49 protein-coding genes (2 of these 49 running past the window's edge) are annotated in these 57,204 nt (G+C 63.3%); 24 read left to right on the forward strand and 25 right to left on the reverse strand.

The annotated features are described in order from the left end of the window. On the forward strand, positions 1-386 hold the 3' end of the coding sequence (gene zwf, locus ACOCG7_RS05005) for a glucose-6-phosphate dehydrogenase (protein ID WP_073430920.1). 1,096 nt of this gene lie to the left of the window's left edge; 386 of the gene's 1,482 nt are visible here — the last part of the coding sequence; its start codon lies off the left edge, out of view; it ends in the stop codon at positions 384-386. Positions 387-487: 101 nt separating this feature from the next. Here zwf and icmH read toward each other — a convergent pair whose 3' ends face one another. The 3 genes from icmH to tssJ all read right to left on the reverse strand — a co-directional run bounded on the left by icmH (position 488) and on the right by tssJ (position 3,346). Further along, positions 488-1,267 (reverse strand): type IVB secretion system protein IcmH/DotU, encoded by a 780-nt coding sequence (icmH, locus tag ACOCG7_RS05010; protein WP_073430921.1) that lies wholly within the window; start codon positions 1,265-1,267, stop codon positions 488-490. Then, entirely contained in the window at positions 1,264-2,610 is a 1,347-nt protein-coding gene (gene tssK / locus ACOCG7_RS05015; protein WP_073430922.1) for a type VI secretion system baseplate subunit TssK, read from the reverse strand. The genes icmH and tssK overlap by 4 nt, the downstream gene beginning before the upstream one ends. A gap of 109 nt (positions 2,611-2,719) precedes the next feature. Then, positions 2,720-3,346, reverse strand: a complete 627-nt coding sequence (gene tssJ, locus ACOCG7_RS05020) for a type VI secretion system lipoprotein TssJ (RefSeq protein ID WP_073430945.1) — start codon at positions 3,344-3,346, stop codon at positions 2,720-2,722. Positions 3,347-3,730: 384 nt separating this feature from the next. Here tssJ and ACOCG7_RS05025 point away from each other — a divergent pair, with 384 nt between their 5' ends. From ACOCG7_RS05025 to tssA, 9 genes are all read left to right on the forward strand, one after another. Then, positions 3,731-4,417, forward strand: a complete 687-nt coding sequence (locus ACOCG7_RS05025; RefSeq protein ID WP_073430923.1) for a tetratricopeptide repeat protein — start codon at positions 3,731-3,733, stop codon at positions 4,415-4,417. A 37-nt stretch (positions 4,418-4,454) separates the two neighbouring features. Then, entirely contained in the window at positions 4,455-5,003 is a 549-nt protein-coding gene (tssB, locus tag ACOCG7_RS05030; protein ID WP_073430924.1) for a type VI secretion system contractile sheath small subunit, read from the forward strand. Positions 5,004-5,017: 14 nt separating this feature from the next. Continuing rightward, a complete protein-coding gene (tssC, locus tag ACOCG7_RS05035; protein ID WP_073430925.1) occupies positions 5,018-6,508 on the forward strand; it encodes a type VI secretion system contractile sheath large subunit in 1,491 nt (496 codons plus the stop codon). 72 nt (positions 6,509-6,580) lie between these two features. Then, positions 6,581-7,084, forward strand: a complete 504-nt coding sequence (locus tag ACOCG7_RS05040; RefSeq protein ID WP_073430926.1) for an Hcp family type VI secretion system effector — start codon at positions 6,581-6,583, stop codon at positions 7,082-7,084. A gap of 88 nt (positions 7,085-7,172) precedes the next feature. Further along, positions 7,173-7,652 carry a type VI secretion system baseplate subunit TssE gene (gene tssE / locus ACOCG7_RS05045; RefSeq protein WP_073430927.1) on the forward strand — a complete coding sequence of 160 codons (480 nt, stop codon included), beginning with the start codon at positions 7,173-7,175 and terminating at the stop codon, positions 7,650-7,652. 155 nt (positions 7,653-7,807) lie between these two features. Beyond that, positions 7,808-9,646, forward strand: coding sequence for a type VI secretion system baseplate subunit TssF (tssF, locus tag ACOCG7_RS05050; protein ID WP_073430928.1), 1,839 nt, complete (start codon positions 7,808-7,810; stop codon positions 9,644-9,646). Next, positions 9,610-10,704: a type VI secretion system baseplate subunit TssG gene (gene tssG, locus ACOCG7_RS05055; protein ID WP_073430929.1), complete on the forward strand. Its 1,095-nt coding sequence runs from the start codon at positions 9,610-9,612 to the stop codon at positions 10,702-10,704. Before tssF ends, tssG begins: the two co-directional genes overlap by 37 nt. Before the next feature lie 34 nt (positions 10,705-10,738). Further along, the gene (tssH, locus tag ACOCG7_RS05060) at positions 10,739-13,414 is read left to right on the forward strand and encodes a type VI secretion system ATPase TssH (protein ID WP_073430930.1); all 2,676 of its coding nucleotides are present in this window, start codon (positions 10,739-10,741) and stop codon (positions 13,412-13,414) included. Between the two features lie 72 nt (positions 13,415-13,486). Beyond that, positions 13,487-14,593, forward strand: coding sequence for a type VI secretion system protein TssA (gene tssA, locus ACOCG7_RS05065; RefSeq protein ID WP_073430931.1), 1,107 nt, complete (start codon positions 13,487-13,489; stop codon positions 14,591-14,593). A gap of 95 nt (positions 14,594-14,688) precedes the next feature. On the opposite strand, the gene ACOCG7_RS05070 is transcribed toward tssA, so the two are convergent. From ACOCG7_RS05070 to ACOCG7_RS05085, 4 genes are all read right to left on the reverse strand, one after another. Then, positions 14,689-15,642 carry an OmpA family protein gene (locus ACOCG7_RS05070; protein WP_073430932.1) on the reverse strand — a complete coding sequence of 318 codons (954 nt, stop codon included), beginning with the start codon at positions 15,640-15,642 and terminating at the stop codon, positions 14,689-14,691. Between the two features lie 4 nt (positions 15,643-15,646). After that, entirely contained in the window at positions 15,647-16,639 is a 993-nt protein-coding gene (gene tagF, locus ACOCG7_RS05075) for a type VI secretion system-associated protein TagF (protein ID WP_073430933.1), read from the reverse strand. Continuing rightward, a complete protein-coding gene (tssM, locus tag ACOCG7_RS05080) occupies positions 16,636-20,502 on the reverse strand; it encodes a type VI secretion system membrane subunit TssM (protein WP_073430934.1) in 3,867 nt (1,288 codons plus the stop codon). The genes tagF and tssM overlap by 4 nt, the downstream gene beginning before the upstream one ends. A gap of 257 nt (positions 20,503-20,759) precedes the next feature. Continuing rightward, entirely contained in the window at positions 20,760-21,605 is an 846-nt protein-coding gene (locus ACOCG7_RS05085; protein ID WP_421377045.1) for a M15 family metallopeptidase, read from the reverse strand. 125 nt (positions 21,606-21,730) lie between these two features. Between ACOCG7_RS05085 and ACOCG7_RS05090 the strand changes: the two genes are divergently transcribed. Together ACOCG7_RS05090 and ACOCG7_RS05095 are read left to right on the forward strand one after the other, a co-directional pair. Beyond that, entirely contained in the window at positions 21,731-22,669 is a 939-nt protein-coding gene (locus ACOCG7_RS05090; protein ID WP_073430936.1) for a hypothetical protein, read from the forward strand. A gap of 181 nt (positions 22,670-22,850) precedes the next feature. Beyond that, positions 22,851-23,996 carry a nucleoside hydrolase gene (locus ACOCG7_RS05095; RefSeq protein ID WP_073430937.1) on the forward strand — a complete coding sequence of 382 codons (1,146 nt, stop codon included), beginning with the start codon at positions 22,851-22,853 and terminating at the stop codon, positions 23,994-23,996. Positions 23,997-24,039: 43 nt separating this feature from the next. Here the strand turns inward: ACOCG7_RS05095 and ACOCG7_RS05100 are convergent, their stop codons facing one another. The 5 genes from ACOCG7_RS05100 to ACOCG7_RS05120 all read right to left on the reverse strand — a co-directional run bounded on the left by ACOCG7_RS05100 (position 24,040) and on the right by ACOCG7_RS05120 (position 30,435). Next, complete coding sequence (locus tag ACOCG7_RS05100) at positions 24,040-24,996, reverse strand: LysR family transcriptional regulator (protein ID WP_073430938.1); 957 nt, start codon at positions 24,994-24,996, stop codon at positions 24,040-24,042. A gap of 625 nt (positions 24,997-25,621) precedes the next feature. Further along, complete coding sequence (locus ACOCG7_RS05105; RefSeq protein WP_342346033.1) at positions 25,622-26,860, reverse strand: IS4 family transposase; 1,239 nt, start codon at positions 26,858-26,860, stop codon at positions 25,622-25,624. A 138-nt stretch (positions 26,861-26,998) separates the two neighbouring features. Then, complete coding sequence (locus ACOCG7_RS05110) at positions 26,999-27,805, reverse strand: IS5 family transposase (RefSeq protein WP_083081298.1); 807 nt, start codon at positions 27,803-27,805, stop codon at positions 26,999-27,001. 369 nt (positions 27,806-28,174) lie between these two features. Continuing rightward, a complete protein-coding gene (locus ACOCG7_RS05115; protein ID WP_421375252.1) occupies positions 28,175-29,200 on the reverse strand; it encodes an IS110 family transposase in 1,026 nt (341 codons plus the stop codon). Positions 29,201-29,382: 182 nt separating this feature from the next. Next, a complete protein-coding gene (locus tag ACOCG7_RS05120; protein WP_073431650.1) occupies positions 29,383-30,435 on the reverse strand; it encodes an NAD(P)-dependent alcohol dehydrogenase in 1,053 nt (350 codons plus the stop codon). Between the two features lie 322 nt (positions 30,436-30,757). Here ACOCG7_RS05120 and ACOCG7_RS05125 point away from each other — a divergent pair, with 322 nt between their 5' ends. Then, on the forward strand, positions 30,758-31,726 hold the full coding sequence (locus ACOCG7_RS05125; protein WP_073431658.1) for an AraC family transcriptional regulator: 969 nt from the start codon (positions 30,758-30,760) through the stop codon (positions 31,724-31,726). Positions 31,727-31,748: 22 nt separating this feature from the next. Here the strand turns inward: ACOCG7_RS05125 and ACOCG7_RS05130 are convergent, their stop codons facing one another. From ACOCG7_RS05130 to ACOCG7_RS05140, 3 genes are all read right to left on the reverse strand, one after another. Beyond that, entirely contained in the window at positions 31,749-32,522 is a 774-nt protein-coding gene (locus tag ACOCG7_RS05130) for a molybdopterin-dependent oxidoreductase (RefSeq protein WP_154873536.1), read from the reverse strand. Next, positions 32,519-33,151, reverse strand: a complete 633-nt coding sequence (locus ACOCG7_RS05135) for a cytochrome b/b6 domain-containing protein (protein WP_421377049.1) — start codon at positions 33,149-33,151, stop codon at positions 32,519-32,521. The genes ACOCG7_RS05130 and ACOCG7_RS05135 overlap by 4 nt, the downstream gene beginning before the upstream one ends. Before the next feature lie 92 nt (positions 33,152-33,243). Further along, the gene (locus tag ACOCG7_RS05140; protein ID WP_083086205.1) at positions 33,244-33,873 is read right to left on the reverse strand and encodes a hypothetical protein; all 630 of its coding nucleotides are present in this window, start codon (positions 33,871-33,873) and stop codon (positions 33,244-33,246) included. A gap of 196 nt (positions 33,874-34,069) precedes the next feature. Between ACOCG7_RS05140 and ACOCG7_RS05145 the strand changes: the two genes are divergently transcribed. Further along, on the forward strand, positions 34,070-34,741 hold the full coding sequence (locus tag ACOCG7_RS05145) for a heavy metal response regulator transcription factor (RefSeq protein WP_421377052.1): 672 nt from the start codon (positions 34,070-34,072) through the stop codon (positions 34,739-34,741). Then, positions 34,738-36,138, forward strand: coding sequence for a heavy metal sensor histidine kinase (locus ACOCG7_RS05150; protein WP_083086203.1), 1,401 nt, complete (start codon positions 34,738-34,740; stop codon positions 36,136-36,138). Before ACOCG7_RS05145 ends, ACOCG7_RS05150 begins: the two co-directional genes overlap by 4 nt. 75 nt (positions 36,139-36,213) lie before the next feature. Here ACOCG7_RS05150 and ACOCG7_RS05155 read toward each other — a convergent pair whose 3' ends face one another. Next, positions 36,214-36,555 carry a zinc ribbon domain-containing protein YjdM gene (locus ACOCG7_RS05155; protein ID WP_073431645.1) on the reverse strand — a complete coding sequence of 114 codons (342 nt, stop codon included), beginning with the start codon at positions 36,553-36,555 and terminating at the stop codon, positions 36,214-36,216. On the opposite strand from ACOCG7_RS05155, the gene ACOCG7_RS05160 reads away from it, so the two are divergent. Both ACOCG7_RS05160 and ACOCG7_RS05165 read left to right on the forward strand, forming a co-directional pair. Next, positions 36,554-36,775 (forward strand): hypothetical protein, encoded by a 222-nt coding sequence (locus ACOCG7_RS05160; protein WP_421377055.1) that lies wholly within the window; start codon positions 36,554-36,556, stop codon positions 36,773-36,775. The genes ACOCG7_RS05155 and ACOCG7_RS05160 overlap by 2 nt on opposite strands. Continuing rightward, complete coding sequence (locus ACOCG7_RS05165; protein WP_073431643.1) at positions 36,772-37,095, forward strand: hypothetical protein; 324 nt, start codon at positions 36,772-36,774, stop codon at positions 37,093-37,095. Before ACOCG7_RS05160 ends, ACOCG7_RS05165 begins: the two co-directional genes overlap by 4 nt. A 24-nt stretch (positions 37,096-37,119) precedes the next feature. On the opposite strand, the gene ACOCG7_RS05170 is transcribed toward ACOCG7_RS05165, so the two are convergent. Beyond that, on the reverse strand, positions 37,120-38,598 hold the full coding sequence (locus tag ACOCG7_RS05170) for a diguanylate cyclase domain-containing protein (protein ID WP_421377057.1): 1,479 nt from the start codon (positions 38,596-38,598) through the stop codon (positions 37,120-37,122). 266 nt (positions 38,599-38,864) lie between these two features. Between ACOCG7_RS05170 and ACOCG7_RS05175 the strand changes: the two genes are divergently transcribed. After that, on the forward strand, positions 38,865-39,797 hold the full coding sequence (locus ACOCG7_RS05175; RefSeq protein WP_421377059.1) for a 2-hydroxyacid dehydrogenase: 933 nt from the start codon (positions 38,865-38,867) through the stop codon (positions 39,795-39,797). 15 nt (positions 39,798-39,812) lie between these two features. Here ACOCG7_RS05175 and ACOCG7_RS05180 read toward each other — a convergent pair whose 3' ends face one another. Together ACOCG7_RS05180 and ACOCG7_RS05185 are read right to left on the reverse strand one after the other, a co-directional pair. Beyond that, positions 39,813-42,383 carry an adenosylcobalamin-dependent ribonucleoside-diphosphate reductase gene (locus tag ACOCG7_RS05180; RefSeq protein ID WP_421377061.1) on the reverse strand — a complete coding sequence of 857 codons (2,571 nt, stop codon included), beginning with the start codon at positions 42,381-42,383 and terminating at the stop codon, positions 39,813-39,815. 256 nt (positions 42,384-42,639) lie between these two features. After that, complete coding sequence (locus ACOCG7_RS05185) at positions 42,640-42,924, reverse strand: DUF3331 domain-containing protein (RefSeq protein WP_073431656.1); 285 nt, start codon at positions 42,922-42,924, stop codon at positions 42,640-42,642. Positions 42,925-43,271: 347 nt separating this feature from the next. Here ACOCG7_RS05185 and ACOCG7_RS05190 point away from each other — a divergent pair, with 347 nt between their 5' ends. After that, complete coding sequence (locus ACOCG7_RS05190) at positions 43,272-44,399, forward strand: AI-2E family transporter (RefSeq protein ID WP_421377063.1); 1,128 nt, start codon at positions 43,272-43,274, stop codon at positions 44,397-44,399. Positions 44,400-44,477: 78 nt separating this feature from the next. Here the strand turns inward: ACOCG7_RS05190 and ACOCG7_RS05195 are convergent, their stop codons facing one another. Both ACOCG7_RS05195 and ACOCG7_RS05200 read right to left on the reverse strand, forming a co-directional pair. Further along, positions 44,478-45,353 carry an alpha/beta hydrolase gene (locus ACOCG7_RS05195; protein ID WP_114163602.1) on the reverse strand — a complete coding sequence of 292 codons (876 nt, stop codon included), beginning with the start codon at positions 45,351-45,353 and terminating at the stop codon, positions 44,478-44,480. 72 nt (positions 45,354-45,425) lie between these two features. After that, complete coding sequence (locus ACOCG7_RS05200; protein ID WP_114163601.1) at positions 45,426-46,535, reverse strand: OpgC domain-containing protein; 1,110 nt, start codon at positions 46,533-46,535, stop codon at positions 45,426-45,428. Positions 46,536-47,044: 509 nt separating this feature from the next. On the opposite strand from ACOCG7_RS05200, the gene ACOCG7_RS05205 reads away from it, so the two are divergent. Next, positions 47,045-48,205, forward strand: coding sequence for a porin (locus ACOCG7_RS05205; protein ID WP_310132771.1), 1,161 nt, complete (start codon positions 47,045-47,047; stop codon positions 48,203-48,205). Positions 48,206-48,330: 125 nt separating this feature from the next. Here the strand turns inward: ACOCG7_RS05205 and ACOCG7_RS05210 are convergent, their stop codons facing one another. Beyond that, positions 48,331-49,278 (reverse strand): LysR family transcriptional regulator, encoded by a 948-nt coding sequence (locus ACOCG7_RS05210; RefSeq protein WP_421377066.1) that lies wholly within the window; start codon positions 49,276-49,278, stop codon positions 48,331-48,333. Positions 49,279-49,513: 235 nt separating this feature from the next. Between ACOCG7_RS05210 and ACOCG7_RS05215 the strand changes: the two genes are divergently transcribed. Further along, entirely contained in the window at positions 49,514-50,515 is a 1,002-nt protein-coding gene (locus tag ACOCG7_RS05215; protein WP_310120228.1) for an aldo/keto reductase, read from the forward strand. Between the two features lie 114 nt (positions 50,516-50,629). On the opposite strand, the gene ACOCG7_RS05220 is transcribed toward ACOCG7_RS05215, so the two are convergent. Continuing rightward, complete coding sequence (locus tag ACOCG7_RS05220) at positions 50,630-50,968, reverse strand: hypothetical protein (protein ID WP_310132765.1); 339 nt, start codon at positions 50,966-50,968, stop codon at positions 50,630-50,632. A gap of 693 nt (positions 50,969-51,661) precedes the next feature. Here ACOCG7_RS05220 and ACOCG7_RS05225 point away from each other — a divergent pair. After that, positions 51,662-52,609 (forward strand): peptidoglycan DD-metalloendopeptidase family protein, encoded by a 948-nt coding sequence (locus tag ACOCG7_RS05225; RefSeq protein WP_073431632.1) that lies wholly within the window; start codon positions 51,662-51,664, stop codon positions 52,607-52,609. A gap of 64 nt (positions 52,610-52,673) precedes the next feature. Here the strand turns inward: ACOCG7_RS05225 and ACOCG7_RS05230 are convergent, their stop codons facing one another. Together ACOCG7_RS05230 and ACOCG7_RS05235 are read right to left on the reverse strand one after the other, a co-directional pair. Beyond that, on the reverse strand, positions 52,674-53,492 hold the full coding sequence (locus tag ACOCG7_RS05230) for an alpha/beta fold hydrolase (protein WP_421377561.1): 819 nt from the start codon (positions 53,490-53,492) through the stop codon (positions 52,674-52,676). Between the two features lie 358 nt (positions 53,493-53,850). Then, entirely contained in the window at positions 53,851-54,249 is a 399-nt protein-coding gene (locus ACOCG7_RS05235; RefSeq protein ID WP_073431631.1) for a hypothetical protein, read from the reverse strand. Between the two features lie 360 nt (positions 54,250-54,609). Here ACOCG7_RS05235 and ACOCG7_RS05240 point away from each other — a divergent pair, with 360 nt between their 5' ends. Both ACOCG7_RS05240 and ACOCG7_RS05245 read left to right on the forward strand, forming a co-directional pair. Next, positions 54,610-55,065 (forward strand): (2Fe-2S)-binding protein, encoded by a 456-nt coding sequence (locus tag ACOCG7_RS05240; protein ID WP_114164649.1) that lies wholly within the window; start codon positions 54,610-54,612, stop codon positions 55,063-55,065. Between the two features lies 1 nt (position 55,066). Beyond that, positions 55,067-57,204 carry the 5' portion of a molybdopterin cofactor-binding domain-containing protein gene (locus ACOCG7_RS05245; protein ID WP_421377070.1) on the forward strand. It continues 118 nt past the right edge of the window, so only the first 2,138 of its 2,256 coding nucleotides appear in the window; it begins with the start codon at positions 55,067-55,069; its stop codon lies beyond the right edge, outside the window.

Raw genomic sequence — 57,204 nt, forward strand, 5'->3', positions numbered from 1 at the left:
CGAGCGGCGGGCGCAACTACGGCAACCGTCTCGTGATCCAGTTGCAGCCGGAAGAGTCGATCCAGTTGCAGATGCTCGCGAAGGAGCCGGGCAGCGGCATGCACATGCTGCCGGTGAATCTGAACCTGGATTTGCAGCAGGCTTTCACCGAGCGCCGCGCCGAAGCGTACGAGCGTCTCCTGATCGACGTGATTCGCGGGCGCCTCACGCATTTCATGCGCCGCGACGAACTGGAAGCCGCCTGGGCGTGGGCCGAGCCGATCCTGGCAGGCTGGAGCAAGTCGGGCGAGCGGCCGCGCGGTTATACGGCGGGGACGTTCGGGCCGGCGGCATCCACTGCGCTGATGGCGCGGGAAAACGCGGTGTGGGCGGAAGAGTCGCAATAAGCGGTTCGCTGGCGCAATAAAAAAGGGCGGCCCGCATCGAGCGGGCCGCCCTTTTTGCTGTGACCGGCCAGCGTTATTTCGCCGGCGTCGTTCCAGCGTCGTTACGGCAACGAGATCGTCAAGGTAGCCGATTGCGGGCCGAGCTTGACGACCTGCGAATACGGCGCGAGCGTGCGCAACGTCTGATCGCGCAGATACGTATTCAGGCCGAGATAAGCCAGCAGTCCAACCAGCGCGAACACCGCGCCGATCGACCACAGCGGCACCTCGCGCTTCAGGCGGTGCGCGACCTGATCGGGCAGCGGCCAATGCGGCGCGAACGGCGCGCGCTTGCCTTTCAAATGCGCGATTTCGTCGCCGATGCGCGCGGTCAGATACGCGAGCTTCTCCGGCCCTTCCAGCAGATACTTGCCCTGAAAGCCGAGCAACAGGCACATGTGAAACACCTCGAGCGATTGCAGCCGCGCCGCGCCTTGCGCGCGGCATTCCTCGAGATACTGGAAGAACTTCTCGCCCGCCAGTTGCTCGCCGAACAGCACCAGTTGCAGCGGCCGGCGCTCCCACTCGGTACGAATCCTGAACGTGGACGACAGCACCGCTTCGTCGATGGCGGCGCAGAACGCAAACTTCGACGCGTAGACGTCTTCCGCCGATGCGTTGAGCTTCTTCGCGCCGCGTTCGAAGTCGCCGAGAAACTGCTGGATACGCTGGCTGAATTCATGCGCCTCGCCGGGCTCGCGGCCGTTCTTCAACAGGAATAGCATGAAGAAGCCGTCGTACAGCAGATCGAGCAGCGAGCGCACCTGATAGGTCGGCTCGGCGGCGGGGGCGGGCGTCGCGGCAGGCGTGCTGCCGCCAAACAGTGAGGGCGCGTAGCTCATGATGTGACGGCGATCAGTTCGAGTTGAAGATCGTTGATGCCCGACGGCGCATAGATCATTGCCGATTGAGCCTGCAACATGCGGTCATACAATGCGCCGCGCGATTCGAAGGAGAAGTAGCACGCGCCCGGCCGCACCGGAATCGCGGGCGGCACTTGCGGCGTGTAGACGAGCCGCACGCCCGGCATGGCCGAGAGCACCAGCTTGTCGACGTCGTCCGGCGCGCCGACCTTGAAGCGCGCGGGCACCGCCTCCACGAGTTCCGCGGTCGGCAGGTCCGCGGAGACGGCGATGTAGAACATGGTCTTGTCGTCGATCTTGCCGGAGTCGAGGCGACCGGAATGGAACGACGGGCGCACTTCCTCGAGCGCGATCGCGAAGTAGCGCGTGGAGATCACCGTTTCCAGCAGATCGCGCAGGATCGTATCGAGCCGCGCGAAGCCGGGACCCGGATCGTCATGCCGGTAAGCCGGCAAGTCGGACAGCGCATAACCTTTCGAAAACGTCATCAACTGGCCGGCCAGGCGCAGCAACTCCTGGAACAGACGCTCGGGATGCAGCGCCGAATGCTGATACAGATGCGCGAGCGACGCGAACGCCGCGCTCGCCGTGTGCAGCAGCCAGAACGAGGCGATGTCGCCGGAACGGAACTCGATGATGTTCTTGGTCGGCTCGCGATGAAAGCCGTACAACGCATTCACCTTGGCCTGCAACGCGTCGATCAGTTGACGCAGCCGCTGATGCAGGATGGGCGATGCGTCGATGGCGAGGCAGGGCGGCACGAAGGTGTCGTCGATCTCGAAGCCCGAGGTGGCGGTGCGGCGCACGCGCACGAGCGGCACGGAGAGCAGTTGATCGCGCGGCTCGCTATGCGCGATGAGTTTGACGCTGGTTTTCAGGAAGGTGATGTCGGCTTCGGCGGCGTCGGTGAAATGATCGGCCACCGGCGTTTGCTCGCTGACGTAACGCGACACGAAACCCGCGTTGCTGTCTTGCGAATAGTTCGCGCCGGTCTCGCGCAGCGGATGCAGCGCGAGATAAAAAATGAATTCGTTGATGCCGTCGGGCAATGTATCCAGCGCGATCGGCGGCGGCAGGTCGTCGGCTTGCGGTGCGGAGTAGAGCGCGCCGTCCGGAAAGACCAGCGACAGTTCGCTCACGCGCAACACGTTGCTGCCGAGCGCGTCGCGGTCGAAGCGCGCCGAGCGCACGCCCCAGTTGTATGGCTGGATCGCCTGGATCGATTCGAACAGGCGCGCCTCGTGATACGCGTCCTGACGCTGAAAATGCTGCGGCCTCAGAAACAGGCCTTCCCCCCAGAGCACTTTTGCGGAATAACTCATCTCAAACCTGTTATATGCGTTCAGCGTGTGGCGCGCCCGGAGATAACCGATTCGGGCGCCGCAGGGTTAATTCTCTAAGAACTGTTAAATGCCGTATTTCCGACATCTTTTATCCGCAACTCACCGAAGAAAGCATATTCAGCGGCTGCGCGGGCAATCCCTGTTCAGGTGGGATCACAGTGCCGTTGGTGACTGTCATTGCGCAGTTATGCAGGCCAATCATTATGCCGGATTTCTCCGACTTCGCCGGGTCGAAGGCGAATTTCCAACGCTGCAGCGCCGGATCGCGAAATAGGGCGACGATACCGAATGCCTGCGCTTCACGCGAGACTTTTTCGGTGACGACATAACGTTGGCCCGGGATCAGCGTCACTTCGCGCACGCCCAGCAAATCGCCGCCGAGCGCGGTCTTTTCTTTTGTTGGGTCGGTAAAGGCGTCGAATGGCGCCTGCTGGAATGAAGTGGGATCTTTCAATGTGTAAAGTCGAACCACCAGCGCGAATGGACGCCTGTCATTGGCGGCATTCAGATTGGGCGCGGCATATAACGTGAGGCCGACATTGCGCGGCGGTTTTTGCGCGTCCGGCAACTCCGGCTTGCCGAGCCCGCTTGCCTGCAAAGCCGCGTTGGCGGCGGCTCCGAGCACCGTCACGCCGGCCGCGCAGCCCCCCAGAAGCGCGCATGCGGCAACGTGTGTAATCAATAGCGATGCATGGCGAACAAAGCGCGAATTCATATACATCGACCGGCTCGACGCCGCCCCCGTCAAAACACAATAACGAAATCGATCCGGCAAATTTTCAGCACCGTAATGCCGCCTAATGCCGCTTTATGCGAGCCGCATGGAAGTTGCGACGCTTACCGCCGCTAACTCATTGCCGCACTTGCCTTTCTTTCCCATGACGGAAATTTTTTCCGCTCTTTGCATTGCCTCTATTGCACCAGGAAACAATTTCTGCCTGCATTGTTAAAAACATCCCGGTGCATTTTTTTTGTGCAATCCTTCTTCAAACGAAAGTTGAATTATCGAAAATTGGCCTGTACTATACCCGCGCACTTGAAGCAAAGCAAAACTCCGGTTTCTCCTTGAAATAAAAAATTCGCACGTCGGTGAAAAACGATGAATGAGCGTCTGTTAGTAAAACTATCTGGGGTTGTGTTGGCATGCGGCGTGATGGCCGGTTGCGCGACACAGGGCAACAACGTGGCGACCACACCGGAGGCTTTTAATAAGCAACTCGCGGATGCGGATACCGTTGCAAAGGGCGGTGATCAGGACCGCGCCATCGCGCTTTATCAGCAACTCGCCAAATCCGATCCAACGCGTGAAGAACCGTGGTCGCGCATTGCGCAGATCCAGTTCGCGCAGGCGCATTACGGTCAGGCTATCGTCGCCGCGCAAGAAGCCTTGCAACGCGACCAGACCGATCGTCAAGCGAAGAGCGTTCTGGCGGTAGCCGGTCTGCGCGTCGCCACGCAATCGCTCGGCGAGTTGCGTCAGGACGCGTCGCTCGCGGGCGACGCCAAGTCGGATGCGCAAGCGCTCGCCAGGCAGTTGCGCGACACGCTCGGCGAAGCCACGCTGTTCCCGCCCGACCCGAGCGACAAGCCGGCGAAGAAGCGCCGCGTGGTTCGTCATGTCGCGAAGGCCAAGTCCGGCGATACGCCGGATGTGACCACCAGCACGGCGGCTCCGGCCGCAACGCCCGCGGCGGCGCCCGCGCCTGTCGCGCCGGCCGCGCCCGCGGCCTCCGCCAAAGCCGCTCAAAGCGGCGGCGCGTCCGATCCGTTCAGCGCGCTGCGCTGATCCACACGCCTGATCCATCAGCATCCGGGAGCCGACGATGGCGAAGAAAGAAAGTATCCAGAAACGCTTGCAAAAAGTGCGGCCGCCCCGCGTTCAACTGACGTATGAGGTTGAACTCGGCGATGCGATCGAGGTGAAGGAACTGCCGTTCGTCGTCGGCGTGGTCGCCGATCTGGCGGGGCAGTCCGAAGTCGAGCAGCCGAAGCTGCGCGACCGCAAGTTCGTCAACATCGACCGCGATAATTTCGACGACGTGATGAAGGCGATCGAGCCGCGCGCCGCGTTCCAGGTGGAGAACCGCCTGAGCGAAGCGGGCGGGAAGTTCGCCGTCGACCTGCGTTTCAAGTCGATGGCCGATTTCAATCCCGACGAAGTGGTCGCGCAAATCGAACCGCTGCGGCAGTTGCTCGAAGCGCGCTCGAAGCTCGCCGACCTGCGCAACAAACTGGCCGGCAACGACAAACTCGAAGACCTGCTGAGCGAAGTGCTCAACAACACGCAGCAGTTGCAAACCCTGGCGAAAGACCAGGGCAACGCGGCGGATCAGCATGCCGGCGCGCCGGATCACGACAAGCAGGGCGAATAAGCACGGGGTGTGAGATGAACCAGCAAACGGCAGCAGCCCAACTCGCCACCGCGCAAGGCGGCACGGAATCCACGCTACTCGACGAAATCGTCGAGAAAAGCCGCGTGGCGAAGTCCGAGTCCGAGCATGCGCGCGCGAAAGACCTGATCGGCGAACTCGTGCATCAGGTGCTCGACGGCACGGTGGTCGTGTCCGACAACCTGTCGGCCACGATCGACGCGCGCGTCGCGGAACTCGACCGCCTGATCTCCGCGCAACTGAGCGCGGTGATGCACGCGCCGCAATTCCAGCGCATGGAAAGCACGTGGCGCGGTCTGGACTATCTGTGCAAGGAAAGCAATACCGGCGCAACGGTCAAGATCAAGGCGCTGCACGCGCCCAAGCGCGATCTGGTGCGCGACTTCAAGACCGCGATCGAATTCGACCAGAGCGCGCTCTTCAAGAAGATCTACGAAGAAGAATTCGGCACCTTCGGCGGCGCGCCGTTCGGCACGATCATCGGCGACTTCGAAGTGACGCGTCAGCCGGAAGACGTGTACTTCATCGAGCAGATGTCGCACGTCGCGGCGGCCGCGCATGCGCCGTTCATCGCGTCGGCGTCGCCCGAATTGCTGGGCCTCGAAAGCTTCGCCGATCTCGGCAAGCCGCGCGATCTCGGCAAGGTGTTCGACACGGTCGAATACGCCAAGTGGAAGTCGTTCCGCGACGCCGAAGATTCGCGCTACGTCGGCCTGACGTTGCCGCGCTTTCTCGGCCGCCTGCCGTTCAATCCGAAAGACGGCGCGACGGCGGAGGGCTTCAACTTCGTCGAAGACGTGGACGGCACCGATCACAGCAAATACCTGTGGTGTAACGCAGCGTGGGCGTTCGCCGCACGCCTGACGGCCGCGTTCGACGACTTCGGCTGGTGCGCGGCGATTCGCGGCGTGGAAGGCGGCGGGCTGGTGGAAGATCTGCCCACTCACACCTTCAAGACCGACGACGGCGAAGTCGCGCTGAAATGCCCGACCGAAATCGCGATTACCGATCGCCGCGAAAAGGAACTGAGCGACCTCGGTTTCATTCCGCTCGTGCATTGCAAGAACTCGGATTACGCCGCGTTCTTCGCCGCGCAATCGGTGCAGAAGCCCAAGAAATACAGCACCGATAGCGCGAATGCCAACGCCGTGCTGTCCGCGCAACTGCAATACATCTTCTCGGTATCGCGCGTCGCGCACTACCTGAAGGCGATGATGCGCGACAAGATCGGCAGTTTTGCGTCCGCGCAGAACGTCGAGGTATTCCTGAACCGTTGGATCTCGCAGTACGTGCTGCTCGACGACAACGCGACACAGGAGCAGAAGGCGCAGTTTCCGCTGCGCGAGGCGTCGATACAGGTCTCGGAGATTCCCGGCAAGCCTGGCGCGTATCGTTCGGTCGCGTTCCTGCGTCCGCACTTTCAACTGGACGAACTGTCGATTTCCTTGCGTCTTGTCGCTGACCTGCCGAAACCGGCAAATTCATAAACGAAGTCAAAAAACCCGTGCGGGCCGCACGGGTTGGCTGTTAAAACCACCTCTTTGGGGAGTCGATGAGTCATGAAGGATATTTATTTAAAATTCGGCAATCCGGCGATCAAAGGCGAGTCCGCCGATAAAGATCACGCTGGCTGGATCGAAATCGATTCATGGAGCCACGCGATCACGCAACCGCGTTCGGCAACGGCCTCGACGGCGGGCGGTCACACGTCCGAGCGGTGCGAGCACGCCGACATGCAGTTCACGAAAGACATCGACGTGGTCAGCCCGCTGATCTATCAACACGCATCGGGCGGCACGACGTTCGACGAAGTGACGATCGACTTCATGCGTTCGGACGGCGAAGGCAACCGCATCAAGTACCTGGAAGTGAAGCTGAAGTACGTGATCATCTCGAGCGTGACGCCGAGCGTGGTGGGCGAAGGTCTGCCGAGCGAGCAGTTCTCGCTGAAGTACGCCGCGGTGCAATGGAAGTACACGCAGCAGAAGATCGGCGGCAACCAGGGCGGCAATGCGCAAGGCGCGTGGAGCCTGACGAAGAACGACAAGACGTACGCGGTCTGATGCAGGGACGCACGCGGCGCGCGCAACGCCTTGCACGAGGTGACGTACGCCGCGCGCGTCAGGCAGCGCTCCGCTTCTTCGATCTCTGATGAAACGCTTCGAACCCAGCTTTCTCGACAAGCTGTTCGACGACGAACCGCATCTGCCGGCTTCCCCGGCGATGCGGCAATTGTCGTTGGAGGAATTGAAGAGTACGGTCGCGCGCGACGTCGAGGCGATCCTGAATACGCGGATCGCGCTAACCGAGCACGAACTCGCGGCGTTGCCGGAATGTCAGCGCTCGGTGCTCACGTATGGCTTGAACGATTTCGCGGGCTTGAGCCTCGCGAGCCATTACGACCGCACGTTCATCTGCAAATCGATTCAACAGGCGATCGCGCGGCATGAGCCGCGTCTACAGCAGGTCGCGGTCACGCTCGAACTGAACGAACAATCGACCAATGCGCTGAACTTCGCGATTCAGGCGCTGCTGGTCGTGCATCCGGCGGAAGAACCGGTGAGCTTTGACGCGCTGTTGCAGCCTTCCACGTTGCAATACTCGGTGACGCGCGCACGCGCGAAGCTGTAGCAGCGGTTTTTTTAATCGCTGCGTTGAAGTACTTTTAGCACCGCATTTTTAGCACCGCGCTTTTAGTACCGCGCTTTTATTACCGCTTTCACCGCCGTTACGCGCAACGGCGGCGCCAGATCAGGCGGAGAGGGTTCAGGTCCGGGGATAGATCGATGGAAGAATTGCTGCCGTATTACGAGCGCGAACTGTCATTTCTGCGGCGCTATTCGCGCGACTTCGCCGAGCGCTATCCGAAGATCGCCGCGCGTCTCGCGATGTCCGGCGAGCATTGCGAAGATCCGCACGTCGAGCGGATGATCGAATCGTTCGCGCTGCTGGGCGCGCGCATCAACAAGAAGCTCGACGACGACTACCCCGAATTCACCGAAGCGCTGCTGGAAGTGCTGTATCCGCACTATCTGCGGCCCTTTCCGTCGTGCTCGATCGCGCAGTTGGGCACGTCCGCGGCACTCAGCCACCTGACCGAACCGGTGCTCGTCGAGCGCGGCACGGAACTCAAGTCGCGGCCGATTCGCGGCGTGCAATGCCGTTTTCGGACCGCCTACGACGTGACGCTCGCGCCGGTCCGCATTTCGGAGGCGAAGTACACCTCGGTGGCGATGGCGCCGAGTGCCACCGTCTTGCCCGGCAACGCGACGGCCATCGTGTCGATCACGTTCGAGTCGACCGCCGCGCAACTCGATCTGTCCGCGCTGAAAGTCGGCACGCTGCGCGCGCACCTGCACGGCGAGCAATCCTTTATCGCCGCGCTGGCGGACTGCCTGTTCGTCAACGCGATGGCCACCTATGTCGAGCCCGACCGGCGTGGCGCGTGGACGCAATTGCGCACATCGCCAGTGGTGCAAGCGGGGTTCGACGAGGACGACTCGCTCATCGACTATCCGGCCAAATCGCATCCGGCCTACCGGCTGCTGACCGAGTACTTTGCGTTCCCCGAAAAATTCAACTTCGCCGACTTCGACCTCGCGGCAATGACGCGCGCGAGCGGCCGCTGCCAGCGCCTCACGCTGCATGTCGTGCTGAAGGAAGTGCGCAGCGATTCGCACATGGCGCGCCTGCTCGATTCGCTCTCGTCGCATCATTTCCGGCTGTTCTGCACGCCGGTGGTGAATCTGTTCGAGCAGCACGGCGAGCCGATCCGCGTCAGTCACCAGGCGATTTCATACCCGGTGATTGCCGAGGCGCGCCGCGCCTTTGCCTACGAGGTGTATTCGATCGACTCGGTGAAACTGGTCCGGCAGCAGGCGCATGAAGAATCGGTGATCGAATTCCGGCCGTTCTATTCGTTGCATCACGGCGAAGCGGCGCGCGCGGGGCACTACTGGTTCGCGCGGCGCAACGATTGGGTCGCGCAGAAAAGCCCAGGCTACGAGACCGAGATTTCGATCGTCGATATCGACTTCGAACCGGCCGCGCCGCAAACCGACACGCTCAGCATCGACCTGACCTGCACCAATCGCGACTTGCCCGCCGGGCTCGCCGTGGGTCTCGAAGGCGGCGATCTGTTTCTCGAAGGCGGTTCGTTGACCGGCAGCATCACGATGCTGCGCAGGCCCACGCCGAGCGTGCGTTTCGAACGCGGTCGCGCGGTGCATTGGCGGCTGATTTCGCATCTGGCGTTGAATCATGTGTCGCTCGCCAATAGCGGGCTGTCGGCGCTCAAGGAAATGCTGGTGCTCTACGATTTGCGGCGCACGGCGGTGTCGGCGCGGCATATCGACGGGCTCGTCGGCATCGAGCAGCGCGCGGCCGTGCAATGGCTGCCGGGCAAACCGTTCGCAACGTTCGTGCGCGGCATCGAGATTCGCCTGACGATCGACGAGGAGCATTTCGTCGGCACGAGTCTCGCGTCGTTCGTGCGAGTGATCGACACGTTTTTTGGGCTGTACGTGCATCTGAACAGCTTTGTGCAACTGGTCGTCGTGTCGAAGCGCACCGGCGAGGAGATTCTGCGATGCAAACCGCGCAGCGGCGAATCGATCCTGGCGTAGTCGAGCAACTTCTCGACGAACCGCATCGCTTCGAATTTTTTCAGGCGGTGCGGATTCTGGAGAAGTGGTTCGCGCAGCAAACGCCGTCACATCGCGGGCGTCCCGGCGAAGTCGTCGCGCGGCGAATCGCTTTTCGCAATTCGCTGTCGATGTCGTTTCCGCCCAGCGAGATCCACGGCGCGCAGTCTTACGACAATGAAGGCGCGGCGCTCAAAGAGAAGCCGCAACGCAGCGCGGCGCTCGAAGCCGGTTCGCTCGACAAGGTCGACATCACGCCGGCATTTTTCGGTTTGCTCGGCGGGCAGGGCGCATTGCCGCTGCATTACACCGAGCAGATCATCGCGCGCGAGCAGATCAAGCGCGACCGCGCCGCGCGCGAATTCTTCGACGTGTTTTCGAATCGCGCGACGGCGCTGTTCTACGCGGCGTGGAAGAAATACCGCCTGCCGTTTCACTACGAGCTCGATCGCGACGAGCGCTATCTGCCGCTATTGCTGGCGTTGGCCGGCGTCGCGGACGACGACACGCGCAACAGTCTGCAAGAAGGCGAAGGCGCGCTGTTCGACGAAGCGATCGCCGGTTATGCACTGGCCGCGCGGCATCGGCCGGTGTCGGCGGCCTACTTGCAACGCACGCTGTCGGAGTACTTCCAGGTGCCGGTGCGCGTCGAGCAGTTCGTCGGCAAATGGTACGACGTGCCGCGCGATCAATTGACCGTGCTCGGCAGCATCAATGCGACGCTCGGCGCCACGGCGCTGGCGGGCGAACGGGTCTGGCAGCGCGACATGCGCGCGCGGCTCGTGATAGGACCGCTCGGCAAGGCCGACTACGAAGCATTCTTGCCCGGCGCCGACCGCGCCGTGGCGCTGGAGCGCATGCTGACGCTGCTTGCCGGCGTCACGCTCGAATACGAAGTCTCGCTGGTGTTGCGCCGCGAGGAAGTGGGGCCGAGCATTCTGAGCAACGGCGCGCGCCTCGGCTGGGACGCGTTCCTGTGCACCCGGGAAGCCGACTGCGACCGCGCGGATGCACGCTACGAATTGCACGTGATTCACTGACCATAACGATAGAACCTGGACCGGATCGCACGACATGAGCACGTCCCTCAATACCCTGATCGCCAAACTGAATCCGACCTGCCGGCAGGCGGCATTGCTGGCGGCGAACAACTGTCTCGCGCGCGGTCATTACGAAGTGGACCTTGAGCATCTGTTGCTCGCGCTGCTGGATGAACCCGCGAGCGACGTCGCGCTCGTGCTGCGCGCGAGCCGGGTCGATGCTCATGCATTGCGTGCCGATCTGGAGCGCGAATTGCAGCGCCTGAAGACCGGCAATACGCGCACGCCGGTGTTTTCGAAGCATCTGATCGAATTGCTCGAACAGGCGTGGTTGATCGCGTCGCTCGATTCGCAGATAGGGCGGATCCGTTCCGGGCATTTACTGCTCGCGTTGCTGACGGCGCCGGATCTCGCGCAGTTCGCCGAGCGCATGTCGCCATTGCTGCGCGACGTGCGGGTGACCGATCTCAAGCACAAATTCGATGAATTGACCGCGGGCTCGCGCGAAGTCGAGCGCAGCAATGCGGCGCAAAACGAAGACGAAAGCACGAGCGATACGGCGGCGGCCGACAGCTTGCCCGGCGCGCCGTCCAAAACACCCGCGCTCGATACGTACACCAGCAACCTCACGCAGCGCGCGCGTGACGGCAAGATCGATCCGGTGATCGGCCGCGAAGGCGAGATTCGCCAGACCATCGACATTCTGATGCGCCGTCGGCAAAACAATCCGATCATGACGGGCGAGGCGGGCGTCGGCAAAACGGCGGTGGTCGAGGGTCTCGCGCTGCGCATCGCCGCGGACGACGTGCCGGCGCCGCTGAAAGGCGTGGCGCTGCACGTACTCGACATGGGGCTGCTGCAAGCGGGCGCGAGCGTGAAAGGCGAATTCGAAAACCGCCTGAAGAACGTGATCGACGAAGTGAAGAAGAGCCCACATCCGATCATTCTGTTCATCGACGAAGCGCACACGATCATCGGCGCCGGCGGCCAGGCCGGGCAGAACGATGCGGCGAACCTGCTGAAGCCCGCGTTGGCGCGCGGCGAATTGCGCACCATAGCGGCGACCACGTGGAGCGAGTACAAGAAGTACTTCGAGAAAGACGCGGCATTGGCGCGGCGTTTCCAGGTCGTGAAGATCGAGGAGCCGGGCGAAACGCTCGCCGCCTCGATGCTGCGCGGCATGGCGGCGTTGATGGAAAAACACTTCAACGTCCGCGTGCTCGACGACGCGATCACGGAAGCGGTGCGCCTGTCGCATCGCTACATCAGCGGCCGGCAACTGCCGGATAAGGCGATCAGCGTGCTCGACACCGCCTGCGCGAAAGTCGCGCTGGCGCATAGCTCGACACCGGCTGCGATCGACGACACGAAAAAGCGCCTCGAACGTATCGACGCTGAAATCGCCGCGCTGGAGCGCGAAGTGGCGAGCGGCGCGCTGCACGACGAGCGGCTCGCGGAACTGCGCAGCGAACGGGAACAAGACCTCAAGGATCTCGCCGAAGACGAAGCGCGCTACGACAAGGAGCGCGCGCTCGTCACGGAGATCGTCGGCCTGCGCGCGGAAATCGACGCGGCGCGTGTGAGCAGCGCCGCTGCCGCGCAAGCCGAAAAAGCGCAGCAGGCGCGCGAAACGCTCGCCACGCGCGTGGCCGAATTGCACGCGTTGCAAGGCGGTCAGCCGATGGTGCCGTTGCAGGTCGACGGCCACGTGGTCGCTGAAATCGTCGCGTCGTGGACCGGCATCCCGCTCGGCCGCATGGTCAAGGACGAAATCCAGACCGTGCTGAACCTGCAACCGCTATTGAGCGCGCGCGTGATCGGCCAGGACCATGCGCTCGATGCGATCGCGCAACGCGTGCGCACCGCGAGCGCGAATCTCGAAGATCCGAACAAGCCGCGCGGCGTGTTCATGTTCGTCGGGCCGTCGGGGGTCGGCAAGACCGAAACTGCGCTCGCGCTTGCCGATGTGCTGTACGGCGGTGAACGCAAGATGGTCACGATCAACATGAGCGAGTATCAGGAAGCGCACAGCGTATCAGGCCTGAAAGGCTCGCCGCCGGGCTACGTCGGCTACGGCGAGGGCGGCGTGCTGACCGAAGCGGTGCGGCGCAATCCGTACTCGGTCGTGTTGCTCGACGAAGTCGAAAAGGCGCATCCCGACGTGCTCGAAATGTTCTTCCAGGTGTTCGACAAGGGCACGATGGACGACGCCGAGGGCCGCGAGATCGACTTCCGCAATACGTTGATCATCCTGACTTCGAATGTCGGCTCGCAAGCGGTGATGCAGGCGTGCCTGAACAGGAGCGCCGAAGAATTGCCGAGCGCCGACGAACTCGCGCAAGCGTTGCGCCCGCAACTCTACAAGGCATTCAAGCCGGCGTTTCTCGGCCGCTTGAAAGTGGTGCCGTACTATCCGATTTCCGATGACGTGCTCGCGGAAATCATCGAGTTGAAGCTGGAGCGGATTCGCCGCCGCATCGAGTCGAACCATAAGGCGGTGTTCGAGTGGGACGAGTCGCTGGTCGACGCGGTGCTCGCGCGTTGCACCGAGGTGGATTCCGGCGCGCGCAACGTCGATCACATTCTGAACGGCACGCTGTTGCCCGAAGTCGCGCAGCAGGTGCTGGAGCGCATCGCGAACGGCGCCGCGCTCGAACGTATTTCGGTGCGCGCGAGCGAAGCGGGCGAATTCGAATACGTGGTTGTGTGAAGCGGCGCGTCGACGCGTCGTTCGCCAGTCGATCTGTTTTAACGCCGTACCGGATACTTATCGCTTTCTGCCATGCCGACTAATCTGACTACGCTGCTGGCTCCGATCAGCGAAACCTCGCCCTGCGGCGACGATCTGCTTTTCTCCGCCGACTTCGACGCGATCCAGCACGCGCGCCGTTTCGAGGACCCGTCGCTGGATCAGGGCGAATGGGTCACGGACATCAAGGAGGCGGACTGGCCGTTCGTGGTCGAACGATCGAGCAGTCTGCTGCAAACGCAGACCAAGGATTTGCGGCTCGCCGTATGGCTCACCGAAGCGCTTGCCATCGAGGAAGGCGTCACCGGTCTCACGCAAGGCTATGCGTTGCTGACGGGGCTGTGCGAAAAGTACTGGGACCACGTGCATCCGCTGCCGGAAGGCGACGACACCGAGTACCGTCTCGGCAACGTCGCGTGGCTGGTGGGCCGCACCGGCGATCTGCTGCGCGCGATGCCGCTCACGTCGTCGCAAGGCAACTCGTATAGCACGATCGACTGGGACGTGGCCACGCATGTCGCGCAAGCCGTCAAGCGCGATCCGGATCACGCCGACGACATCGCGCGCGGCAAGCCTTCGATCGAGCAGATCGAGGCATCGAAGCGCAGCACGCCGCCGGCGTTTTATTCGACGCTGCTGGTCGACCTCAAAGCGTTCGAAGCGGCGATGCTCGCGCTCGAACAGGAACTCGATCGCCGTGCCGCCGATTCCGCGCCGAGCTTTCGCCAGGTAAAGGACGCGTATGAAAGCGTCTACCGTCTGGCCGAACGCTTCGCCCGCGACCTGGGCGTGGGCGTGGAAGCGGCGCCCACGCCGAAAGCCTCCACGCCCAACGAACCCGAACGCGCCGAGCCCACCTTCAAGACCGCCGCGCAACGCGAGGAACCCGTGTTGACGACCATGCCGACCACGTCGATTGCAGGAATACAGAGCCGTGCGCAAGCGGTTGCGCAATTGCGCGCGGTGGCGAAATTCTTTCGCGGCACCGAGCCGCATAATCCGGCCGCCTATTTCGCCGAGAAGGCCGCCGAGTGCGCGGACATGCCCTTGCATCAATGGCTCTCGACGGTGGTGAAAGACGACGGATCGCTCGCCCATATTCGCGAGCTGCTGGGCGTGAAGCCCGACGAGAAAAGCTAACGCATCCGCAAGGGAAACAAAAAAGCCTGGCTTCGATTTTCAAGGAAGCCAAGCTTTTTTCATGCGCGGCGGCGCGGAGGCGCGCAAGCAACGACTCACGACCCCGCGCGAAACTCGATGCGCCGGTTGCGTGCCCGCCCATCGCTCGTATCGTTCGATGCAATCGGTTGGTCCGGGCCTACGCCGGTTGTGGTCATTTGCTGCGGCGGCAGGCCCTTGGCGACCAGATAACCCTTCACCGCATCCGCGCGCGCCTGGCTCAGCGCGATGTTCGACGTGCGGTTGCCCGAGTTGTCGGTGTGGCCGATGATCGCCACCATCTTCGTGGTCATTTTCAACAGCACCGCGGCCATCTGATCGAGAATGGCGCGGCCTTGCGGCGTGAGCGTCGCGCTGCCGGTTTCGAATTCGATCGTGCGGTTCGCGAGCGTCTGATCGAGCAGACCTTGTTCGGACGCGCTCACGCGCAAGCCGTTCTTGATCGTGTAGGTTGGATTCAGCGCATTCGCCATGTCGCTCGCGAGCTGCTGCCGCTGCGATTCGTTGTGCACTTCGCCCTTCACGTCGATCTGCGTGCCGTCGATCTTCAATTGACCCTTGCTGATCTGCTTCAACTGCGGGCCAATCAGTTTTTGCACGTTGGCGGACCAGTTCGGCGGCGTCGCCACGTCCGCCACCTCGATCTGATCGACCACGTTCGCCGCGCCATACGTGTCGCGCAGCTTGGTCAGCACGGCGGATTTGGTCGCTTCATCCGGCACCTTGCCGCCCACCACGACCTGGCCCGGCGCTGCATTGGCGGGCGGCGGGGCGACGGTGACCGCGCCGGTGCCCGCACCCGTCGTGCCGCTGGCGAGCCCGGCTGTGTTCACGGCGGGTCCGGCAGTTCCGGCAGCGGCCGCCGACGCCGGCAGGACCGTGGTGCGAATCGACACGCCGCTGTTGTCGACCGGCGTGACGCGCGCCGGGCCGTCATTGTCGGCATGGGCGAGACCGCCGATCATGAGACCCGTGAGCAGCGCGGCCATGCGAGTGTGTTTAATCAGCATCGTGTCACGCTCCCGTGAATGCTTCGCGGAACGTGTCGATGCTGACGCGCAGCGACAGTTGCGGTTGGTCGAGGTAACTGACGAGCTTGCTGATGCCATGATCGTTCTGTGCGTGTTCGTCGATCCACTCGGGATCGTCGATATCGATGTTGTGTGCCGCATACGCCTGCGGATCGACCACGCTGTGCAGCGTTTTGGCCGAGGCGCCGTTAAAGCCGATGATGAGCCGCTCGCGCTCGGCGATCGTGCCGATGAAAATCGCCAGTTCGAAATCCGCCTGCGCGACGAACGGCGCGATCAGTTCGAGCCAGAATGCGGCGACGAGACTGCGATAAAACGGATCGTTCGGCAACGGCAACGTGAGCCCGCGTTCGAGATGCGACGAGCCGCTTTGCATGACCGGACGCAGCAGCGAGCCGAGCGCCAGCATCGCGCCGCGCAAGCGCACCGGATGACCGCTGGCGAGCAGCATCTGTTCGAGGCCGGCGAGCGTCTGGTGCTCGACGAAATCGTTGAAGGTGCCGTCGTGCGGATTGTCGGGACCGCCGCCGATTTCGATCGCCACCTGCGTTTCCCCGAGCGCCTGCAACGCGCCGGGCGGCTCGCTCGCGCCGAGCAGCGGCTTCATCTGCGAGGCGACCCGCGACCACAGCCGCGCGAACGCGAGCGGACTGTGCGCGAGGAAGGTCAGCGGCTTTTCGACTTCCAGCGCGGTCGCGGCCAGAAACGGAAAGCGCCGCGACGACTGATCGTGACTCGCCACCATGTGCCCGGCAATCGCCAGCTTGCTGCGCGAACCGAGGAACGCGAAGTGCATGGGCTTGGCGTTTTCGTAGACGATCTTCCAGCGCGGATCGTCGCTCAGCAATTCCATGGCCTCGGCGATCCAGCGATCGAGCGTGGCCAGCAATTGCGGGTTATGCGCGCTTTTGACAAAGTCGCCGCGCGACGGAATCTTGCCGAAGTAGGCGATCTGCGCCTGCACGGTTTGCGTCATTGCGCACCCCCTGTGTTCGAAACCGCGGCGGCGGCCGTGGCCGGCCGAGCCGCCGGCGAAGCCGGCGCGGTTGCGGGCGCGCCGCCCGCTGCCGTTGCATTGACCGGGTTGGCTGCGGAGCCCACGTCCGCCACCGAGGACGGCAGCCGCAAGCCGCGCAGGCTCTGTTGCTGCGGCGCGTCGCCGCCGCTCGATGCCTGCGACGTGCTGATGATGCGCATGCTGACCGCCACCGTCACGTTGCCTTGCGTCCACGACAGATCGAAGGTGCCGTCCGGACGACGCTTGCGCTGCGCCGAGTTGATCAGCTTCTCCAGACCGTAGCGGCCCGGCTCGTTGACGAGTTGCAGCGTGCGGCCGTCGAACGTGGTGGCGCTAAGCGTCGCGCCTGGCGAACCCGACGGATTCGGCCACACGAAGTTGGTCCACTGCGGCGGCGTGTTGCGATAGCGCATCTGCTGACCGTCGATCGCGAGCGTGTATTCCGTGGTGCCGCTGCTCGGCTGCGGCAGGATCTGGAACACGGTCTGCGGTTCGGACGAGCTTTGGCCGGTCGAGGCCGCGCCGCCGGCGAGCGGCGCCACCCAGCGCGCGAAGCCGTTGGTGAAGTCGGGCGTGAGCGCGAGACCCATGTCGCCCCACGTGCGAGCGGTGAGGGTATCGCCGCGGCGCACCGCGAGCGGTCCGAGCGTGGTGCCGACGAATTTGGCGATCGCGCCGTCCGGTCCGAACACCTGGGCGATCTCGCCGGCGCCGGCCTCGACCTTCGCATCGCCCGCGAACGGGTACTTGTTCGCGAGCGATCCCTGGAAGGTCTGATAGACCTGCGCATTCCACACCTTGTTGACTTCGACGCTGGCCGGCTGGATCACCACCGAATACGCGGCCATCAGCGGACGCACCAGCAGCGGGCGCAGCGCCTTGCGTTGCGAATCGGTGAGGCCCGTGAGCATCTGCTCGTCGACGTACTTCAGCGAATCGGCCAGCTCGGAGCCGTTGCCGTCGAGCGTCTGCTGCATCAACTGACGCGCGCCCGGTCCCGGATCGCCCTGATTCTTGATGACGTTAAAGCGCGTGCGGACCTTCGAGAGCGTATCCATGTAGCCCTTGAGCATCGAGCCGTTGTCGCCGCTCACCACGATACGGCCGAGTGCCGAGAACTCCTGGCCGATCGGACCCATCGGCATTTCGACCGGATTGCCGTTGATGTCGATGTTCGCGTTCAACTGGCCGGTCGGCGCGCGCGAGAACCATTGCTTGACCCAACTCGTGACGCCGCTTTGCGCGCGCTTCAGATTCGCATTGAAGAGCGACGGGTTGTCCCACGAGGTTTGGTCGTAGGCGGTTTGCAGCACCTTGCGGATCGGCGAGTCCTGCGGATCGCCCAGGCGGTTCATCGCATCCACGGCCTGGCCGAAGCTGCCGAAGCTCTGCACGGCAATGCCCTGCATGAACTTCTGCCAGTGCATCGCGTACTCGGTCTTGTACATCGTGACCAGCGCTTTCTGGATCTGCTCGGGGCTGCCTTCCAACGTCAGATCGTCGTGCGCGGAAGTGTTGAGCACCCAGTCCTTCGCCTGCAATTCCTTGGTGGCGGCGTCGCGGATCGCGGGCTGCACGTACTGGAACCACGCCTCACGCGTGAAGGTGCCGGGGATCGCATAGCTGCCCGCCACCAGCCCCGTATTGTTCTCGCCGACGATGCGCGCGATCGTCATCGGCGCGAAACGGGTCGACGCGCGCGCCTTGATTTCCTCGTAGACGCGCTGACGGGCCGGCATGCCGCGCACCACGCGGCGCAGGTTCTCGCGCGTTTGATCGACGAGGCCGAGGTTCTGGTCGATCATCGGCCAGTCGTTGTCCGACACGCGCGACAGGTAGAACGTGATCATGCGCTCGGCGCTGCGGATCATCTCGTCGCGAGGCATGTTGCCGCGATTCGTTTCGAGCCAGCCGCGCCAGAAGCGCGCCACCTGGTCGGTCAGGTGAGCCGTTTCCGCGTGACGCTTGTCGCTCAGCATCAGGTAGGTCTTGAGCGCGTTGTAGGCGTCCTCGACGTTGGTCGGCGACGCATCGCTATAGAGTCCGCCCTGGCTGTTGGTCGCCATCGCCGTGTGCGCGGACACCGGAATCGCGGCGGCATCGGGCGTGCGGTTCAGCGGCGCGAGCTGATCGGGATGCGCGTTGACGTCCTTCAGGAACGACGCGAGATTCTGTGAGACCGGCGCGAGCAGGATCTGGCGCACGCCGTTGTAATACTCGGTGAGCAGATGCTGTTCGAGCCGATCGCCCTGATACAGCCCGAGCGAAACGGCCAGCGGCTTGTCGCGGCGGAACTGTTCGAGCTGGTCGATGCGGTCTTCCAGAATGTCCATGGCCTGCAGGCGCGATTGCAGGTCGTTGCGGTTCTGCTGCAAACGCACGACGTTGTCGAGGTCGGCCTTGACGTTGTCGGCGAGTTGCTGATTGCCGATCGTCGACCACGTCCAGCCGCCGAGCGCCAACGCGAGCACCGCGACGAAGCCGAAGAACGTCGCATAGCGCATGCGCGTTTTCGCGGGGCTGGCGAATTGCCTGACCGTCTGCCGGTCGGCGAAGATCACTTTGGAGAACAGGTCGCGCAGGAAGAAGCCGTTCTTCGAGAACGCGCTGTGCGGCTTGGGCAGGCTCTCGGCGGAGAGGCCGAAGCGGTTGGCGATGCGCGTGGCGGCGGCGCTATTGGTTTCGCCTTCCTGCAACGCGCTGGTGAAATAGAAGCCGCGGAAAATCGGCTTGTACTGGAACGGGTTCGTTTCGAACAGCGTGGCGAGAAACGCGCGCAACGCCGGTTTGATAGTCGAGAATTCGAGCGGGAAACTCAACTGTCCCGGCGAGAGCTTGTTGCCGCGATTGATCGACATCTGCGCGACGCTGATCTCTTTCAGGCCGTCGTACAGTTCTTCGAAGTGGTCGTCGAACAGGCCGACCACGTCGCGCTTCTCATCCGGCTCGTAGGGGAGGGTGGCGCCCCACACGCGGTCGTATTCATGGCGGTCGCTGCCGCTGAAAAACTCGGTGAAGCCGGTGATCAGATCGGCCTTGGTGAACATCACGTACACCGGCGCGAACACTTCGAGCTTCTCGGTCAACTCCTGCACGCGTTGGCGCAGGTTCTTCGCGAGGTTGATCGCGAACTCGGGCTTGCTGCTGGTCAGTTCGGCAATGCTGGCCGTGACGATGATGCCGTTGATCGGCGCCTTCGGCCGGAAGCGCTTGAGCAGGCCGAGAAAGCCGAGCCATTCCGTGCGGTCTTCCTCGTGCACCGAATAGCGGCCGGCCGTGTCGAGCAGAATGCCTTCGGTCGTGAAGAACCAGTCGCAATTGCGCGTGCCGCCAATGCCGTGGATGACCGCGTTGTTCTTGTCCGCGAACGGGAACTGCAAGCCGGAGTTCAGCACCGCGCTGCTCTTGCCCGCGGCGGGGTTGCCGATCACGATGTACCACGGCAACTCGTACAGCGCCGAGCCGCCCGAGACCTGACCGATCTTCGAGGTCTTGATGGTCTTGACCGCGTCGACGAGGCGCGTGCGCAGCACGTCGAGTTCGGCCTGGCGCGCCGGCGTGGGCGCGGGGCCGCTTTCCGCCTGCTTCTCGGCCTGCTGTTCGAGCATTTCGCCGAGCTTGTTGTTCGCGCGGCGCGCGCGCAGGCGGCGCACCGCCCACACCAGCAGCCACAGCGCGACGATCGCGCCGAGTGCGATCGCAGGCCACAGCGGGTCGATCTGCAAGGTATCCGCGCCGATGAATAAAACAGCAGCGAGCGCGAGCAAGCCGATGATCGAGAGCGTGCGTGTGTGGGTCAACACGTTGAGAATGCGTCGCATAGGCCGTTCAGGTCTTGATGAGATGTGTTGTGGCGCGTGGTGTGGCAGGCAGCGCGGCGCGCGTATGGCATTTGAAATAAAGCGAAAGCATTTTCAGGTGACAGCGAAAAAGGCTGAATTGTTAAATCGACACCGACCGCTGCCGATCACGGATGGCCCAATGCGGATATGCTCGCGGGATTGCCGCTCTTCGCCAGAGAAATTGATTGAACGCCCCATTGTCAACCCTTTTAACCTTCTTTATTACCTGCTTCGCCTTAATGACCGCGCCCGAGGACGAAGCCCGGTTTGTGATATTCGACGTGCCCGAGATCCATCAATTTCCAACGGCCGCCCCATGTCAGACCGACCTGTTCGGCCGTCTGTCCGTATAACTGATAGCCGCGCATGGCCCAGGGATCTTTTTCTGAAATGACGAGCTTGCCTTCGCGCAAAAACGCGTTGTCCGCGGCAAGGCCGTATTGGTGATAGCTCTGGAATGCTGCGGCATTGGTGACGTTGCCCCCCATTTGCGCGAGCCGGTTTTGCCGCTCCGGACTGCGATAACCTTCCAGCAAAGCCATTTCGTACCCGTACTGCTCGTGCATGATTTTGTAAACGAGCAATAAACGCGTTCTGAAATCGGCATCGAGCAAATTCCAGTCGCGGCTCGCGTCTTTTAGCGCGGGCCGAATCTGCTCGACTTCCCGCGTTGCGAATACCTCGGGAGGCAGCGGCGGCGGGGGCACGAGCTGTTCGCCGTTCAATAACGCAGCAATTTTCTCGTCCGGAGCCCGTGCGGTGTCATCGAATTGGAATAATTGCCGGCCGCGTAATGCCAATGCCACCAATGGCGGCGTCGCAAGAATACCCGCGGTGGTAAAAATCAGCAAGCGCCGCTTTGCCAGTAAGTTTTGCATATCGACTACGGTCGATTGCGAAATTTTTGCCGAGCGTACTAATTGACCACGAGCGCGCGATGCGCGACGCGATGCCCCGCGCATAACGCGGGCATGAATAGCGAGTGCCGCGCCTAATAAATAGGCACGCACCGGCGGCAATAGCAGCATTGCGGCGATTACGACGGCAACGGCGAAATAGGCGAGAAGTACTACGGCAATCAAAGGCGACCCCGGAAATTGGAAACAATTGTATTTTGTAATGCTTGCTCTTAGAATCAGGCCTGCTCGAAGACGAGTCGGAACGGTATTATCACGGCGAAATAATCCAGGATTCAATGAGACAGTGAATGAGTGCGCCGGAAAGTTCGAATTCCAAAGCCCCGCCCAGCCTGTTATCCGATAAGGCTAAAGGCGCCGATGGCAATGGTTCGCGAATTCTCGCGAACCTCGAAGGCCGCGTCGCGCCGCCTACGGATAATCCACGCCGGTCGAAAACGCCGCTCGTGCTGGTTGCCTTGCTGGTGATCGCGGCCGGCGGCTGGGCCGCGTGGCATCTGCAGCAGCGCACGCAAAGCGCGTCGTTGGCTTCGGCCACGCCGGCCAACGTCGAGAAAGCGGCCGCCGCCGCGAGCGGTGCGCCGCCAGCCGTCGCGAAGGTCGAGGCGCCGGCTGCGGCGTCGTCGCAAGCGGCGACGATCGTGGCCGACGATAGCGACAGCAAAGCCGCGGCGGCGTCCGCCGCAACGCCCGCTAGCAGCGACGAAAACCGCTTGTCCCGCGCGCTCGCCGAGGGTGCGGAACCGAGCAGCGCGTCGGCATTGGTTGCATCGGCATCGGCGGCCCCCGCCGCCAGCGTGCCGGCGGCGAAGCACGGCAAGAACGCCACGGCTGTCGCCGGCAACGCGAAGCACGAGACGGCGGCCCACGGCAAGAAGGAAAGTGCGGCGGCGAGTGCGGGCAATCATCGCGAGAGCACATCGGGCACGGTCGCGCAGTCGAAGAAATCACGCAGCGGTAGCGCTTCGAAAGACGATTCGGATGCGGATCTGTTGGCGGCGCTCGTTGCGCGGACCAAACCGGCGGACGCGAAGGCGGCCGGCGGCAACACGGCCACCAAGGTCAGCGCATCGGCTGCGCCCGGCAACGCGAAGCTCGCCGAGCGCGTGAAAGAGTGCGGGCAGCGTGGCTTTTTCGAAGACCAGTTGTGCCGCTGGCGCGTCTGCGATGGTCATTGGGGTAAAGACCCCGCGTGCCCCGGCTCGTCGGCACAGGCTCGTCAGCCTTGATTTCAGATCGCCTTCACGGCGAGGCAGCGCGTCGAGCAAAACGATGACGCCTGCCGTCTTATCGCCACGCTGATTCCACGAATCACGCCGCGAACATGATGATTCTGCTTCGCTAGTTTTGCGCCTATGATGGCCTCCTCATTCCGGCAGCGCAGCACAGCGCTAAAACAAGGAGGCATCAGTGAAGCGACTTCTCCTGGCATCGACGTGGCTGGCAACCGTGGCGACCGTCTTGTCCATCTCGGCATGTGGCGGCGGTCATCTCAACCTGCCCGCCGACCCTCCCAAGGTCATTATCGACAGCGACTACAACACACTGAGCGACGACGGTCAGCTCGGCGTGATGGCTGCGCAATTGCAGGCGCAAGGTTCGCTGAAAGTACTCGGCATTACGGTCGTCTCCGGTAATCAATGGTTGAAGCAAGGTGTGGCGGATGCGTTGAAATCCGTCGAGCGCCTCGGCGTTGAAAATCAGATCGGCGTGTACGCCGGCGCCAACCGCGCTTTGTCGCATGACTTCACGACCATTCAGGCTGAACTGGCGCAATTCCCCGGCGGCGACGGTTATCTCGGCGCATGGGGCACACCCGAGCCGCAATCGGATAGCGACCTCGTCGCGCCGCCGGACGGCTTCGCCACGCATACGAAAGTGCAGGGCAAAAGCGCGGTGGATTTTATCGTCGATTCGGTCAAGCAGTATCCCGGTCAGGTGACGATCCTGGCGATCGGGCCGCTGACCAATATCGCGCTCGCCACGCGCCAGCATCCGGAGATCGTTCCGCTGATCAAGCAGATCGTCTACATGGGCGGGGCGATCGACGTGCCGGGCAACACCACGCCGACAGCGGAATTCAACTGGTGGTTCGATCCCGAAGCGGCGAAAACCGTGTTGCGTTTGCCGATCAAACAGGTGGTGATTCCGCTCGACGTGACGGATACCGTCAAGATGGACAAGGCGCTTTACGATCGTGTCGCGCACGATCCCATGAAGCAGACCATCATCACGCAGCTGTTCAAAACGTTGAACGGTTACGGCTTCGACGGCAAGAACGGTTTCGAGACCAACCCGAATTACACGACGAACATCTGGGACACGCTGACGCTCGCGTATCTGATGCGCCCGTCGTTCGCGACGCAGACAGTGGAGGAGTGGGTGGACGTGGACACGAGTTTCGGCGCCAATGACGGCAAGTCCACGGGTTATACGAGTTCGCCGCCGGCGGGTTTGCAAAAGATGACGATCGTCAAACGCTTCGACAATCCGGACTTTTTCAACTTCTACGTCGATCTGCTAACGCGGCCGGTGCCGGTCACACTACGGAACTGACGCACCTGTCGCGGCGTTGCGAGCGGTCTGCATCGAAACCGCCTCAGGCGGGATGCAGGCCGCGCAACAACTGACGCACGCGCGAGAGATCCTGATCGACGTGCTCCGTTTTCTCGAACAACTCCGCGAGCCAGTCGACGAACGCGCGCACGCGCGGCGACACGCGGCGGTTCTTCACGAACGCGACCGAGACCGGCATCGGCACGGGTTTCCATTGCGGCAGTACTTCGCGCAGCAGTCCCGAATCGAGGTACGGTTGCGCGGCGATCCGCGCCGGCTGAATCAGACCGAGACCTTGCAGTCCGCAGGTGAGATAGGCCTGTTCGTCGCTGACCTTGACGAAGCCGCTCACCTTGACCGTTTGCGCCTCGCCGTTCACCTCGAAGTCGAAGTCCACTTCGCGACCGTTATGCGGCGACATGCAATTGACCGCGAGATGTCCGCGCAGATCGTCCAGATCGGTGGGCGTGCCATGGCGCTCCAGATAGGCCGGGCTCGCGCAGGTCACGTGTTCGAGCGTCCCCAACTGCCGCGCGACCAGATTCGAATCGGGCAATTCGCCTAGCTGGATGCTGCAGTCGATTGCGTCCGAGATCAGGTCGACTGTGCGGGGGCTGATGCCGATGGCGAGATCGAGATTCGGGTAACGCGTGTGGAAGTCGTCGAGTGCCGGCAGCACGATGGCGTTCGCGACCGCGTTGGGCATTTCGATGCGCAGACGGCCTGTGAGGTTGTCGGTTGCGTGGCGGATGCTCGCTTCCATGTCGTCGATGTCGGCGAGGATTTGCGCGCAGCGCTCGTAGTAGGCCGCGCCTTCTGGGGTGACGCTCAGACGCCGCGTCGTGCGGGCGAGGAGCGCCGTGCCGAGCAGGGCTTCAAGATTCTGGACGATCGTGGTCGCCGTCGCGCGCGGGATGTTTAATGACTCCGCTGCGCGGGTGAAGCTGTTGGTGTCCACGATTCGGATGAATGTGCGCATGGCGGTTATTCTGTCGATCATGGTGGGCTCCTGGGGTTAGGTGTTCGGTTTTTTTTTGCCTGTGCGGCGCTATTCGTTGGTTGCCTTGGGTTTTGGCCTTTCCTTGTGGTCTTAGTGGTCTATTGGCGTTGCCCCTGTGCGGGGCGGCACCTACTTTTCTTTGCCGGCCGCAAAGAAAAGTAGGCAAAAGAAAGCGGCTCACACCGCTAACTTTGAAGCGGGTCTCCTGGCTTGGAGGAGGTAGTGGTGCATCTGGAATCGGTGCTCTCGCGCATTCCGCGCGAGTGACAAGGCAGTCATACTTCCGGCGGCGCTGCGCGCGCCGAAGCGGTACTTCTCCCTTCGTTTACGGCGTGTCGCCGAGGCGAAGCCGACGGCCCCCACGGCGCGAGAATGACCGCTGTTTTCCCCGGCAGACCCATCCGCGACGCACGCAATGCGGAGTGGGAACTGATGATGGCTTTGTCACTGATGCGGAGTGTGCGAGAGCACGGATTCCAGATGTGCCACTGCCCGCTCCGAGCGAGGGACCCGCTTCAGAATTAGCGGTGTGAGCCGCTTTCTTTTGCCTACTTTTCTTTGCGGCCGGCAAAGAAAAGTAGGTGCCGCCCCGCACAGCAATGCTCTCAACTTAAGCCCCGCTGCATCAAGCGAGTTTGTACGCGAGATGGAAGTGGGGCTTGGCTTTTCTGGGTGGTCTTGGATAGGAGCGTGAGGGCTGTATCCGGCATCGGGTCTGGTGGATCATTTCCAGCACACCGGCGAGGCCGTCCAGACAGCGCTGGATGCGCAGAAGACACGCGCCGAGGATGGGCTTGAGTGCGCCCAGTGCATACACCCGGTTAGGACGGCTGGCATGTCTGTCGTCGTGCGGCGCATCGAGATCGCTGAGCAGTGTGCACAGGTTGTCGGCGAGGATTTTTGCGCCGAAGTCCTGCTGTAACGCCAGGTAATCGAGGCCTGTGACGGCTTCCAGCCGCAGCCGGTGCTTGAGTCGTTTGAATGCTTCCTCGACCCGCCAGCGCTGGTGATAGAGCGCGCCGAACGATGCCGCCGGATAACGCCCGCCATCGAGCAGCGAGGTCATCAGCACACGCACGCGACCGCCCGGCGTGACGTCGCGGATCAGGCGCACAGTCGTGGGCGTACGCGCCAGTTCATAGGCGCGGGCATCCGGTTCGCTGGGCGCTTCCAGTGTCACCACATGCTCGGCTTTACCGCTGCGGGTAAAGGCGCTGACGCATTTCCAGTTACGCGCATCGACGCGCATGCAGAACGGGATTTCGCGCTGTGCGAGCGCCGCCACCATCGCGTTGCCGATATAGCCGCGATCGAGCAGCAGCAGGTCGGTATGCGGTTGCAGTACATCGAGGGCTTCGAACAGCATCTGCCGCTCGCCGCCGTCGGCGGGATGAAGTGCAGCGTGCAGGGTCAGTTCGGAACCCGGCAGGAACAGCGCAAACGCGTAGTGATCGGCGCGCAGTTCATGGCCGCGACGCGTGCCCACACGCAGGCGGCTACCGTCAGCGGCGACCAGCCTCAGGCCGTGCCAGCGCATCGAATCGATATGGGGTTGGGCCAGCGAGATCAGGCGGGCGCGGGCCAGCTCGAACAGTTCGGCAGACACTCCCCGTCGCGCCTTGCTGAAGGCCTGTGCGCTGACAGCGCGGGTGCGCCCGCCGCTGCTTCCCAGTGCGCCGAATAGCGCGTCAAGTTCGGCCTGCACACTGGCGCACATGCCGGACATCATCAGCGCGGCCATGCGCGGCAAGGTCAGTGTGCGATTGCGGGTAAAGGCAGTGGGAGAACGACGCACGCGATCGGCGAGCGCCGGATCGAGCAGGAAATCGGAGAACTCAGCCAGAAGCCGCGAGGACGCTGGTATTTGAGTTCATATCGTTGATTTATCAGTGAGTTATGCGATGAAGTTTACAGGGGCAATGCCTCGTTTACAAGCTCTTTGAGGCTTAAGTTGAGAGCATTGCCCCGCACAGGGGCAACGCTAATAGACCACTAGAGGGTGTTAGGCACTTTTGTTAAGGGCTGCAAAGTGGATAAGCATAAGCACGGAGAAGACGACGAAGTGCAAACCAGCCAGGGTTTCGGGCAATCGCTCGTAGTCTCTGGCCAGTCGACGGAAGCGGTTGAGCCAGCCGAAGCTGCGCTCGACCACCCAGCGACGCGGCAACAGCACGAAGCCCTTTTTCGCCTCCGACAGCTTGATTACCTGAAGCTCGATTCCTTCATCGAGTGCCGCCTGCGCAGGCTCTTCGCCGGTATATCCCTGATCGGCGAACGCCACCTTGACCGTCTGGCCCGTGGCCTGCTGAACCTGACGCGCCAGTTCACCGACCTGCGCGCGTTCCTGTTCGTTGGCCGGCGTAACATGCACAGCAAGCAATTGCCCCAAAGTATCAACCGCCATGTGGACCTTGCTGCCGCGTTTGCGTTTGTAGCCGTCGTAACCGGCGCGAGGTCCACTCTCGCAGGTCGACTGCAGGGTCCGCCCGTCGAGAATGACCGCGCTGGGTTGACCACGACGCTCCTGCGCGATCCGGATGATCGAACGCAGGTCATTCACCATGGCCTCGAAACAGCCGGCCTGAATCCAGCGCTGCGTCTGCTGGTAGACCAGTTCCCAAGGTGGAAAGTCATTGGGCAACAAACGCCACGGTGCACCCGCGCGTACGATCCAGCGCAGCGCGTTGAACATCTCGCGCAGTTCGTAGCGGCGCTGCGGTGCGTCCTTGTTCATCAAGGTCAGGTACGGAGCGGCGAAGTACCACTCTTCATCCGATACATCCGTTGGGTATGGCCTGCGTTTTTTCATTCTGCCAGGATACCAGGTCTGACAAAAAGTGCCTAACACCCTACAAGGGCTCCCCGTTGAGCACAAGCTCAATCGAAGTTCGCTGTGATACATGCTGCAATGCCGTGCGGGTGCATGTGGGAAGGTGAAGGACTGCGGTTCTACAACCGGTCATGTTGGGCCAATGGCCCGGACCCTGATGAAAGACGCGCGCAGAGGCCTCATTCTCTAGCCGGGAATGGATATCCCCGCCGTGTTATCCAGGTACGCTCCGCGCGGGTCCAACCCGCTTCACATCACCGCTGGCAGTGCAAAGTGATCGTTTCTACTTGCTCATGGCGTCTGCGCTCCCGTCGCGTTGCCGGTTGATCGGCAGGCCCAGATCGAAAGTTAGTCCGCCACGGGCTGGAGCTTGAAGTCATCGCCATACTTCAGCGAGGCCCACGCCAATCTCGCGTTCTTTGCTGCTATCGCGATGGCGGCCCGCCAGTAGCCCCGGCGCTCGACCAGGGCTCGGACCCACCGGCTGAAGCGATCCTGTTTCTCGCCGAGACTGGCAATAACGGCGCGGGCGCCGTTGACCAGCAGCCCGCGCAGATAGGCGTCGCCTGCCTTCGTAATGCTGCCCAGCCGCGCCTTGCCGCCACTGCTGTACTGACCGGGCGTCAGTCCGATCCATGCTGCCACCTGCCGGCCGTTTCTGAAGTCGTGCCCGGCGCCGATACTGGCGAGCAACGCACTGGCCGTGGTTGGGCCGATGCCGCGCAACTGCATCAGCCGCTTGCTACGCGCATCATCACGCGCGATCCCGGCGATCGCGCGATCGTATTCAATCAGGCGATCCTCAATGTTGCCAGCATGATCGAGCAGATCGCTGATACTGTGCTTCGCCCAGCCAGGCAATGTGTCCAGATGTTCTGTGATGTGCCTGCGCAACTTCTCCGGGCTCTGTGGCAGCACCACGCCGAATTCCGAGAGCAGGCCTCGCAACCGGTTGTAGGTCGCGGTCCGCTCTTCCACGAAACCTTGTCGTGTCCGATGCAGGCAAAGCGTTGCCTGCTGATGTTCGTCCTTCAGCGGCACGAAACGCATGCTCGGACGCGTCACCGCTTCGCAGATCGCAGCAGCATCCGCCGCGTCGTTCTTACCGCGCTTGCCGGACATGCGATAAGGCGCAACAAGGTTGGGCGCCATGAGCTTGACTGTGTGGCCGTGTTGCTGGAACACGCGTGCCCAGTGATGTGCGCCGGAGCACGCTTCCATGCCGATGAGGCACGCCGGCAACTGCGCGATCAATGTCACCAGCTGATCGCGCGGCACTCGCGGCTTGATCAGCATCGCTTTACCTGCTTCATCTACACCATGAATGGCGAATACATTCTTGGCAAGATCGATTCCGATAGTGACAATAGGCATGGACTTCCCCTCTCGCTGGTGTTGATGAACGTTCGAAACTTCATCATGGCACGTCGATGCCGACTCGCGGCTTCCGCCGCAGCCTCGGGACGGGGAAGTCCCTTTCATTCTCTAAGACCACAAGGAAAGGCCAACGGCACCAAGAAGCACAACCCAAAGCGCCGCGCAGGCCAAAAAAACACTCACTTCCGCAAGGAATCCAGATCGACAACAAACCGATACTTAACATCGCTCTTAAGCATCCGTTCATAAGCCTCATTAATCCCCTGCATGGGAATCACCTCGATATCCGAAGTGATCCCGTGCTCGCCGCAGAAATCCAGCATCTCCTGCGTCTCGGCAATACCGCCGATCAGCGACCCGGCCAAACGCCGACGCTTGAAAATCAGATTGAACACCTGCGGCGACGGATGATCGTGCTCGGGCGCACCGACCAACGTCATGGTCCCATCCCGCTTCAGCAGATTCAAAAACGGATTCAGATCGTGCTGCGCGGCAACGGTATTCAGAATCAAATCGAAGCTGTTCAAATGCGCTTCCATCTCTTCCTGATTCTTCGAGATCACCACTTCATGCGCGCCGAGCCGCTTCGCATCCTCGATCTTCGACGGCGAGGTCGTGAACAACACCACATGCGCGCCCATCGCGCGTGCGAGCTTCACGCCCATGTGGCCCAGACCGCCGAGGCCCACAATGCCGACCTTCTTGCCAGGACCGGCGCCCCACGTGCGCAGCGGCGAGTACGTCGTGATGCCCGCGCACAGCAACGGCGCGACACCCGCCGGGTCGAGATTGTCCGGCACGCGCAGCGTGAATTCCTCGTCGACGACGAGTTGCGTCGAATAACCGCCGTAAGTGATCTGGCCGTCCACACGGTCTACACCATTGTAGGTGCCGACAAAACCGTTCTCGCAGTACTGCTCGAGTCCTTCCTCGCAACTCGCGCACGTGCGGCACGAATCGACAAGGCAGCCCACGCCGACCAGATCGCCTACCTTGTACTTCGTCACGTCCGGGCCAACGGCAGTCACGCGGCCGACGATCTCATGGCCCGGCACGACCGGGAACACAGTGTTCTTCCATTCATTGCGCGCCTGGTGCAAATCGGAATGGCACACGCCGCAAAACAGTACTTCCATCTGCACGTCGTGGGCGCGCAGTGCGCGGCGCTGGAATTCGAATGGGGCGAGCGGCGCGGTGGCGTCGGTCGCTGCATAGGCATACGTCGTGCTCATGAGTAGCTCCAGCAAAGGGGTGGTGATGTCGCAAGGCCGCCGGCGATGGGCGACGCGCGTCGCCGATGCGGCCGAACCTTGTGATGAACCGGGATCACGGCGCCGGCAGGGCTGCCGAATTCGCCGAAGCAGTGAATCGACAACCGGGCCCGGCGCAGCGCGGAGAAAAGTGATCCGGCAGGGTTCCCATGATAGAAGCCGGGCACGAGGCGGGGAATACCTGAATGTCTTGAAGATTTGCCTAAAACTCCTGACAAGGAGCGCGATAGTCCGTTTGATGCTAGATTTCAAGCATTATTCTCTTGCGCGTCACTATACCGTCATGCCAGCTCCCTCAGTAGAACCCTTGTCGGCCGATGCCGCCCAGCAGCGTCTGATCGAATTGTTCGACGTGCTCGCGCCCAATCCGGGCTTCACCCGCACGAGTCTCGAAGGCGTCAACCTGATGCGCGCGAATCATCCGCTGCCGCGCATGCCGGTGATGTACGAGCCGAGCATCGTGATCGTCTGTCAGGGCCGCAAGCGCGGTTATCTCGGCGACCAGGTGTTTCAGTACGACGCGCAACAGTACCTCGTGCTTTCGGTGCCGCTGCCGTTCGAATGCGAGACCGAGGCCAGTCCGGAAGCGCCGTTTCTCGCGATCTCGGTGCGCGTCGATCTGACCATGGTGGCCGAGTTGCTGATGGCGCTGAACGAAACCCAGGGCGCCACGCGAAACGAACCGGCCGGCATCTATTCGACGCCGCTCGACCCGGCGCTGTGCAATGCGGTGCAGCGTCTGATGGATGCGTTGGCTTCGCCGCTCGACGCGCGCATACTCGCGCCCGGCGTGGTCCGCGAAATCTGTTATCGCGTGCTGACCGGCGAACAGGGCGATGCGATTCGCGCGGCGCTCACGCATCAGAATCACTTCGGCCGTATCGCGAAGGCACTGCGGCGCATTCATGCCGACTACCACGGGCAACTCGACGTCGATACGCTCGCCTCCGAGGCAGGCATGAGCCTCGCGGTGTTTCACGCGCAGTTCAAGGCGGTGACGTCCACCTCGCCGATGCAATACGTGAAGACCACGCGTTTGCATCACGCGCGTTTGCTGATGGTGCAGGACGGTTTGAATGCGGGCGCGGCCGCGGCGCGCGTCGGTTATGAAAGCGCGTCGCAATTCAGCCGCGAGTTCAAGCGGCTGTTCGGCCTGAGCCCGGTCGATGAGGTCAAGCGCATGCGCACCATCTACGATGCCCCGACGCCGCGCGTGGTGAAGCCGGTCGCGCGTTACGTGACGGCCGTATAAGCGTTCATTCCCGCGGCGAACGCTATAAACCGCTGAACCAGTTGTAGCCCTGGTCTTCCCAATAGCCGCCGGGGTTCGTGTTGGTGACGAAGATCGCGGCGATATGCTTCGGATTCTTGAAGCCGAGTTTGGTCGGCACGCGCAGCTTGAGCGGATAGCCGTATTTCGCGGGCAGCGGCGCGTCGCGGAAATCGAGCGTGAGCTGTGTTTGCGGATGCAGCGCGGTCGCCATGTCGAGGCTCGAGTAATACCGATCCGCGCATTTGAAGCCGACATAGCGGGCGCTCAGATCGGCGCCGACGCGTTCCAGAAACGTGCGAAACGGCACGCCGCGCCATTGGCCTATCGCGCTCCATCCTTCTATGCAGATATGGCGCGTGATCTGCGAAGTTTGCGGCAATGCGCGCAGTTGATCGAGATTCCACGTGCGCTTGTCGGACACGAGCCCCGACACTTCCAGCCGATACGTCGAGCCGTCGATGTCCGGCGCGTCGAACTCGGGATAGAACGCGTTGAACGGGAACGGGTCGGTGATCTCGCTCGCCGCGTAGGTCGGCGCGAGCTTGTTGCGGTCGAATAGCCAGCCCTGCACGCGATCGTTCCAGCGCGACATCGCCCACAGCACCTTGTCGACCGAATCGCCGTCCTGCATGTTGCAGCCCGAGAGCATCGCGAGCGCGCCGATCGACAGCGACGAACGCAAGAACAGACGCCGCTGCAGGCGCTCGATTTGCGGCTGGTGATCCGCGAGCACGACGCGGGGTTTGTCCGCGTCGGTGGGTTTGGATGCGCTCATGCGCGATCTCCTTCTTGTGCGCAATGTATCGCGCGACCGGTCAACATCGGCGGCAAGGTGCGCGGCACCAGCAGCACCAGCGCCAGATGCACGACGACGAAACCGACCACGCCCGCCATCGCGACGAAATGCACCCGCCGCGCGAAATCGAAGCCGCCGAACACCGCGGTGAGCCACGAGAACTGCACCGGTTTCCAGATCGACAGTCCCGACGCGACCAGCACCACGCCGAGGAACAACACGAGCAGATAGAGCGCGCGCTGCACCGCGTTGTATTGGCCGGTATCGTGCGGCAGCTTGAATCGCAGCGCTAATGCCGCATCGTGCACGACATCGCGCGGACGAACCGGCAACAGCTTGCGGCGAAAATGCCCGCGTCCGATGCCGTACGCGAGATACAGCAAGCCGTTCGCGCACAGCAGCCACATGGCCGCGAAATGCCATGCAATCGACCCGCCGAGCCAGCCGCCCACCGTCGCCCAGACGGGAAACCTGAACGGAAAAATGGGCGACGCGTTATAGATCGCCCAGCCGCTCATCACCATGCAGACCATCGCAAACGCATTGATCCAGTGCGTGACGCGGACGACGAGCGGGTGAACGACCAGGCGCGCTTTGGCTTCAGTCATGGCGGGCATCATGAGACGAATAGGGAGCGGGAAAGCCGCGTTGCCGAACAACGCGGCCGGCGTAACCGAGGCAAGGCTGAACAGGCGCCGTATTACATCGGCGGCGTCACGCCATGCACGCCCGCCGAGATGAAGTTCGCCGCCAGCGTGCCGTCGGCTTCCTTGTGTGCGAACAGCACGACCTTCGCGCCCGGCACCAGCAAGGAGCGGTCGCCCGGTTGCAGGCTGACGATGGGCACATCCTGCGGAATCACGATCTTCTTCTCGCCGTCCTTGTACTTGACGGTGATCGTGCGGCCGTTGCTGACCACGAGCGAGCCGACCGTGCCGTTCGTCATCGTGCTGTTCGAGCCGAGATCCCAGGGGCGAAAGCCTTCGCCGGCGCCGCGCATGCTCGGCGGAAACACGTGCACTTCGAGCGCTTTCAGCGTGCCGTCGGGCTGCGGGATCGCGGCGGTGCCGACATAGCTGTCCGCTTTGATGTCGTTCACGTCCGCGATCGTGACGCCGCGAATCGGCGTGTCCTTGGGCAACTTCACGTCGACGTCCTTGCCGTCGCGCGTATGCACTTTCAGCAGATCGCCCGTGAGCGAGGTCACCGTGCCGCGCACGCCGGTGGGCATGGCGTTCTGTGCGTGAGCGGCGGTTCCCGTGGCGAGCAGGGCGGCGGCGAGTGCGGGGGCGATGAAGGCGCGCAGCATGCGCGCTGAAACGATGTTCATGGATCGGCTCCAGGTGGTGAACGACAACGCCCAGATTAAGCGCGCGATCGGCTCCGCGGAATGACATATGAATGACAAAAACGTAATGAACGGCGCGCCGCGGCCACGTAGAATGGCCGGCATATCCACGTCCTGGGCTTCAGCGAAAACGCACATTGAAGCCCGAACGCAAGTCCGAGTTGGAGCGCCAAGCGTCATGAGCATTCTCGTCATCGAAGACGACCCGAAAACCGGCGACTACCTGAAAAAAGGTCTGCGTGAAAGCGGCTACGTGGTCGATCTCGCGCGCACCGGCACGGATGGTTTGCACATGGCGCTGGAGCACGCTTACGATCTGGTGGTGCTCGACGTGATGCTGCCGGGCATCGACGGATGGGAAATCATGCGCACACTGCGCGCGCGGCGCGATCTGCCGGTCATTTTCCTGACCGCGCGCGATCACGTGAGCGATCGCATTCGCGGCCTCGAACTCGGCGCGGACGATTATCTCGTCAAGCCCTTTTCGTTTACCGAACTCGTGTTGCGCATCCGCACGTTGCTGCGCCGCGGCGTGATCCGCGAGCGCGATGTGTTCGAGATCGCCGACCTGAAGCTCGACGTTCTGCGCCGCAAGGTGACGCGCGAGGGCATCGAGATTCCCCTGACCAACAAGGAATTCATGCTGCTGCATCTGCTGGTGCGGCGCCAGGGCGAGGCGCTGTCGCGCACGCAGATCGCCTCGGAAGTGTGGGACATGAATTTCGACAGCGACACCAATGTGGTCGACGTGGCGATCAAACGGCTGCGCGCGAAAGTGGACCATCCGTTCGAAAAGAAGCTGATTCATACCGTGCGCAGTATTGGCTACACGTTTGGCGACGGCTCATGAAACTCTGGACCGAGCGTTCGTTGACGGTTCGCACCACGCTGCTGTTCGCGTTGATCGCGTGCGTGGTGATCGGCGCGCTCGGCGCGTATTTCTATCGCTCGGCCGAACTGTCGCTGCAGCGTCGCGCCGACGTGGTGCTCAGCGGGCGCGTCGAGCATTTCAGCCGCATCGTGCACGATCTGTATTCGGTTAGCGATCTGAAGAGCCGGCCTTTATTGTTCGAGACCATGCTCGGCGCGGAGCAGGACGTGCTGCTGTTTCGCCGCCCAGGCGAGCCGCCGTTTATCGACGTGAATCCGGCGAACGTGGCGGTGCCCGCGTTGCAAGCCGCAAAAGGCGGCCGCTTGCCGACCTTAGCGGACATCCGGCAGACCCGTTTGCCGGACGGCGTGCCCGTGCATTGGGCGATCGCTAGCGCGAGAGCGCGCGAGGACGGCACCGAAGTCGAGGTGATCGCCGCGCACCCGATGACTCAGGAAGTGCGCATGCTGGCCGCGTATCGCGATCGCATCCTGCTGGCCACGCTGATCGGCATGCTGGCCGCGACGCTGCTCGCCTACTACGTGCTGCGCCGCGCGTTGCGGCCGGTGCGCGAGATCGCCACGCGGGCGGCGCAGATCAGTCCGGCGAGTCTGTCCGTGCGGCTCGACAGCGAGGCGGCGCCGGTCGAATTGCGCCAGCTCACGCACGCGTTCAACGCGATGCTCGACCGTCTTGCCGACGGCTATCAGCGCCTGTCGCAGTTCTCCGCCGACCTGGCGCATGAGATTCGCACGCCCGTTGGCGCATTGATCGGGCAGAGCCAGGTGACGCTCGCCAAGCCGCGCGAGCCGGAGGAATATCAGCAGGTACTCGAATCGAATCTGGAGGAACTGAACCGCTTGAGCCACATCGCGGAGAACATTCTGTTTCTTGCGCATGCGGATCATGCGGCGCTGTGCATCGAACGCGAGCCGGTCGATTTGCGCGGCGAACTCACCCGAATCGCGGACTACTTCGAAGGACTCGCCGACGAGCGCGGCATGCGCTTCGAAGTGGTTGCTGAAGGCGCGGCAGCGGTCGACCCGATGCTATGCCGCCGCGCGATCAACAATCTGGTCGTCAACGCGGTGCGTTATGGCGCATGCGATACGGTCATACGCTTGCGCGGCATGGAGGACGAAAAGGGCGCAACCGTGGTGGTCGAAAACGACGGCGAGCCGATTCCGCAATCGCAGCTAAACCGTCTGTTCGATCGCTTCTATCGCGCGGATGCGGCGCGCAGCGAGTTCACCGAATCGAGCGGACTGGGGCTCGCGATCGTCAGGGCGATCATGCATCTGCATGGCGGCACGGCGCGCGTGGTGTGTCCGGTGCCCGGTGTAGTGCGCTTCGAATTGCATTTTCCGCGCGCGTGATGCGGGGCTGCGCCAGCGCGCGCGACGGCGGTTCGAATTTCAGAGCCGCCGCTTCAGACCTTCTTCAAACCTTCTTCAAACCTTCTTCAGATACGCGGCTTTCAGCATGAAGCTGCCCGCGTCCATCTTGCAGTCCACTTCGTGATCGCCGCCGACGAGGCGAATGCTCTTCACCTTGGTGCCCATTTTCAGCGTGATCGACGAGCCTTTCACTTTCAGGTCCTTGATCAGCACCACGGCGTCGCCGTCGGCGAGCGGGTTGCCGTTGGCGTCCTTCACGACGCGTTCGTCGCTGTCGTCAGCGGACGCGGCGGCGTTCATCGGCCACTCGTGCGCGCAATCCGGGCAGACGTAGTTCTCGCCGTCCGGGTAAGTGTTTTCCATCGCGCATTGCGGGCAGGCGGGAATTGTCGACATGATGTTGTTTCCGGATCGCGGATCGCCGCGGGTGATGTCCAAGGCCGCGAGTATAGCCGACGCGCGCCGGGCGGCCCGCGGTCACCAGGCCTGCGGGCAGGGCGCCGCCGTTGCGCAAACAGGTAATGCGGATACCGGAATGATCGCGCAACTGGTTGCCGCGGCGGGCGGCGGATACGATGCAGGGCACTTCATCGCACACTTGGGAGAACCGCTGTGAAACGTTTCCATATCGCCCTCGCCGTGGCCGATCTCGACGCTTCGATCGACGATTACAGCCGCCGCCTCGCGCAGCCGCCCACGGCCGTCGTGCCCGGCCGTTACGCGATGTGGCGCACCGATCTGCTGAATTTTTCGATCAACCCAATGCCGGACAAAGCAGGAACACTGCGGCACATCGGTTTCGAGGACGACGCGGTAGAGGGCTATTCGAGCAGCAAGGACGTCAACGGGCTCGAATGGGAGTGGTTTTCGGCCGACGAACAGGACCGGCGGATCGTCAGCACTTATGGCGAGGCGGTACGCACCGACAAGGGCTGAGCCGAGCTTCGACGCGCCAGGAGATCAAACGCCGCGCGCGTCGGCTCCCGGCTGATTCGCGTAGTGCAGGCGCTTCTCCTCGTACATCAACAGGTCGGCACGCTGCACGCCAGCTTCGAGCCGGTCGCCGCGCTGGCACGTCGCCGCGCCCATCGAAAAGCTCAATAGCGAGCCCGGATAAAACTGGTTGTTCATCTCGACCAACTGGCGGATCGCGTCGATCATCGCGGCGGCGCCGCGCTCGTCGGTGTCGGGCATCAGGATCGCGAACTCGTCTCCGCCGATGCGTGCGGCGTGAAAGGGCGGCTCCATGGCTTTCGCGAGCACTTCGCCCGCGCGCCGCAGCAGTGCATCGCCCGCCGCGTGGCCGAGCTGATCGTTCACGCGTTTCAGGCCGTTCAGATCGGCCATGATGATCGTCACCGGCCACGGACCCTTGCGTTCGAGCCGGTTCAGCTCGTCCACGTAGAACGAGCGGTTGCTGAGCTTGGTCAGCACGTCGTGCTTGCCGAGGAATTCCAGGTAGGCCTCGGCTTTCTTGCGCGCCGTGATGTCGGTGAGCGCCACCAGCACCAGGTCCCAGTTCTTTTCGTGCCCCGGCAGCACCGAGAACTGCAAATGCACGTGCACCTCGCTGCCGTCGAGCGAATAGTTGAGCACTTCGCGATGCTGGAACAGATTGCCGTCCCACAGGTCGAGCAACTGCTCGCGAAAGTGTGGGCGCATGTCGTCGCGAAAGACGTCGGCCAGCCGCGACAGCAGCGTCTTTTTGTCTGGCGCCGCGAACATGTCGAGCGTGTGCTGATTCACGTCGAGCACGTGGATTTCCTGCATGCAGCGTTCGACAAACTCGGGATGCACGTCGGTGAACACGCGAAAATCGGAAATGCCGGCTGCGCGGGCATCGTCGAGCAGACGCTTGACCGCGCTGAAATCTTCCACCCACAGCGACACCGGCGAATGTTCGAACAGCCCGCGCACGTACTGTTCGGCAACCGTCACGCGATGCCGCGCGCCTTCCAGCTCCGTGATGTCCTCGACCGAGACCAGCACGCGGTCCCAGCGCGCTTCGTGGCCGGGCAGCACGGCGCCCTTGAGCAACACGTCGAGCCGCCGGCCGCCGAGCGTGTAGTTGACCGTCTGGCTCGTGAATTGCGATTGACCCGCCCATAACTGGCACAGCTCTTCGAGATGGGTCTTGAGCATGTCGTCGCGGAACACCGAGGCGAGATTGGTGTTGAGCGCGTCGAAATCGGCGGCCTCGAATTGCGTCAGCGTTTTCTGATTGACCTTGACGATGCGAATGCTGTGCGCGCAGTCCGCGACGCGGCTCGGATCGGCGGCGAAGTGCGCGCGCAGATCGGTCACGCCCTCGGCTCGCCATGCGTCGAACAACGCGCGCACGCCGCTGAAGTCTTCGAGCCAGAGCGAAACGGGCGCGAGTTCGAACATCTCGGAGTCGTCGTTGGCGGACGCGGGGTCGCGCGGGAATGTATCCAGCATGAGAGCCTCGGGATCGGAATTGCCGCTATTTTAAGGCGGGTTCGGCGTCGGCTGAAAACAAAGCGGGAGCGTGAATCCTTTTTTTGCGCTGTTGGAGCGGGCAATACGACGGTTGCGCCACAGTGGACTTTAAACATGCCTTCAAACATGTCTCGCGCCGCGGTAGCGCGTTGGGCTCAACGCGCTTTTTAGCGCCTTGCTACACTCGCTGGTCGCATGCTTGTTCCACATGCCCTTCGCCCATGCCGTTAAGAAAAAGCGCCGCCATGAAGCCATCCCTGTTGATTCTGATTCATCTGAACGACGCGAGCCGCGCGAGTATCGAGGCCGCTTTCGACGTCGTCTACGCGCCCGATTCCACCCGGCGCTCCGCCGCGATCGCCGCGCGCGGCGATACGATCCGCGCCGTGCTGACCAATGGCACGACCGGGCTGACGGCCGCCGAAATCGACCGGATGCCGCAACTGGAATTGATCAGCGCGCTTGGCGCCGGCTACGAAAACCTTGCCGTCGACCATGCCCGCTCGCGCGGCATCGTGCTCGTCAACGGCGCGGGCACCAACGACCATTGCGTGGCCGATCACGCGTTCGCGCTGCTGCTCGCGATCGTGCGCGACGTGCCGCAACTCGATCGGGCCACGCGCGACGGCATCTGGCGCGACACACTGCCGATGCAGCCGAACGTGTCGGGCAAGCGGCTCGGCATCGTCGGCCTGGGCAACATCGGTGAAAAGGTCGCGCGGCGCGGCGCAGGGTTCGATATGGATATCGCGTATCACAACCGTAAGCCGCGTGAAGGCTCGGCGCTGCGCTACTTCGACAGCGTGGTGGCGCTCGCGCGGTGGAGCGATTTTCTGGTGGTGGCGACGCCAGGAGGCGCGGGCACGCATCATCTGATCGGCAAGCCGGTGTTCGAGGCGCTCGGGCCGAACGGTTTCGTGGTCAACGTGTCGCGCGGCAGCGTGCTCGACACCGCCGCGCTGGCGCAGGCGCTCGTCGCACAGACGATTGCCGGCGCCGCGCTCGATGTCTACGAGAGCGAACCGCACCCGCCCGAGGCTTTGCTGACGTTGCGCAACGTGGTGCTGACGCCGCATGTCGGCGGCCGTTCGCCGGAGGCGATCACGGCTTCCGTCGATAACTTTCTGGCCAACGCCACGCGGCATTTTGCGGGCGAGGCCGTGCTGACGCCGATCTGAAAGCGCGCGGCACGCTTATCCGCATGCGCCGACTTCCCCGCACGCGGTACAGAAATCGCAGCCGTCTTTACGAATCACCGCGTTCGCGCCGCAAGAGCCGCATTTGCGCCCGAGCATGGTGTGCAGGCCTTGCACGCCGCCCTCCTGGGTCAACGCGGTCAATGCGGCCGCGTCGGCTTCGCCGGGGTGCGGGCGAATGCCGAAATCTGCCGACAAAGCCGTCTCCGCCTTCATTTGCCCACGCGGCAAACGCGCCAGCATGCGCGAGGGCACCTGATTGCCCTCGGCATCGAGAAAGCCGCGCCGGTGCAGGATCTGCTGGATCGCAAACGCGAGCGCGGCGACTTCCGAATCGTGCCAGCGCGGCGTGCGGTGGCCGTCGAGCCGCTGCACTTCACCGAGCCGGACCTGGCCGCGATCCCACGACACCTTGCGCATATCCTGCAGGTTGCGCGCGACAAAACCGCCGCGCGCGGCGAGCGACAGCGAACGCATGGTCGCCGTGATCCATTGCTGCGATTCGTCGCGCTGCCCGGTCGGAATGAAGAACTCGATCGGACGCTCGATCGTGACGTCTTCGCCGCCGAGACGCCCCGTGACCTCGATGAACGACACCGCGACGTACAGCGATTTTTTCCCGGCCTGGGTCAGATACTCGACCTTCTCGATGATCGCCGGCAATTCACCCTTCGGACGATGGTCGATCGCGATGCGCAGCGGATCGAGGTCGGACTCGGCCAGCGTGTCGTCCGCTTGCGGCGGGCTGACGCTCAACACCGCGCCGAGCGTTTCGTTCGGCCGGTAAGTGGCGAGTCCCTTGAGACCGCTTTTCCATGCGTCGAAGTAGAGGCTTTCGAACGCGTCGAACGGATAGTCGGCGGGCACGTTCACCGTCTTCGAGATCGACGTGTCCACGTAGGGCTGCACGGCGGCCATCATGTCGAGGTGGTCGCGCGCCGACATTTCCAGCGCGCTGACGAAATAGTCCGGCAGCTTTTTGACGTCGCCGCCCAGTTCGCGATAGAGGCGATACGCGTAGTCCTCCACGTCGAACGATTCGCGGCTGCCGTCGGCCATGACCTTCATGCGCGTATAGGTCCACGAGAACGCCGGTTCGATGCCGTTCGACGCGTTGTCCGCGAACGCGAGGCTCACGGTGCCGGTCGGCGCGATGGACAGCAGATGGCTGTTGCGGATGCCGTCGCGGCGAATCGCCTGCTGGATGTCGTCGGGCAGGCGCGAGGCGAAGGTGCCCGGTTCCAGATAGCGCTTGGCGTCGAATAGCGGAAACGCGCCGCGCTCGCGCGCCAGTTCCACCGACGCGCGATAGGCCTCGTCGCGCATCAGTTGCGCGATGCGCACCGCGAAGTCGCGGCCCTCCTGCGAGTTGTAGCGCAAGCCGAGCATCACGAGCGTGTCGCCGAGGCCCGTGAAGCCGACGCCGATGCGCCGCTTGGCGCGCGACTCGTCGTATTGCTGCGGCAGCGGCCAGAGCGTGACGTCGAGCACGTTGTCGAGAAAGCGGACCTGCGTGCGAGTGCGTTGGGCGAGCCCGTCCCAGTCGAAGGAAGGCTTGCGGCCTTTGATTTGCGCGAACGGATCGATCACGAAACGCGTGAGGTTCAGCGGTCCGAGATTGCAACAGCCATAGGCGGGCAGCGGTTGTTCGCCGCACGGGTTGGTGGCGCGGATCGTTTCGACGGCGCGCAGATTGTTGTCCTCGTTCATGCGCGAAATGAACACGATGCCGGGCTCCGCGACGTCGTAAGTGGAGCGCATGATGCGATCCCAGATCTCGCGGGCCGGGCGTTCGCTGTAGACCCACAAGCCGTCCTCGCGCTGCCGCACATCGCCCGCCGCGCGCAGCGCCGGCGACGGCTCGGCGCGATGAACGAGTTGCCAGGGCTGGTCTTCCTCGACGGCGCGCATGAATTCGTCCGTGACGCCGACCGAAACGTTGAAGTTGTTCCAGCGGCCTTTCGAATGCTTCGCCTCGATGAACTCCAGCAGATCGGGGTGGTTGCAATCGAGCACGGCCATCTGCGCGCCGCGCCGCGAGCCCGCGCTTTCGACGGTGCGGCACGACGCATCGAACACGTCCATATAGCTGCACGGACCGGATGCCGACGAACTGGTGGTGCGAACGCGCGCGCCCTTGGGCCGGATCGCGGAAAAGTTGTAGCCGACTCCGCCGCCGCGCCGCATGGTTTCGGCGGCTTGCAGCAAGGCGACGTAGATGCCGGGCAGGCCCTGGTCGTCGACGCCTTGAATCGCGTCGCCGACCGGCTGCACGAAGCAATTGATGAGCGTGGCGGCGATGCCGGTGCCCGCCGCGCTCATGATGCGCCCGGCGCCGAGCGCGCCGTGCCGCAGATTGTCGGCAAAAAGGGCTTCCACCGATTCGCGCAGCGCTCCCGGTTCGGCCTGCGCCACGCCGTGGGCGACACGCTGGTAGACGTCGTCGGCGGATTGCTCGCCGCCTTTCGCGTATTTTTCGAGCAGGACGTCGAGGGAGAACTGTTGCGGTGCAACCAGCGCAGCGGGGGATGCGGCCGGCGCGCGGGTATCCGGCGTGTCTTCTGCCATGTCATGCCCTCAAACGGCGCCGTGACGGGCACGGCGAGGTGGTGGAAATGCGGGTCACTATAGCGCCGTGCATGCGGCGGACAAATGACCTGGCGCAATGTGGAACCACCTTAACGCACGTGGCGAAGGGCTGCAATCGGGGGGAGTTTTTCACCCGCGGCGCGCGGCGGGTCGAGCGGTGCGCCCGGTTGCGCAGGGCGCCTGGATAAACGGGGCAAATGAACGGGCCAAAACGATCGGCGACAAGACTAACGCGTCAAGCCTCGGCGAGTTCGCAGAACACTTCGGCGCAGATCATCGCGGAAGCGTTCGAAGGCGCGGGCCGTTCGGCCGGCTTGAACACCGCGTCGCCGCGGCGAATCTTGCGCCGCGTCACCGCGCATGTGCCGGAGGTATGCGCGGATCTGCGCCGCCACCGTTGCTCGCCATAATGACACCGCCCCGGTTCGACCCAACGGATCACCACCGTCGTGTCGGAGCGCTCGAGAATCTCGATGCGTACGCCATTGGTACCGTCAAGGGGGATGGACTCCAGGGTCATCATCATCGGCTCCGTATTGTGGTGTGCCGAATGTAGTCCCGTGGGCGTGCGATAGCCATTGTGCCGCCGTTGAAACACTGTTCTCCAAACAGCAACAATGAAACTTGACATTCCGACTGTCTCGAAATGGCGGGGCTTCGCGAGGGATATCCAATATGAATTTCGGATAGGGCGATTTTTTGCAACGCAGTGTTGTTCCCCGTGAGACGAAAACGCCCGCCTGTAAAGGGCTGCGGCGCTTCCTTTAAGATGTGGTTTAGCGATGAGCGACCGCGCGACGCCAGTGTAATGGGTTTGTATTTTTCCGGTCGGCTCGCGCACACCCGCCGCATAACCAACGAGTTCACATGATTTCACGCCCACCCGTCCGGCCGGCCGTTTCTCCCGAAGCGCCGCAAACGCCTGGATCGCCCGAATCGCCCGACTCGCAGTCGCCGCCTGCTGGTGTGAAAAAGCAGAAGCCGGCCTCACTCGTGCTTTATGTCGGACTCGTGCTGCTGGCGTTGTGGGTCGTGCGCGATTTCATCGCGGTGGTCGCGTGGGCCGGCGTGATTGCGATCGCGCTGTGGCCGTTGTTGCGCAAGGTCGAGGGCAGCCGCTGGTTCACCGGCCGCACGACGCTGATCGCCGCGGCGCTGACGCTCGCGATCGCATTGCTGGTGGTGTTGCCGATCGGCATCGGCATCGCCCAGGCGTTGCGCGAGGCGCACGACGTCAACGAGTGGTTCAGGTTCGCGCAGGAAAACGGCATTGCGATGCCGGATTTCATTCAGCGTCTGCCGTTCGGCGTGCACCCGATATCGGCATGGTGGCAGGCCAATCTGGCTCAACCGCTGCGCGACTCCGCAGCGATGAAGGGTCTGCACAGCACCACGGTGATGACGCTGGGCCGCCATTTCGGCGCACGCGCGGTGCACGCGGTGATGGTGTTCGCGTTCATGCTGGTCACGCTGTTCGTGATTTTTCAGGCGGGGCCGCGCTTGTCGGGCTCGTTGATCAAAGGCGTGCGGCGCGCTTTCGGCGACGACGGCGCGCTGCTCGTGCAACGCATGGCCGCGGCGGTGCGCGGCACGGTGTCGGGATTGGTGGTGGTCGGACTGGGCGAGGGCGCGTTGCTGGGCGTCGCCTATTTCGTCACGGGCTTGCCGCATGTCGCGTTGCTCGCGCTCGTCACCGCGATCGCCGCGATGTTGCCGTTCTGCGCGCCCATCACCTTTGGGCTCGCGGCCTTGTGGCTGTTTTCACAAGGCTCGGTGGCCGGGGCGGTCGGGTTGGTGGTGTTCGGGTCCGTCGTGGTGTTCGTCGCGGAGCATTTCGTGCGGCCGGTGCTGATCGGCAATTCGACGCGCCTGCCGTTCCTGCTGGTGCTGTTCGGCATTCTCGGCGGCGCGGAGACGTTCGGTTTGCTCGGGCTGTTCATCGGGCCCGCGCTCATGACCGTGCTGATGGTGTTGTGGACCGAGTTCGTGCAATAGCCAGCGCGCCGATTTCAGGCGCTGGTTTTGGGCACGAAACGGAAAAGAGCGGGAACAGGGCGCGAGGCTCGCGCGTGATCAGGGCCGCTGATTCGACGGATGGTCGTCCGCGGGCGGTTTCACGCAGCCGAGCGTGTATTTCAGCGCGGCCGGCAGCAGCGCGCGCCACACATCCCATGTGTGCCCGCCGTCGATGATGCGCAGCGCCGCCGGATTGCCCGCCATCCGAAGGTGCGTGTACAGCGATGAAGCCTCGGCCTGGATCGTGAGGTCGTCGTCGCCGGCGGCGATGAACATCGGCACGCGATACGGCCCGCTCAGGTAGCGCTCCCATTGCGCCGGATAATTGAGTTCATGCCACACCCGCGGATCGAACTGCCGCTCGCCGAACACGCCGACGCGGCGCGCGGCCGAACCGCGCGGCGGCTCGTTCGCATAGATCGCGGGGCTGAGCAGCAGCGCGCCGCAAAAGCGCTCGGGTTGCGTCATCGCGTAGCGCAACGCGCCGAAGCCGCCCATCGATACGCCGCCTATCATCCGTGCGCCACGCTGTGTGGAGACCGCGTAGTGCGTTTCGATCTCGGGCAGCAGATCGTCGAAGAACGCGGTCTCCATCTTCTCCTTGCGGTCGACGTACCAGTCCGTGCCGCCTTGCGGCATCACGATCGCCACCGGCGGCATGTCCTTGTGCTCGATCAGCGTGTCCGCGGTGGTTTGCAGGCGGCCTTGCGTGATCCAGTCGTTGGCGTCGCCGTTGTTGCCGTGCAGGAGGTAGAGCACCGGGATACGGGCGGCGTCTGCGCGATAGCCGGTAGGCAGATAGATGGTGTAAGCCCAGTCCCGGCCGAGCGCGCTGGAGTGGAAGCTTCGGCTGACGACGGTGCTGGCGAGAGCCGTCGGCGCGCCGGCGGCGGCGCACAGCACGAGGAGTGCGGAATGTAGGAATGCGCGCATGTCAGAGTAGGAGGCCGCCGCGCAAGTCGCGCGCGGCCGTCATGCTATCACTGTCGCCCAGCCGGGCAGCGCTCAGGGTGCGATGCCCAGGCGCATGCTGACAAGACGGGCGGCGAAGCGCTTGAGCGGTTCGGTCGCCAGGGCAACCGCGAACAGCGCGCCAAGCGCGCAGGCGTCCGCGATCAGGCCGAGCGGGTAGTTCAGATAGCCGTCGGTCGCCGCATACAGCACCGAATCGACCACCAGCGAGATCACGGCGCCGGCGACAAAGCACAGCAGCCCCTTGCGGCCGATCACGCCAACCCACGGCCACCATTGAGCGAGTTTCCTCGCCCAGCCCAACTGGATCAGATTCGCGACCAGCCACGCGATCGCGAGGAAATTGACCGCGCGCAGATAGGAGAGATTCTGCTTGAAGCTGGCATCGAGCGGCTCGCGCTCGATAAAGAGCTTGTAGTAAGCGGCGGCCATCACGACGGCGAACGCCAGCACGCTGACGAGCCAGCCCAGGCGGTGCTCGCTCATCCGCTGATAGACCGGCTGGCAGCGCGCCAGCACGCCGAGCACGAACAGCAGTTGCCAGGCGAACGGGTTGAAATCCCAGTGCATGTCGGGTGCGGCGGGCAGATAAGCGCCGATGGCGGGCGCGCCCGCCCACAGCGCGACGCTGCCGGCCAGCAGCAGCCAGGGCTTGCTGCGCGCGAGCGGCAGGATCATGGGAACCAGCAGCGCGAAGAACGCATACATCGGCAGCACGGAAGCCAGATAGGGTTGGCGCCGGAACAGCAGGATGTCGCGCAGCGCGGCGGCGGGGGCGTCCATCAGATCGTCGAGATCGGTGGTGGCGAGATTCGGTCCGTCGATGCTGAACGCGCTCAGCACCGCGCTGACCAGCAGCATCAACCCGGCGGTGACGAGAAATGCGCGATAGATTTCGAGCGCGCGGCGCAGGAAGCGGCTGCGTGCGGTGGCCTCGTTGCGCCGCGCGGCGAGTGCGGCGTAGGCCGTGGCGGTGGCGAAGCCGCCGAGGAACACGAAGATTTCGGCGGCGTCGCACAACGCGTAGGCGTGCAGCGTGATGCGCGACAGGATACTGCCGCCGATGTGGTCGACGACGATGATCAGAAGGACCAGTCCACGGAAGAAATCAAGCTCGATCAAGCGGGATTGCGACTTTTGCATTATTTGGCGCCAAAAGCAGCCCCGTGCGACGGCGCGCTAGTCCAGCGCGGCAGGCGTCTCACAAGGCTTTTTGAAATTGGATTGAGTGGTGCGGCGGATGCGTGACCCGCGTCGCCGCTTTCAACCGGCCGGCTCGGCCAGGTCGGTTGCAAGGGCTTTGAAGTGACCCGTTCGGCGGCGCCGGAGTTCCGCTGCGGCGCCGCAAAGACCGTGGATTATATTGCTTTCTGACAAATACGACGGAGCCGCGCCGCGTCCGGGGTCATGAGGTGCCGCCTGGCCCCGCCGTCTACTCCAATACTCGCGATGAAAAAAGCGGCCGTCGCACGCAGTGGAGATTTAGCAACGTTTTGAGATGCGGGAGCGACAGCCGATGGACGGCCGGCTAAAGGCGTGTGACGATTTCCCGAAAACGCCGGGTCCAGGAAATCCTGGGAAAGCGTGGCGAGGCGTTAAAACATAAGCGGTCGGGTCGAGGTTTCCCATTCCTCGTGTGCTGGGAGATATTCATGAACAAGCAAGTGTTCGCGCTGGCTGTCTCCACCGCTGTGTCCGCCACTTTCGCCGCGTCGGCGTCGGCTCAGACGAGCGTCACGCTGTACGGCGTTCTCGACGAAGGCATCAATTACACCAACAATGCCGGCCGCGGGCACGTCTACGAGCTCACGAGCGGCTACGCGCAAGGCAGCCGCTGGGGCCTGAAAGGCGCCGAGGAACTGGGCGGCGGCCTGAAAGCGATCTTCCAGCTGGAAAACGGTTTCGACGTGAGTTCGGGGCGGCTCAATCAAGGTGGCCGGATGTTCGGCCGCCAGGCCTTCGTCGGCTTGAGCGCCGAGCGCTACGGCGCATTGATGTTCGGCCGCCAGTACGATTCGGTGGTCGATTATCTGGCTCAGACCACGGCCAACGGCAGTTGGGCCGGCCTGCTGTTCTCGCACCCCTACGACAACGACAACACCGATAACTCGTTTCGCCTCGACAACACGGTCAAGTACACCAGTCCGTCGATTTCCGGCTTCCAGTTCGGCGGCACCTACAGCTTCAGCAACGACACGAACTTCGCGAACAACCGCGCGTACAGTGTCGGCGGCCAGTACGCGTATGGCGGCCTGCTCGTGACGGCCGCCTGGATGCAGGCCAACCATCCCGGCAACGGCGCGAACGGCGCGATCACGGCGAACGACGCCAGTTTCATCGCGGCGCGCATGCGGGTGTTCGGCGGCGGCATCACCTATACGTTCGGCCCGGCCACGGCGGGCTTCGTCTACACCAACTCGAAATATCTCGACCCAACCGGCAACGGCTACCTCGGCGTGACGCCGCTCGCACCGCCGGGCGTCCTGCTGAACTCGCTGAAGTATCAGAACTTCGAGGTGAACGGCAAGTATCAGATCTCGCCGATGCTGTTCGTCGGCGCGCAGTACGTGTACACGATGGAAAACTACGACGCCTCGAACGGCGGCGTGAAGCCGAAGATTCACTCGTTCGGCTTGATGGCGGACTACAACCTGTCCAAACGGACCGACGTCTACATTCAGGGCGAGTATCAGCAGGTGACCGGCGACCCCACCTATTCGATCCTGGATGACGCCTTCACGCCCGGCACCCAGGCGCCGTCGTCCACGTCGAGGCAGGTCGTGGTGCGGGCGGCGATCCGGCATAAGTTTTAGTGGCGCTGCGGCTGGCCGTTTCGCTGGGCCGCTTTGTTTGCGCGCTTGACCTGGCGGCTTGACTTCGCTGCTTCATTCGGCCGCTCTCATTCGGCCGCTCTCATTCGGCCGTTCGCTGCGTCGTTTCACTTCGCGGTTTGGCGCGTCCGTTTTCTTGCAGGCGCGGTGGCGGCCGGCGTGGTGGCGGCGATCAGTTGCGCGATCCAGTCGACGAAAATCCGCACGCGCGGCGCCAGATGACGCCCATGCGGAAACACCACCGACACCGGCAGCGGCGGCGCCTTCCAGTCCTTCAGCACTTCGACGAGTTCGCCGCTTTCGAGGAGCGGCGCCTCGCCCTTGCCGATCGGCCCCTGCATCAAGCCGAGACCCGCGAGGCAGCACCCGATATAGGCATGCGCGCTATTGACGGAGACGGCGCTGCGCATCACCAGCGTCTTGAGCTCGCCGTGCTCCTCGTATTCCCAATCGAGATCGCGCCCGGTGCGGCTGGAAAAGAAACCGACGGCGAGATGGTCGGCCAGGTCGGCCGGCGTGCGCGGCAGGCCGTGCTTTTCGATGTAGCCGCGCGAAGCGCAATTGAGCTGCTCGAACTCGCCGATGCGCCGCGCCACCAGCGTCGTGTCGCCGAGATTGCCGACGCGCACCGCGCAATCGACGCCTTCCTCGATCAGATCGATCATGCGGTCGGTCGCGCTCAGCACGACGCGAATGTCGGGGTAGCGCGCGAAAAAGGCGGGCAGCGCGGGTATCACCACGTGCAAGGCCAGCCGCTCCGGCAGATCGACGCGCACCACGCCGCGCGGGCCGGCGGCGACGTCGGCGAACAGCGCTTCGGCGTCGTCGATATCGGCCAGCACCTGCATGCAGCGCTCATGATAGGCGGCGCCTTCGGGCGTGAGCGCGACGCGCCGGGTGGTGCGCTGGAGAAGTCGCACCCGCAAGTGCGTCTCGAGATACTGGATCGCGCCGCTGACGCTCGGGCGCGGCAACTGCATCTGCTCGGCGGCCTTGGTGAAACTGCGCAACTGCGCGACGCGGGCAAAGATCCTCATGGCCTGCAAGTGATCCATCGATACTGCTCTCCGTCAAATAGTCAACCGCGTTGGTTCGGGTTTTGATTGCCAATCGATGGCATGGATTGTTAGGCGCCGCCGACCAATCTGATTGACGGCCATGCCTTTATCCGCGTGTTGGCAAGGCGCAGAATGCCCTTCGAGCATGGCAAGCCGCGCACCGAACCCGGTAACCGTTCGACCGCCTCGCCACCTTCCTCAACCGGATCAACCGACCTTGGGAACGCACGCAATGAACACACGTCAACTGGGCCGCCAGGGCCCGCGAGTCTCCGCCATCGGCCTCGGCTGCATGGGCATGTCCGATCTGTACGGCCCGGCCGACCGCGACGAAAGCATCGCCACGCTTCATTCGGCGCTCGACGCCGGCATCACGCTGCTCGACACCGGCGACTTCTACGGCATGGGCCACAACGAAATGCTGATCCGCGACGCGCTGCAAGGGCGCCAGCGCGAGAACGTGGCGGTCAGCGTGAAATTCGGCGCGTTGCGCGATCCGGCGGGCAACTGGATCGGCTACGACGCCCGGCCACAGGCCGTGCGCAACTTCCTCGCCTATTCGCTGCGGCGGCTCGGCACCGACTATATCGACATTTACCGGCCGGCGCGACTCGACCCGTCCGTGCCGGTCGAGGACACCGTCGGCGCGATCGCCGATCTCGTGAAGGAAGGCTACGTGCGCCACATCGGGCTCTCGGAAGTGGGTGCGGACACGCTGCGCCGCGCGCGAGCGGTCGCGCCGATCGCGGATCTGCAAATCGAATACTCGCTGATGTCGCGCGGGATCGAAGCCGGCATCTTGCCCGTGTGCCGCGAACTCGGCATCGGGATTACCGCCTACGGTGTGCTCTCGCGTGGGTTGCTGAGCGGCAAGTGGTCGAAAGAGCGCGGCGCGCAGAAGGATTTCCGCAGCGTCAGCCCGCGGTTTCAGGGCGAGAACCTGGAGCGCAATCTCGCGCTCGTCGACACCTTGCGCACGCTTGCCGAAGCGCGCAACGCGAACCCGGCGCAACTCGCGGTGGCCTGGGCGTTGTCACGCGGCGACGACATCGTGCCGCTCGTCGGCGCGCGCCGCCGCGCGCAGTTGACCGACGCGCTCGCCGCCACGGCGTTGAAGTTGAGCGCCGACGAACTGGCGCTGATCGAAGCCGCCATTCCGCCGGAAGCCGTGGCCGGCACGCGTTATAACGAAGTGCAAATGGCGCATCTGGACAGCGAGCGCGGCGGGCATTGATCGAATAATCGATCGAGCGACCGGGTTGAAACGCGGGAATGAAAACGCGCCTTGGGAAACCGATTCCCAAGGCGCGTTTTTGTGATTAACGAATATCGGACGACGTATTCGCTTTCAGTTCATGACGTAGTGCTGAAACAGAATGCCAACGAGTATGCCGGCCGGAATGCCGAAGGTTCGGCCGCTCAGCGTGGCGCTCAAATCCTCGTCGAGTACGAAGGCTGAACGGCGCTCACGCCAAACGGTTTTAAAGGCCAGCGGCTTCGCATCCACGATGACGATGGAAAGCAGTGCGGTCAAGACGATCTGTTCCAACGCATGCAGTTTGGCGACAAAAGGAAAAAATGGAGAAAGCTCGCCTGCATTGCATAGCAGCACCATAATCACGGCGGCGACCAGGGTCCCGAAGAAAAAACCACTTACGAATCTATTTGCTGAACTGAGAGAGTCCATTTAATGCCTTAACTTAACTCGTCGCGGCTATCAAAGCTCACGAAGTAAAAAAATACCGGTGCTATGGGTTTGGCCTTCGCTCAATCCGCGATGTATTGACTGCATCGCCGGCAAGCCTCAAAGGGACGCGTAAGAATATTTGCTTTACGTTCGTCCACATATCGTCCTATTCCTAACGCTTGCTGAGACGAGTCTTAAAAGGAAGCCGGTGAAATAGGCGGCGAGAGGGCACCTGCCAGTGCCCGGACAGCGACGACCATCGTCGCGACGAACGGAGCGCGATGGCAATTCAAGTTCTGGCGGCATCCTGCCGTTAACCCGTTGGTCTTCGTCCGTCCGTCGGGGGCTAGTCGCTTCCGCTTAGGCGGCGCCACGCGCAACGGGATGTGCAACCGGGCGCGCAACTTTGTATCAGAGTGTGTGGGACGACGCTTTTTGTTTAAAACGCGTCTTACAATTCCGCTTGATTTTTAATCAGCCATCCGGTCCTGTTCGCGAAAGATCAGCGGGTTCGCGTCCGCATGGACGCGCGGCGAGCGCGCGGAAGATTGGATGGCTTCGGCAGGTCACGGATAAGCACCGCACGAGGCGGCTTGCCCGTCTCGCGGAGAAAGCCGGCGCGGCGTGAGTACGCGCGCATCACGCGAGACGGCGGCATTCCGCCCGCCAATGAATTCAGCAGGAGAGTCGAACATGGTAGGAAAGCGTTTCGACCGAACAATGATGGCCGGTCTGGCCGGCGTGTGGATCGCGCTGGCTCTCAACGGTTGCGCGAATGTCGGACAGCAGGACGCGCAGACGGGCGCGGCACCGAGCGCGGCGGCGGCGTCCGGAGTCCAGGCGGCCGCGGCGCCCACGCCGGATACGGCGGCGAGCATGCCGGCCAACAAGATCAACGCCGCCGACCAGGGCACGCCGTTGAAGGCGCCGCCGCTGGTGTATCGCGTCAAACGCGGCGACACGCTCGCGCGCATCGCGCAGCAGCATCATTGCAGCGTCAGGCAGTTGCAGACGTGGAACGGCTTGAAGGCGTCGTCGCGTTTGAAGTCGGGGCAGGTGCTGCGCGTCGCGTCGCCGGAAACGGTGCGGGCGGTGAATGCGGCCAACGCGGCCGCGGCTTCCGCGAAGACTTCGTCCGCGCCGGCAGCGCCGCTTGCGGGGCAGCCATCGTCGGCGTCGACAACCGCCGCGCAGTCCACGGCGCAATCAGCCGCACTGAGCGCCGAGGAGGCGCGTGAAGTCGCGCAGCAAACCACGCGGCGCGCGAACGGCGTTTCGCTGGCGTGGCCCGCGGGCGGACGCGTCGTCGAAAGTTTCCAGCCGGGCGAGACGCGCGGCATCGAGATCGGCGGCAAACCGGGCGATCCGGTGCGGGCCGCGGCCGACGGCAAGGTGATGTACGCCGGCACGGGTTTGAACAGCTACGGCAGCCTCATCATCGTCCAGCACAACAAGGACTTTTTGACCGCCTACTCGCACAACCGCAAGCTGCTCGTGAAGACCGGCGACATCGTCAAGCAGGGACAGCAGATCGCCGAGATGGGCGACGAAAACAACTCACGCGTTTCCGTGGGTTTCGAATTGCGGCGCGACGGCAAGCCAATCGATCCCATGCCTTATCTGCCGCAAGGCCGCGGTTAGGGGGCGAGGCGCGCGCCTTTAGCGCCGAGGCATGCGCCCCTTCAGGAGCGCCAGGCACGCACCTTTAATCCAGCCAGCGCAGCGTCGCCGCGACGATCGCTTCGGGCGCATCTTCCTGCATCAGATGGCCGGCCTTCGGGACGGTCTGAAAACGCGCCTCCGGTATGGCCGCGGCCAGTTGACGGCCGCGCTCCGGTGCAATCCACTGGTCCTCTTCGCCCCACAGAATCTGCGTCGGACAGCGCATCCGCGGATAGCGCGCTTCCACTTCATCGGTATAGCGCTGGTCCATCTGCGCGATCTGCCGGTAGAACGCGGCTTGACCTGTCGCGCCGAGCCACGGCGTCACGTAGGGCGCGAGTTCGTCATCGGGGATCTCGCGGGCGATGGCGCCGCGCACGTAGGCCTTCACCACGGCTTCATGAATATACGGCGGCAAGCCGGCGAACGCGTCGCCGTGTTCGCGCACGTGCCGCACGAACGGCGAACCCCAGGGCGCAACCGCAACCGGATCGATCAGTGTGAGACTGCGATACTCGCAGCCGTCGATGAGATGCGCGCGCAATGAAGTCGCGCCGCCAAAATCATGGGCGATCACGTCCGGGCGCTTCAGTTGCCAATGCACGAGCAATTGCGCGAGCAGCACGTTCTGCACGCCGAGCGAAACGTCCTGGCCGTCGCACTGTTGCGACTGGCCGTAGCCGAGCAGGTCGTAGTAGTAAACGGTGCGGATTTGCGCGAGATGCGGCGCGATGCGATGCCACACATACGAAGAGAACGGCGTGCCGTGAACCAGCACCAGCGGCGGACCGTTGCCGGTCACGTTAAAGCGCACGGTTTGATCGCGGAACGTATAGCTTTGGGGAAGCGGCCAGTTTTGCATCATGAGCGTCGCGAGAAAGTCTGCTTGCCTTAACGGGTTGCGTGAAGCCTGATGCCCGGTGTTTCGTAGCCTGCTGTGAATCGCTCCCGGAAAACCTCACCTTTGTTTTAGTCTGCAACGCCAGGCAAATTCATCGAGACGTCCGCTCGCGGACTCCTCGTCGGTCCGAACGCGGCAGTCTGCACCGCATACCTTTGCGAATCGCGCATGAATCGCCTTCAAATAAGGTGTTTTCATGTCGGCGCGATTCGGAAGACCAGGTAATCGGCTAATCGCAAGCGACTTCACCCTTCAACTCGCCGACGCCCGACCAACCGAAAGCCTGTTTTTCAACGGTGAGGAAATTCGGGAGCCGACGCTATTTCGCTGCCGCGCCGCGCAGCAGTTGCGAGACCTGGCCATGCAGATGCAGGATCGCCGGATCGGCCTGCAACAGCGGCAGATAACGCGGCAGAAAAGCATTATTCGGCTGATCGGCTGAAAAGAGACCCACGATCGCTTCGGCTGCGGCGAGCCGGTCGGCGGGCTCGGCTTCCTTGTCGTCGAGAATTTCGTCGACGTTCGCAATCAAGGTCGACAGCGGCGTGAGCCAGCGAAACCCCGAGCCGTTGATCAGCACTTGCAGGAAGGCGGCGGGTGTCACCGGGCCGAATTCCTTTTCATACGATGCGCGCTCGTGATCGAGAATGGATTTATGCAGCGCCAATAGCGGTCTGCGAATCTCCGAGAGGAATTGAGTGCATTGCTGGTCGTTCATCGTGCGGCTCCTTCGGATGGTCAGGCAGTCAGACGGTAAGGCCGGTTCGAGTCGGGCGAGCTCAATCAAGCGATGGTAACGCATTGATCCGGATGTCGTTCGTTCCGTGCCAGGCGCGCCGGCAGCGGCTCTCCTGTTGCGTCAGCGCGCCAGGGGTCGCGGCGAAATTCTTTGTGCGCGACTACAATTTGCCGGACTGTTGCGCCGCATCCGCGCCGCGCATCATCTTCGATTCAATTGCACGCCGGCCTCATCGCGTATTAGCAGCGCTTACCGAATAAACGCGGCAAGCTTTCCTGCTTTGGTTCGACGTCCCGTCTAAACAGACTGACAAACAATAATCCCCACTCGGAGCCGCCCATGACCACGTTCAACATCAACGGCCAAACCCATACCGTCGATGCACCGCCCGACATGCCCCTGTTGTGGGTCTTACGCGACCTCGTCGGCTTGACCGGCACGAAGTTCGGCTGCGGCATCGCGCAATGCGGCGCGTGCACGGTGCATCTCGACGGCGTCGCGGTGCGCTCGTGCGTGTTGCCCGCGGCGGCGGTCGGCGACAGGAAGATCACCACGATCGAAGCGGTCGGCAGCACGCCGGCCGGACAGAAGGTGCAGCAGGCATGGCGTCAACTCGACGTGGTGCAGTGCGGCTACTGCCAGTCGGGCCAGGTGATGTCGGCCGCCTCGCTGCTCGCGAGCAATGCCAATCCCACCGATGCGGACATCGACGCCGCGATGGCCGGCAACATCTGCCGCTGCGGCACGTACAACCGCATCCGCGCGGCGATCAAGCAAGCCGCGAAGGGAGTCTGATATGTCCCAGGGATTGCTCGATGCACACAACGGCGCACACCACGGCGCGCAGCCGTCCGACAGCGGCAAGGGCCGCGTCAGCCGCCGCACGTTTCTCAAGTTCGGCGTGACGGTGGGCGCGGCGGCCGGCGGCGGCTTGCTGCTCGGCTTCAGCATGCCGGCCGCGAGCCAGGATCAGAAGGCCGGCAAATCGGTGATCGGCGGCGACGCCGACGAGGCGCCGCAAAACGGCGTGTTCGCGCCGAACGCGTTCATTCAGATCGACACCGCGGGCAAGGTCACGCTCGTGATTCCAAAGGTGGAAATGGGTCAGGGCGTCTATACGTCGATCCCGATGCTGATCGCCGAAGAACTCGAAGTGCCGCTGGATTCAGTCACGCTCGACCACGCGCCGCCGAACGAAAAGCTCTTCACGGACCCGCTGCTCGGCGGCCAGCTCACCGGCGGTTCCACGTCGATCCGCTATGCGTGGGAGCCGATGCGCCGCGCCGGCGCGACGGCGCGCGTGGCGCTGGTCAACGCGGCCGCGCAGCAATGGCAGGTCGATCCGTCAACCTGTCATGCGCAAGCCGGCCAGGTGATTCATGCGGCCAGCAAGCGCAGCATCGGCTATGGACAACTGGCGGACGCGGCGGCCAAACTGCCCGCGCCGGAAAACGTCAAGCTGAAAGACCCGAAGGATTTCAAGCTGATCGGCACCGCCGTCAAGCGCCTCGACTCGCCGGAGAAGGTGGACGGCACCGCCGTGTTCGGCCTCGACGTGCGCGTACCCGGCATGGTCTACGCGGCTATCGCGAACTGCCCGGTGTTCGGCGGCACGCTCGCGAGCGTGGACGACACCCACGCGAAGAAGATCCCGGGCGTGCGCCAGGTGGTCAAGATCGACAACGCGGTCGCCGTGATCGCCGACCACACGTGGGCCGCGAAACGCGGCGTGCAGGCGCTCGACATCAAGTGGAACGAAGGCGCGGGCGCGAATCTTTCGATGAAGCAGATCGTCGACGATCTCGCCAACGCCGCGCAGCGCAACGGCGCGGTCGCGCGCAAGGAAGGCGACGTCGGCAACGCGTTTTCGAATGCCAAGACGCGCGTGGATGCCGTCTATCAGCAGCCGTTCCTCGCGCACGCCACGATGGAGCCGATCAATTGCACCGTGCACGTGCGCCCCGACGCCTGCGACGTCTGGATCGGCTCGCAAGTGCCGACGCGCGTGCGGGACGCCGCGATGAAAGAGACCGGCTTGCCCGCCGACAAGATCGTCGTGCATAACCATTTGATCGGCGGCGGCTTCGGGCGGCGGCTGGAATTCGACATGGTCACGCAGGCGGTCAAGGTCGCCAAACAGGTGTCCGCGCCGGTCAAGGTGCTGTGGACGCGCGAGGAGGACATTCAGCACGACATGTACCGGCCGTACTACTACGACAAGCTTTCCGCGGGGCTCGACGCGAACGGCAAGCCGGTCGCGTGGCAGCATCGGATTGTCGGCTCGTCGATCCTGGCGCGTTTCGCGCCGCCCGCGTTCAGGAACGGCATCGATCCCGACGCGGTGGAGGTTGCCGCGGACCTGCCGTACGACTTGCCGAATCAACTGGTCGACTATGTGCGCCAGGAACCGCATGCGGTCCCCACCGCGTTCTGGCGCGGCGTGGGACCGACGCGCGGCACCTTCGTGGTGGAGAGTTTCATCGACGAACTCGCCGCGCAGGCCAAGGTCGATCCGGTCAAATATCGCCAGGAGCTGCTGGGCAAGACGCCGCGCGCGCTGAACGTGCTCAACACCGCCGCGCAGGCGGCGAACTGGGGCAGCGCGGTGCCGAAGGGGCAAGGGCGCGGCGTCTCGGTGATGCACGCGTTCGGCAGTTTCTTCGCGATCATCGTCGACGTGGCGGTGGACCAGGGCGAGGTCGCGGTCAAGCGCGTGGTGTGCGCGGTCGACTGCGGCATGGTCGTGAATCCGAACACGATCGAAGCGCAAGTGCAGGGCGGCATCATCTTCGGCATCACGGCCGCGCTCTACAGCGAGATCACGATCAAGAACGGCCGCGTCGAGCAGAACAACTTCACCGACTACCGGATGCTGCGCATCGATCAGACGCCGCCCATCGACGTGCATATCGTGAAGAGCAGCGAGGCGCCGGG

Origin of the sequence: Paraburkholderia sp. DD10, from assembly GCF_049177125.1 — a bacterium.
GTDB lineage: Bacteria > Pseudomonadota > Gammaproteobacteria > Burkholderiales > Burkholderiaceae > Paraburkholderia > Paraburkholderia terricola.

Coding starts and splice junctions, on each gene's coding strand:
- ACOCG7_RS05145 (WP_421377052.1), top strand. CDS start 34,070: ATGAGCATTCTCGTCATCGAAGACGACCCGAAAACCGGCGACTACCTG.
- ACOCG7_RS05025 (WP_073430923.1), top strand. CDS start 3,731: ATGAATGAGCGTCTGTTAGTAAAACTATCTGGGGTTGTGTTGGCATGC.
- tssM (WP_073430934.1), bottom strand. CDS start 20,502: ATGCGACGCATTCTCAACGTGTTGACCCACACACGCACGCTCTCGATC.
- ACOCG7_RS05215 (WP_310120228.1), top strand. CDS start 49,514: ATGAACACACGTCAACTGGGCCGCCAGGGCCCGCGAGTCTCCGCCATC.
- ACOCG7_RS05220 (WP_310132765.1), bottom strand. CDS start 50,968: ATGGACTCTCTCAGTTCAGCAAATAGATTCGTAAGTGGTTTTTTCTTC.
- ACOCG7_RS05180 (WP_421377061.1), bottom strand. CDS start 42,383: ATGGCAGAAGACACGCCGGATACCCGCGCGCCGGCCGCATCCCCCGCT.
- ACOCG7_RS05100 (WP_073430938.1), bottom strand. CDS start 24,996: ATGATCGACAGAATAACCGCCATGCGCACATTCATCCGAATCGTGGAC.
- ACOCG7_RS05135 (WP_421377049.1), bottom strand. CDS start 33,151: ATGACTGAAGCCAAAGCGCGCCTGGTCGTTCACCCGCTCGTCGTCCGC.
- ACOCG7_RS05225 (WP_073431632.1), top strand. CDS start 51,662: ATGGTAGGAAAGCGTTTCGACCGAACAATGATGGCCGGTCTGGCCGGC.
- ACOCG7_RS05200 (WP_114163601.1), bottom strand. CDS start 46,535: ATGCAAAAGTCGCAATCCCGCTTGATCGAGCTTGATTTCTTCCGTGGA.
- ACOCG7_RS05240 (WP_114164649.1), top strand. CDS start 54,610: ATGACCACGTTCAACATCAACGGCCAAACCCATACCGTCGATGCACCG.
- ACOCG7_RS05130 (WP_154873536.1), bottom strand. CDS start 32,522: ATGAGCGCATCCAAACCCACCGACGCGGACAAACCCCGCGTCGTGCTC.
- ACOCG7_RS05040 (WP_073430926.1), top strand. CDS start 6,581: ATGAAGGATATTTATTTAAAATTCGGCAATCCGGCGATCAAAGGCGAG.
- ACOCG7_RS05190 (WP_421377063.1), top strand. CDS start 43,272: ATGATTTCACGCCCACCCGTCCGGCCGGCCGTTTCTCCCGAAGCGCCG.
- tssE (WP_073430927.1), top strand. CDS start 7,173: ATGAAACGCTTCGAACCCAGCTTTCTCGACAAGCTGTTCGACGACGAA.
- ACOCG7_RS05230 (WP_421377561.1), bottom strand. CDS start 53,492: ATGCAAAACTGGCCGCTTCCCCAAAGCTATACGTTCCGCGATCAAACC.
- tssB (WP_073430924.1), top strand. CDS start 4,455: ATGGCGAAGAAAGAAAGTATCCAGAAACGCTTGCAAAAAGTGCGGCCG.
- ACOCG7_RS05175 (WP_421377059.1), top strand. CDS start 38,865: ATGAAGCCATCCCTGTTGATTCTGATTCATCTGAACGACGCGAGCCGC.
- ACOCG7_RS05115 (WP_421375252.1), bottom strand. CDS start 29,200: ATGCCTATTGTCACTATCGGAATCGATCTTGCCAAGAATGTATTCGCC.
- ACOCG7_RS05235 (WP_073431631.1), bottom strand. CDS start 54,249: ATGAACGACCAGCAATGCACTCAATTCCTCTCGGAGATTCGCAGACCG.
- ACOCG7_RS05155 (WP_073431645.1), bottom strand. CDS start 36,555: ATGTCGACAATTCCCGCCTGCCCGCAATGCGCGATGGAAAACACTTAC.
- ACOCG7_RS05210 (WP_421377066.1), bottom strand. CDS start 49,278: ATGGATCACTTGCAGGCCATGAGGATCTTTGCCCGCGTCGCGCAGTTG.
- ACOCG7_RS05090 (WP_073430936.1), top strand. CDS start 21,731: ATGAGTGCGCCGGAAAGTTCGAATTCCAAAGCCCCGCCCAGCCTGTTA.
- ACOCG7_RS05140 (WP_083086205.1), bottom strand. CDS start 33,873: ATGAACATCGTTTCAGCGCGCATGCTGCGCGCCTTCATCGCCCCCGCA.
- ACOCG7_RS05120 (WP_073431650.1), bottom strand. CDS start 30,435: ATGAGCACGACGTATGCCTATGCAGCGACCGACGCCACCGCGCCGCTC.
- tssK (WP_073430922.1), bottom strand. CDS start 2,610: ATGAGTTATTCCGCAAAAGTGCTCTGGGGGGAAGGCCTGTTTCTGAGG.
- ACOCG7_RS05195 (WP_114163602.1), bottom strand. CDS start 45,353: ATGCGCGCATTCCTACATTCCGCACTCCTCGTGCTGTGCGCCGCCGCC.
- tssH (WP_073430930.1), top strand. CDS start 10,739: ATGAGCACGTCCCTCAATACCCTGATCGCCAAACTGAATCCGACCTGC.
- ACOCG7_RS05070 (WP_073430932.1), bottom strand. CDS start 15,642: ATGCTGATTAAACACACTCGCATGGCCGCGCTGCTCACGGGTCTCATG.
- ACOCG7_RS05125 (WP_073431658.1), top strand. CDS start 30,758: ATGCCAGCTCCCTCAGTAGAACCCTTGTCGGCCGATGCCGCCCAGCAG.
- ACOCG7_RS05160 (WP_421377055.1), top strand. CDS start 36,554: ATGATGTTGTTTCCGGATCGCGGATCGCCGCGGGTGATGTCCAAGGCC.
- tssC (WP_073430925.1), top strand. CDS start 5,018: ATGAACCAGCAAACGGCAGCAGCCCAACTCGCCACCGCGCAAGGCGGC.
- ACOCG7_RS05185 (WP_073431656.1), bottom strand. CDS start 42,924: ATGACCCTGGAGTCCATCCCCCTTGACGGTACCAATGGCGTACGCATC.
- ACOCG7_RS05170 (WP_421377057.1), bottom strand. CDS start 38,598: ATGCTGGATACATTCCCGCGCGACCCCGCGTCCGCCAACGACGACTCC.
- tssG (WP_073430929.1), top strand. CDS start 9,610: ATGCAAACCGCGCAGCGGCGAATCGATCCTGGCGTAGTCGAGCAACTT.
- tssJ (WP_073430945.1), bottom strand. CDS start 3,346: ATGAATTCGCGCTTTGTTCGCCATGCATCGCTATTGATTACACACGTT.
- ACOCG7_RS05205 (WP_310132771.1), top strand. CDS start 47,045: ATGAACAAGCAAGTGTTCGCGCTGGCTGTCTCCACCGCTGTGTCCGCC.
- ACOCG7_RS05110 (WP_083081298.1), bottom strand. CDS start 27,805: ATGAAAAAACGCAGGCCATACCCAACGGATGTATCGGATGAAGAGTGG.
- icmH (WP_073430921.1), bottom strand. CDS start 1,267: ATGAGCTACGCGCCCTCACTGTTTGGCGGCAGCACGCCTGCCGCGACG.
- tssF (WP_073430928.1), top strand. CDS start 7,808: ATGGAAGAATTGCTGCCGTATTACGAGCGCGAACTGTCATTTCTGCGG.
- tssA (WP_073430931.1), top strand. CDS start 13,487: ATGCCGACTAATCTGACTACGCTGCTGGCTCCGATCAGCGAAACCTCG.
- ACOCG7_RS05150 (WP_083086203.1), top strand. CDS start 34,738: ATGAAACTCTGGACCGAGCGTTCGTTGACGGTTCGCACCACGCTGCTG.
- tagF (WP_073430933.1), bottom strand. CDS start 16,639: ATGACGCAAACCGTGCAGGCGCAGATCGCCTACTTCGGCAAGATTCCG.